A 57,671-nucleotide genomic window follows, 5' to 3' on the forward strand; every position below is an offset into this window, starting at 1 on the left:
TCCGTCCAGTTACCTAAAGAGGTAAATCCCCAGTTTTTCATTCTGTTAACGGTAACTTCTTGCCATTTGTCTAGGTAATTAGCGTTGTTTTGGCCGTATTTACGCTCTAAGTTGGCTGAATAAAAGCTGTACGTTTCTCCATGTTTAAGTGGACCTGAATGAGCACTTTTTCTGTAACCATAGTGTTTTCCTAATGGTTCATCGTAGCTAGGTAACCATTCAAACAAGTTTTTTCTAATTTCAGATGCAACAAATCTTGTTGGTATAGCGTTATTGCTGACGCGGTTTAATCCTTGAGAATCTTCAGGCGTTACATCGTTTGGATCTTTTTTCGCTAATACTTCTTGATCAAAATCATAGCCAGTCATTGTTGTAGAGTTTGATAAACGAATAATGTCGATACCTGTAGCAAAATATAAATAGCCTTCAGGATCAACTAATGACCATTTACCGTTGACTTTTTCGGTTCTAAAAAATCCTGTTGCTTTCAATTTAGGACCATTTAACCAACCTCCAAATTTTGAATAACCTTCTGTTAATTTACCGTCTAATAATTTACTTTCGGCATCTCTTTCTTTAATTAGATCAGCTTGAGAATTTATTTTAAAAGGAAAATTTTGTTTAGCATTTTGGCCAAATTCATCAACAATATGGGTTAAATATTGCTTGTTAAATTCTGGATTTTTTCTCAATCGAACATTTTTAATAATTATTGTTTTATCGTGTAACGCACTTTGTACACTTAAATTTATTTTCTTAATGCCTGCAAGGTTAAGATTTTTTTTACCCCACATAGAAACAAATTGTAATTCGTCTGATTCCCACGTATCAGGGTTTGATCTAAGGCCAGAGTTAAAATTTAACTCTACTGCTTCGTCACCTTCAGGCGTACCTAAATCATGGCCAGCCATTTTGGCGTAGTAAGTATTAGCCTTGCCTCTGGCGACATTAACGGTTCTTGTATAGTTAGCACCGTCGATATCTGTTATATCTAAGTATATTTGTACTGAATGTTCGCCTGGATTGGCTATATCAAATGCAAGGTTGAAGTCTTCAAAATGACTCCAATCCCACGGAGTTGATGGAGTAAAACTAATAGAAGCGTAGCTATTTTCTTTTGATTGAAAATTAACATTAAGCGCGTTATCACCTATAACACGAGTTTGCGTATTATAGGTTTCTATAAACTTATTGTCTGTATCGTTATTAAAATTTAGCAGGCTGGTTAGTTCAGAGCTAGCCGATTGTGTTTGTTTTACTGCTGTGTTTGATTGTTTTTCTGTTTGTTGGCAACCAACTACAGAGATCAAAGACGCAGCAACAATAGAGTAAATAAAATTACGGTTCATTTTTTTGCCTTATATTGTCATCTTTCTTTATTTAGCTGAGTATACCTATATATTTGTAAAATGAAAATTGTTAACAATGTTTGTTTTTTGAGGTAATATAATTAACTTAAAACTAGATTCTAAGTATAACGAAAATCGTCAGTGATGACTTAAAGGGTTAACGAGGCTTAATATTAAATGAAAAAACTTTTAGCTGTTGGTGAATGCATGTTGGAATTAACTCATGAAAATGCAGACACTATTAGAAAGTCTTATGCTGGTGATACCTATAATGCATTGGTATATGCCAACAGATTTAATCCTAATATAAAAACAAGCTTTTTTACTGCCATAGGTGCCGATGAAGTTAGTAATGATATGCAGGAAAGATGGGCATTTGAAAAAATTTCAAATGAACAATGTATAAAAACGAAAGAACTTACTATTGGAATATACAGTATATCAACAGACGAATTGGGTGAGAGGAGTTTTAGCTATTGGCGAAAAAACTCAGCAGCGACTCATATGATGACACTAAAGCCTTTAGATGAACTTGTGCAAATGTGCTCAGGCTTTGATATTGTTTTTTTTAGTGGCATTACATTAGGCATTTTATCTGATGAAGATAAAGGTTTACTCTTTGACCTACTAACGCAATTAAGGCGTTTAGGTAGCAAAATAGCGTTTGATCCTAATTATCGGCCTGCTATGTGGCAGAATAAGGAACATGCTATTCATTGGTTAGAGCAATCTTATAAAAATAGCGATATTGTTATGCCAGGGCTTGAAGAACATGAAGAGCTTTATGGTCATACAACTTATCAAGAAATAGCTGATTATTGCCATGCTTTAGATGCCAAAGAGGTGATTATTAAATGTGGTAAAAATGGAACTTATGGATTTGAAAACAACCAACAAGTTGCACATCAACCTTTTGAAGCCGCTCCTATTCAAGTAGATAGTACCGCAGCAGGAGATTCTTTTGCAGGTACATATTTAGCTTCAAGACTTTCTGACAGTACTATCTCCCAATCAATAAAAAACGCCTGCTTTATTGCAGGGAAAGTTGTACAACATAAAGGTGCAATTTTAAGTCAGACTATATATCAGTCTGAAATAGCAACGAAAAATAAAGTTAAGGTCTAAGCGTATGCAAGAAAAAAAACTAAGTTTGGCAAGTAAGCGTGCAATCGAACGCGGATATGATCAGAAAAACTCTGATTGGATGACAGAGTTTGATATAAAGCCTTTAAAAGGCGATTTTGCTTTTGAAGAAGGTGTTATAAGACGTGATCCTACCTCAGTGATCAAAGTAGGTGATTTATATCATTGTTGGTATACGAAAGGACAAGGAGAAACGGTCGGTTTTGGTTCTTCTAACATTGAAGATAAAGTTTTCCCATGGGATTTAACTGAAGTTTGGCATGCAACTTCACAAGATACTGAAACATGGAAAGAAGAAGGCGTTGCTATTGAGCGCGGTGAAGCAGGGGCTTTCGATGATAGGGCTGTTTTTACACCTGAAGTTTTAGTACATGAAAATAAATATTATTTGGTGTACCAAACTGTTCAGTTTCCTTATGTAAATCGTCAAATAGAGCAAGTGGCATTAGCTATTGCAGATAGCCCATATGGCCCTTGGAAAAAGTCTACACAACCTATTTTAAGTCCTTCAATGGATGGAGAGTGGGAAGGTGATGAAGATAGTCGATTTAATGTTAAATCTAAAGGCAGTTTTGATAGCCATAAAGTACACGATCCTTGTTTATTATTTTTTAATCAAAAATTTTATCTTTATTACAAAGGTGAAACTATGGGAGAGGGAATGAACTTTGGAGGGAGAGAAATTAAGCATGGTGTTGCTATTGCTGACAATATTGAAGGGCCGTATATTAAGTCTGAATATAATCCAATCTCAAATAGCGGGCACGAAGTCGTTGTGTGGAATTACCTTGGCGGAATAGCTTCATTACTAACGACCGATGGACCTGAAAAAAATACAGTACAATTTGCGCCAGATGGTATTAACTTTGAAATAAAAGCACATATTAAAGGTGCACCTGAAGCTATTGGTTTGTATCGTAGTGGTACAGAAGAACTTGAAAAACCAGGTGTAGCATGGGGACTTTGCCATAAATACGATGCTAGCTGGAACTGGAACTTTATTTGTAAATACACAACACGCAAGCAAATATTAGATGCTGGAACGTTCCAAAATACTGGTAGCTAAAACACATAAAACCACTTTAACGTATTGTCGTAAAGTGGTTTTCTTTTAAAAACATTCAAAAATAGGTAGTGTTATATGTTTACACCTACAAGAAATGCATTTTTATACTCGTTAATTATTGCCTTTGGTGGTTTTGTCTTCGGTTTAGATATCATCCTTATTTCAGGAACGATTAAAGCAATAACATTAGAATTTGGTTTAAGTGCGTTAGAAGTTGGTTATATTGTTTCAGGCCCAGGCTGGGGCGCATTAGTTGGGCTTATTTGTACCAGTTATTTTTCGGATAAATTTGGTCGAAAAAATACAGCATTAACCATCGCTGCGCTATATACTTTATCGGCTATAGGATCAGCTTATGCACCCAGTGCCGAATTTTTATTTTGGGCTCGTTTTCTTGGTGGTTTAGCATTTGCTTCTTTATCGCTAGCCTCTATGTATATAGGTGAAATTGCACCACCTAAATCACGTGGAAAACTGGTGGGTTTAAATCAGTTAAATATTGTTATTGGTATTTTTGTTGCTCAGATTTTTAATTACTACATTATTAATGCCACAGAACAAAATGCTGACTGGGCGATAAATATTGGATTACACGCGGATAACGCTTGGCGCTGGATGTTAGGTGCCGAAATAGTTCCAGCGTTCTTATGGTTTTTAGCGTTATTTATAGTACCTGAAAGCCCTCGTTGGTTGGCATTAAACGGAAAAGAAGAGCGAGCCAAACAAGCTTTGACTAAAATTACAGAGCCTGAAGAGTTAGACAAACAAATGCATGAAATTGTGCATAGTTTGAATGACACAAATCATCATGCATTATCTTTAGTTCAACAGTTTAAGTTACTTTGTACTCCTACAATGCGTACAGCATTAATTATTGGTGTTGTTATTACTATCATTCAACCTATGACTGGTATGAATGCCGTTTTAGCTTACATGCCAACCATATTTTCACAACTGGGTGGCAGTGAAAGTTCTGCTTTTGGACAAACAGTTATGGTAGGTGGTATAGGTTTATTATTTACAGTACTTGCTTTAGTCTTTATTGATAAACTTGGACGTAGACCTATTTTACTTGGCGGCTTAACTTGGGCTATTTTAAGTTTAGGACTTGTTACTTTAGGATTTTTTAACGCAACATATATGCTAACAGCTGAATCCGTTATCGCATTAAAAGACTCTGTAGATATTTCATTGTTACAACCTTTATTAAATGTAGAGTTTGCTTCTGATTTTGAATTTAAACAGGCAGTAGAAAATGTAATTGGTCGTGAAAGCTTTGTGAATTTAGAAGGTAGCATAATGACAGCCGCTACTTCTATTAATGGCTTAATGGTATTGATTGGTATTATTAGTTTTCAATGTGCTTATAACTTTTCGTTAGGGCCTGTTGTTTGGATACTTTTATCAGAAGTCTTTACAACGAAAGTACGTGCTGTAGCTATTCCATTATGTGGCTTTGTAGCGAGTGTTTTTGGTGGTATTGTTGTGCCGCTATTCTTCCCGTGGCAGTTAGCTAATATGGGGGCCGTTTCAACGTTTGGTTTGTATCTAATTTGTTGTGTAATAGGATTGTTTTTCTCGTATAAAGTTATCCCTGAAACTAAAAATAAAACCATTGAAGAAATAGAGCTTGAACTAGCAGCTAAATAAGGATATTGATTAAGTACTAAAGCCTCACGAATGTTGAGGCTTTTTTTTGATAACAACTTGGCTATTAATTATTTGAGTTATTTATCTTTAAATCATATTGATGTTTTGTATTATTTATTGAATTACAGGTTGTTATTTAGTTTTACCAGAGTGAAATAGGTTAATCTGATCCGAGATTATTGAATGATAGAAGCATTTCTAATACAAGGTGATGAACTTAATGGCCTTGAACTCAATATTAAAGAAGTAACGATGTCGAGAGCAAGATAAAATGGTCAAATACACAGGTTCATCCTTCGAGGCTGAACCTAAGCATATACGTCCTGTAGCCGAGATGTTTATTTTAATAAGGAGTGTTCTAATTATTAAATAATGATGTAATTGGACATCTGAAGGAGTATAAATGATTGGTTATTGCGATTGGTATAAGTAGCGATGTCGTTATACAAATATTGAAACGAAAAAAAACCAGCCTAAGCTGGTTTTTTTAATGACATAGAATTATCTCTAGTAAAACATATTGTAAAACAATAACGCCTACTAAAAATAAAGTTAGCTACTAACGCGTTCGTTAGCTACTTCTAATAATGGTTGCGATCCGGATTGCAGTAGAGCTAGGTTTTCAGAAACAACTTTCTTTGGTAATTTAGAAATCATCATAGAACCTGTTTCAATCGACCCTTGATCTGCTGCAAACACCAACAGGTTTTTACCATTACATTGAATACCATCAAAAATACTACGAATTTTAAGTTTATTCGTCTTTAAAAAAGAACGCATACGCTTCTTGTCATCAGCAGCCACATACTCACATACACTTTGGGCGATGTTAGCAGCTTGTGCTTTTGGTGTTGTTACGATAGACGTTAATGTTAAAGCAGTAATAGTAGAAACTAGTAATAATTTTTTCATTTTAATAACCTTGTAATTAATTGAGTTAGTAAAAGAAAAAACCACGGGATGTACCTGATAGTTCGGTAACTCCGCTGTCATAGATTTACCCAATGTAAATCCTTAGACCGGTGGTTTTGCGTAACACGTTTTCGCGTGTCTTGCCTTTTCTTTGTCGAGCGTAGTATCGCTAATCTTAAATTTTAAAGCAAGTAAATTTTTATCATATTAGAGTGAAATTTAAACTATATCATGTTCTTAATGGATTTTTATCTGACGATTTTTTTTGGGAATATATAATTAATACTGTGGTTTTGTTAATAAAATTTATATTGTTTATATGAAAAAACCAGCATAAGCTGGCTTTTTAATGACATAGAGTTATTTCTAGTAAAACATATTGTAAAACAAGTAACGCCTACTAAAAATAAAATTAGCTACTAACGCGTTTGTTAGCTGCCTCTAATAATGGTTGTGATCCGGATTGCAATAAATCTAAGTTAGCTGAGACAACTTTCTTTGGTAATTTAGAAATCATCAAAGAGCCTGTCTCAATTGAACCTCTATCTGCTGCAAACACCAACAGGTTTTTACCATTACATTGAATACCATCAAAAATACTACGAATTTTAAGCTTATTCGTCTTTAAAAAAGAACGCATACGCTTCTTGTCATCAGCAGCCACATACTCACATACGCTTTGGGCGATGTTAGCAGCCTGTGCTTTAGGCGTTGTTACAATAGTCGTTAATGTTAAAGCTGTAATAGTAGAAACTAGTAATAATTTTTTCATTTTATTAACCTCTGGATTAATTGAGTTAGTAAAAGAAAAAACCACGGGATGTACCTTATCGTTCGGTAACTCCGCTGTCATAGACTTATAATAATATAATCCTTAGACCGGTGGTTTTGCGTAACACATTTTCATGTGTCTTGCCTTTTCTCTGTCTTATTCAGTATATTAAATAAACACTTGAAAAGCAAGGGTAGTAAGCTTTTAGTAAATAAAAAACCTTTATATATCATAATCTTAGGTTAAGGGTAAGTTAAGGGGAAGTTAAGGTTTTGTAAAGGATATCCCCCTGGTGAGTTGTTTTTTACTCGTTAGGGGATTGTTTTTTAAAGACAAATTTGAAATGAGATTGCTTTTTGTATTTGTTAATTTTATGTTTTATGTTTTTAACGCCGTAGATACTTTAGAATTAGAGGGTTTACCTAATTTTTCACTTATAAACCAGCCAGCTTTTAGTAATTTATCCATATCAATGTTAGTTGTAATATTTAAACCATTGAGTAAATAGAGAACATCTTCAGTAGCTACATTACCAGAAGCACCTTTTGCGTAAGGGCAACCACCAAGACCTGCAACAGAGCTATCAATAACTGACACTCCATTTTCTAGTGCAGTATAAATATTAGCTAGCGCTTGTCCGTATGTATCATGAAAATGTACGGCAAGCTTTTCTACAGGAATACGTGCCTTTACTGCATCTAACATTTTTTGAACACTGGCGGGTGTACCAACACCTATAGTATCGCCTAATGAAATTTCATAGCAGCCCATTTGATACAGTTTTTCTGCCACTTCAGCAACTTTCTCTGGTTCAATATAACCATCGTATGGACAACCAACCACACAAGAAACATAGCCTCTCACTTTAATGTTTGCTTTTTTTGCTGCTTCAATTAAAGGGATAAATCGCTGTAAACTTTCTTCAATTGAGCAATTGATATTTTTTTGGCTAAAAGCTTCAGAAGCGGCACCAAAAATTGCGACTTCATCTACATTGGCATTAATGGCTGCTTCAAATCCTTTAATATTAGGTGTAAGCGCCATGTACTTTACGCCACTTTTTTTATTAATGCCGTTAAATACGTCGGTAGACGTTGCCATTTGTGGTACCCATTTAGGTGATACAAAACTGCCACTTTCAATACTGGTTACTCCAGCATCAGCAAGCATATCAATTAAGCTTATTTTATCTTCAGCTGAGATTAATTGTTTTTCGTTTTGAAGACCGTCTCTTGGGCCAACTTCCACAATAGTTACTGTTGTAGGGAAGTTTTCTGCTACGTAGCTCATTAGCTTTCTCCTTCATCTTTTTCAGTGACTGAAAATTCTAGCAATTCAGCACCACCGTCAACCATATCGCCTTCAGCGTAGAATATATGATCTATAACTCCGTCTGCTGGGGCTCTAATAGTATGTTCCATTTTCATTGCTTCCATGATCACAAGTGGTTGGTTTTTAGTTACCGTGTCGCCTGATTTTACTAAAATACTTACCATAGTGCCGTTCATTGGAGCGAGTAAACCACCGTGATTGTCATCATTGCCATGGTCACCTAAATCAGCTTGAATATTTTTGATAACAACCGCTCCTTGATGGGTATATAAGGTGATGATGTTATTTTCTAGTGTTGCTGATACTGATGATTTTATGCCATCAATGGTTGTTATTAATTGGTTTTTATTTACTACGCCGTAGCATGAAAATACAGTATTATTAACTGAAATAAGGTAATTGACTTTATTTGAATGAGTGTTGCTAGCATCAGCAACTTCTTCAATTTCAATATTGTATTCAGTCGCGTTGTGCTCAAGGGTTAATTTATGCGTGCACTTATCGTTAAGTTGCCAAGCATTGTTGTTGTTCCAAGGAGAAGTTGGATCAACAGCGCTTATTTTTGATTGATTTTGTAAGAGTAAAACCAATAAGGCTGATTTTGCTATTTCAATAGACGCTTGATTCGATAACGACTCGTTAGTATTACGGTTAAATATTGCATCGTGATGCTTTTCTATAAAACCGGTATCAATATCTTCATCAATAAAAGCCTTGCTGGTAACTAATTTACTTAAAAACTCTAAGTTAGTTTTTACACCGCCCACATGATATTCAGCTAACGCTTTGGTTAAACGTTGTAAGGCTTTTTCTCTGTTTTCGCCCCAAACAATTAATTTAGCGAACATTGGATCATAAAATACGCTAACTTCATCACCTTGGCATACACCAGTATCTATGCGAACAAACTCTGATTCTTCAGGTGTTTGCATAAAGGTGAGGGTGCCTGTATCAGGTAGAAAGTCATTGTCTGCATCTTCAGCATAAATACGTGCTTCAAAAGCATGGCCATGAATACTTAATTGATCTTGCGTTTTAGGTAGTGTTTCACCTGCGGCAACACGTAGTTGCCATTCAACTAAATCTTGCTTAGTTATAAATTCAGTAACCGGGTGTTCAACTTGTAGGCGTGTGTTCATTTCCATAAAGTAAAATGAGCCATCAAAATCTAGTAAAAATTCAACAGTCCCTGCACCTTGATAACCAATGGCTTGAGCAGATTTTATTGCCGCTTGACCCATTTGATCACGTAGCTCTTCGGTCATTGCAAAGGCTGGAGCTTCTTCTACGACTTTTTGATGACGTCTTTGTACCGAGCAATCACGCTCGAATAAATACACAGCGTTGCCGTAATTATCACAAAATACTTGAATTTCTACATGACGAGGTTGTGTTAAGTATTTTTCAACTAACATGGTATCGTCACCAAACGATGATAATGCTTCACGTTTTACCGCTTCAAAACCTTCGGTAAATTCTTCTGCACTCCATATTTGGCGCATACCTTTACCGCCACCACCAGCAGTTGCTTTTAATAGCACAGGATAGCCCATTTTGTCAGCCGCGCCTTTTATTACGGCTTCTGACTGATCGTCTCCGTGATAACCCGGTACTAAAGGAACGTTAGCGGCTTGCATAATGTTTTTAGCCGCAGACTTTGAACCCATAGCTTCAATAGCGCCAATAGGAGGGCCAATAAAGGTAATATTGTTTTGATCGCATAAGCGACAAAAATCAGAGTTTTCTGATAAAAAGCCATAACCGGGATGAATAGCTTGAGCACCTGTTTTTACTGCGGCTTCGATTACTTTTTCACTTAACAGGTAACTTTCTCTTGAAGGTGATTTACCTATGTAAACGGCTTCGTCTGCCATTTTTACATGAAGAGCATTTTCATCGGCATCTGAATATACCGCAACAGTTAAAATGCCCATTTTTTTAGCTGTTTTAATAATACGACAGGCTATTTCCCCACGGTTAGCAATGAGAATTTTAGTAAACATTTTACTCTGGTTGTTTTGGGTTGGTTGAGTGGTCATGTTATTTTTTTTCCTTACTAAGTGGTTCATTTATCCAAAGCGGTGTTCTTTTTTCAAAGAAAGCATTTAAGCCTTCCTGGCCTTCGGTTGATACTCTTATATTAGCAATACTTTTGCTGGTCATATTGATCAGGTCTTCATCTATTGTTTTGTTATTTACATCAAACGCGAGTTGTTTTGCTTGTTGAACGGCTTCCGGCCCATTATTTAAAATCGAATTTGTTAAACTTGTCACTGCATCATCAAGTAATGCAGGCTCAAATACTTCACTGACTAAACCTAAAAGTAGGGCTTTATCAGCTGAAAATCGCTCGGCAGTTTGAAAGTATCTTCTGCTTGCTCTTTCACCTATAGCATTAACGACATAAGGGCTAATAGTGGCAGGAATTAAACCTAATTTAACTTCGCTTAAACAAAAGCTGGCTTTGTTACTGGCAAATGCAATATCACAACAGCTTGCTAAACCCACAGCACCACCAAACGCAGCGCCTTGAATTTTAGCTATGGTTGTTTGTGGCATAAAGTTTAGCGCTTTAAGCATAAGGGCTAAGCCTTGCGCATCTTTAAAGTTTTCATCGTATGAATAACTCACCATACGCTTCATCCAACCTAAGTTTGCGCCAGCTGAAAAGCTTTTACCCGTTGACGCTAAGATCATGATTCTAATGTCTTCACGTTCTGTTATTTCTAAAAAAATATCAGTAAGGGTTGCAATAATGGTATCGTCAAAAGCATTATGGTTTTGAGGGCTGTTTAACGTTACTGTTGCTACGCCGTTAGTACTTACCGTAAACAAAACCAAAGATGAGTTATCATCTGTAGCTGTTTCGTTTGTTTTTGTATTTAAAATACTTGTTTTAGTGCTTGTCATAACAACCTCAATTACATTCTGAAAATACCAAATTTGGTGTCTTCAATCGGTTTGTTTAATGAGGCCGAAATAGCTAAGCCTAAGGTATCTCGAGTTTGTGCGGGATCAATAACACCGTCGTCCCATAATCGAGCTGATGCATAATAAGGATGACCTTGATGCTCGTAATTTTCTACAATAGGTTTTTTGAATTCAGCTTCGGCTTCAGCGCTCCACTCTTCACCTTTTAATTCTTTTTGATCACGCTTCACTTGTGCTAAAACACCGGCAGCTTGTTCTCCGCCCATTACTGAAATACGTGCATTTGGCCACATAAATAAGAAGCGTGGATCGTAGGCTCTACCACACATACCGTAGTTACCTGCACCAAAGCTTCCGCCAATTAATACGGTAAATTTAGGGACTTGAGCGGTAGCAACAGCCGTTACCATTTTAGCGCCATGCTTAGCAATGCCACCCGCTTCGTATTGTTTACCTACCATAAAGCCGGTGATGTTTTGTAAAAATACTAAAGGAATTTTTCTTTGCGAACACAGTTGAATAAAGTGAGCGCCTTTTTGGGCTGATTCACCAAATAAAATGCCGTTATTAGCGACAATACCTACAGGGTAGCCATAAATGCGGGCAAAACCACAAACCAGTGTTGTGCCATATAATGCTTTAAATTCGTCAAAGTTACTTGAGTCAACAATGCGTGCGATAATTTCTCTAATATCGAAAGGTTGACGTGAATCTTTTGGAATAATGCCGTAGATTTCTTCGGTGTTATAAGCTGGTGCTTGAACAGCTTCTATTTTAATTGATACGTCTTTAACGCGATTTAAATTAGCAACAGCGTTACGAGCAATATCTAGCGCGTGATTATCATTTTGCGCGAAATGATCAGCAACACCTGATGTTCTACAATGTACGTCTGCACCACCTAAGTCTTCAGCACTTACTATTTCACCTGTAGCAGCTTTTACGAGTGGCGGGCCTGCTAAGAAAATTGTACCTTGTTCTTTAACAATAATAGACTCGTCTGCCATTGCTGGAACATAAGCGCCACCAGCAGTACAAGAACCCATAACCACAGCAATTTGTGGAATAGCTTGTGCTGACATATTAGCTTGGTTAAAAAAGATACGACCAAAATGTTCTTTATCTGGAAATACATCGTCTTGATTGGGTAAGTTAGCACCACCAGAGTCAACAAGATAAATACAAGGTAAGTTGTTTTCTTGAGCGATAGTTTGCGCTCTTAAATGTTTTTTAACGGTAAGAGGGTAGTAAGTTCCACCTTTTACCGTGGCATCGTTAGCAACAATAATACACTCTTGTCCAGCGACACGGCCTATACCTGTGATAATACCTGCAGCAGGAATATCGTCGTCATACATTTTATACGCAGCTAATTGAGATAACTCTAAAAAAGGTGAGCCTGGATCGAGTAGGGCTTTTACACGATCTCGTGGTAACAACTTTCCACGAGATAAATGTTTTTCTCTACTTCTTTCACTACCGCCTAACTTAATGTTAGCAACTTTCTCTTTTAAGTCATCTACTTGCTTTTGCATATGAGCTGAGTTTTCGAGAAAGTCTGGGCTACGAGTATTTATTTTTGAAACTATTTTAGTCACGAAGAGCCACCTTGATTCTTTTTGTTATACCGATATTGAGCGTTGTATTCTATTCCTCCTAAATATAGGATTTAGGAGGTTGTTATTATTTTTTGAAGTAAACTGGTTATTTAGATTCAGCGAATAATTCGCGGCCAATCAACATTCTACGAATTTCAGAAGTACCAGCACCTATTTCATAAAGCTTAGCATCACGTAATAATCGTCCTGCTGGGAATTCGTTGATGTAACCATTACCGCCTAATAATTGAATAGCATCTAATGCCATTTTAGTTGCTAGTTCAGCTGAATAAAGGATAACGGCGGCAGCATCTTTACGGGTGGTTTCACCGCGGTCACATGCTTGAGCAACTGTATAGGCATAAGATTTAGCAGCATTCATTTGTGTATACATGTCTGCTACTTTGCCTTGTACCAGTTGAAATTCACCAATAGATTGACCGAATTGCTTTCGGTCATGGATGTAAGGGACCACTAAATCCATACACGCATCCATAATACCTAATGGGCCACCGCTTAACACAACACGCTCGTAATCAAGACCAGACATTAATACTCTAACGCCTTTGCCTTCTTCACCTAATATGTTTTCAGCAGGTACTTCACAATCCTCAAATACAAGTTCACACGTATTTGAACCACGCATACCTAGCTTGTCTAATTTTTGATGACGAGAAAACCCTGGGAAATCGCGTTCTACAATAAATGCTGTGATTCCTTTAGAGCCAGCGCTTGTGTCTGTTTTAGCGTAAATAACAAATACATTGGCATCTGGACCGTTGGTGATCCACATTTTGTTACCGTTAAGAATATACTTATCGCCTTTTTTATCGGCTCTAAGTTTCATACTCACAACGTCAGAACCTGCGTTAGGTTCTGACATAGCTAAAGCACCAATGTGTTCACCGCTACATAATTTAGGTAGGTATTTTAATTTTTGTTCATGACTTGCATTTTTACTTAATTGGTTAATACATAAGTTTGAACATGCGCCATAACTTAAGCCAACAGATGCTGAAGCTCTGCTGATTTCTTGCATCGCAACAATATGCTCTATGTAACCTAAACCAGAACCACCGTATTGTTCTTCAACCGTCATCCCTAATAAACCCATATCGCCAAACTTACGCCATAAGTCGTTTGGAAATTCGTTGTCGATATCAATTTGTGCTGCACGTGGCGCTATTTCGTCACGAGCAAAAGCATTAACTTGATCACGGATCATGTCTACCGTTTCACCAAGGTTAAAATTTAGAGAGGTAAAAGAAGAAATCATTTGCAGTTCCTTATTTGTATATTTACTTATACGTAATTATTTGTTGTTAATAATATTTGAAAGTGTTTTTTCACAGCTTTCTTCTAGGTTTTCTAATTCGTCTAGTACAATTTTTATGTCATCAAGCTGCTGCTTTAAATGCGCTTTTTTTTCTGAAATTATGCTCATCATTGTTTTTAATTGGGTAGCACTGGTTTTATCGTGGTCGTAAAGTTCAAAAATACGACCTGTTTCAGCCAAGGAAAACCCCAATCTTTTACCACGTAAAATAAGCTTTAAACGTACTCTGTCTCCTTGGCTATAAACTCTTGTTTGACCTTTACGTGTTGGAGATAGCAACCCCTGATCTTCGTAAAACCGTATAGTTCGCGTAGTAATATCAAACTCTTTTGATAAATCGCTAATTGAATACTTTTCAATTTTTTCTGAATTCATTTTGAACCTTTATGTTTTTATACCGTTTGGCATCGTTAAAATGATTGACAGATACGCTTGCGCTATATTCATTTTTAAATATTAGCGGAAGTTTACGTTAACGTCAACTTGGTGTATGATTTAATTTGTTAAATTAAAAATTCATACTATTGGTGATTAAATAAATTTAATAATGGATAGTTTTTTTTAAATACTCTGAAATGAGAAACTATATAAAATTAGTATAAATACAACTGTGAGGAATTAACATGTCTGCTGAAGATTATGTAGTAATAGCATCTGCTGTAAGAACTCCTATGGGTGGTTTTCAAGGAGGATTAGCAAGCGTCGAATCTCCTAAACTTGGTGCAACCGCGATCAGCGCAGCACTTGAGAAAGCTAACTTAGCGAATGACCAAATTGATGAAGTGATTATGGGCTGTGTTTTACCTGCTGGTCTAAAGCAAGCACCTGCTCGTCAAGCAGCTATTGGTGCCGGTTTAGCCTTATCTACTGTATGTACAACTATTAATAAAGTTTGCGGTTCAGGCATGAAAGCCGCTATGCAGGCACATGATGCTATTTTAGCAGGATCAATTAATGTAGCTATTGCTGGCGGTATGGAAAGCATGAGTAATGCACCTTATATGTTACCAAAAGCGAGAACAGGTATGCGTATGGGGCACGGTCAAGTGCTTGATCATATGATGTTAGACGGTTTAGAAAATGCTTATGACGGTATTTCTATGGGCTGTTTTGCTCAAGAAACGGCAGACGTGGCTAACTTTACTCGTGAAGATATGGATGCTTATGCAATACGTTCGTTGTCACGTGCAAATGCAGCTATTGAGTCTGGTGCTTTTAAAGAAGAAGTTGCAGCGGTTACTGTTCAATCACGTAAAGGTGATGTGATTTTTGATACTGATGAGCAGCCAGGTAATGCACGTCCTGATAAAATTCCTAGTTTACGTCCTGCTTTTAAGAAAGACGGAACGATTACTGCGGCAAACTCAAGCTCAATTTCTGATGGTGCCGCAGCACTTGTTTTAATGAAAAAGTCTGAAGCGGATAAGCGTGGTTTAAACCCTTTATGTAAAGTGGTTGCTCATGCTACACATGCGCAAGCCCCTGCAGAGTTTACTGTTGCTCCTGTTGGTGCGATGAATAAAGTATTAGCTAAAGCGGGTTGGACAACACAAGATGTTGATTTATACGAAATTAACGAAGCGTTTGCTATGGTGACTATGCTAGCCCTTAAAGAACTTTCTTTAGATGCTGAAAAAGTAAATGTTAACGGTGGTGCTTGCGCCTTAGGTCATCCATTAGGTGCTAGTGGTGCGCGTATTATGGTGACATTAATACATGCCTTGAAAAACAGAGGTTTATCTAAAGGTATAGCATCACTTTGTATTGGTGGTGGTGAAGCCACCGCTATTGCGTTAGAAATGTTATAAACAGACTCGAAAACAGCCGCTTTATTTTCTAATAAAGCGGCTGTTTTTTATGTTAGACCAATAAGTTAAAGTATTATTTCGAGTTTAGGTTAAATACTTTTTTAAATCCTCCTCAACAGGTTTTTCTTTCCATGAAGGCCTATTTTTTTGTTTACGTTTTAGTTTTTTAACTAGAGTGGTTCGTGCTCTAGTAAGTGCTATATTAACGGCTGAGCTCACAGAGTTTTGATTATCTGTTACCACAATATCAGGTATTCCTCCCGCATGAATAACAACGCGGCAAATTTTATCTTTACCCCCTTTAGGGCCATTTATATCGTTTACCGTAACGGTAATTTTTTGAATATTGTCACATATTTTATTAAACATACGGATTGCTTTTTGGCGAATACGTAATTTGCTTTCATTGTTTAATTCAATATTTAGCTCTGTAATCGTTAATTCCATTGTGCGCCTCTTTAATAAAAAGTAAAAAATAAAAAGTTAGATTAGGGCCTGTTTGATATTTTTACATCGTGATAGTGATTTTATGTGGAACGACCACACATCAATTACTATGCCTCGTATAAAAATCAAACAGACTGCTGCAAAAATATACCTGAAAGGTCAACAGACCCTAGTTACAAGGAAACTTGGTAATTAAGGTTTCTAGTAATACTTCTTTAAGTGAAATATCAGCGAGTTTTTCAATGTTTATTGATTTAGCTATAGTTGAAGCAATTTTTTTTCTATCATATTCAATAGGAATACAAAATTGATAAGTTGCATCAGATTTTAATCCTGAAGGGGCTGTAAATACGCGTGTTTGAAAAGCGCGTTTTAAAAAGTCGCTCTGTGGTTCCGATTGTTTTTTTATCATTGCTTTAGGTTGCACAGCAGCATATTCAGACAATAATGAAGAATCTATAAAACCATCGATATATAACTTACATGGGTTTATTTCACTTTTATCTTTCCCTTGTTGATATGCTGAACATGACTGAATAATGTCTGACTTAAAGTCAGCAAACGAAATGTTTGGAGATATAATTAAGGCAACAGCAGTTATATTAAGCAGTAGATGTTTTAGTTTTTTCATTGCTTTCTCCTAAGTTGTTAAGTAATTTTTTTGATGAGTGTTTAATTAACCATGCGCCAGTAAAGGCTGAAATTAATGAGCCTACAAGTACGCCCACTTTGACTTGGGTTTGATAAGCCAGACCTTGCTCTTCGAAGGCTAAAGACCCGATAAATAAACTCATAGTAAAACCAACGCCACATAATAAGCACACGCCGTATAGTTGAGTCCAAGTTGCATCTTTAGGTAATTTACACAGCTTTAATTTGATAGCGATAAAGCAGGCTGTAAAAATTCCAAGTTGTTTACCAATGAATAATCCTCCAATAATACCAACAGAAATAGGAGTAAATAATTCATCAACTGAAGCGTCGGTGAGTCCTACTCCTGCATTAGCAAAAGCAAAAAGAGGTAAAACAAAAAATGCAATCCAAGGCTGTAAACCATGTTCTATTTGGTACGACATGGATTGTGCTTTGTCACGTGCTATAGGAATAAACCAAGCAACAGCAAAGCCTGCCAAAGTAGCATGAACGCCAGATTTTAATACTGCTGCCCAAACAATAATTGATACCAATATGAAGGGGGTTTTATTTTCTAACTTCAATCGATTAAAAATTAATAAAGTTGCCAAACCAACAATAGCGACAACTAACGTGTTTGGAGCGAGATCTTGTGAATAAAAAATAGCGATAATTATTACCGCGCCAATATCGTCAATAATAGCTACAGATAATAGAAACAGTTTTAAACTTGGTGGTAGGTGTTTACCAAATAAAATAAATATACCCAGAGCGAAAGCTATGTCTGTGGCCGAAGGAATTGCCCAGCCGTTCATTGCTACAGCGTCTTGATAGTTAAAAGCTACATAAATTAAGGCAGGAAAGATAATACCTGCGATAGCGGCTAGAAATGGTAAAACAATTTGATCGGGTCGAGATAATTGTCCGTAAAATAATTCACGTTTAATCTCTAAACCTACTACAAAAAAGAAAATAGCCATTAATCCATCGTTTACCCAAAGTACTAAGGGTTTACTGATTGAAAATGTGCCGAGGGTGATGCTAACGGGAAATTCTAAAAAATCATTGTAGCTCGCACTAAAAATACTATTTGCCATAACCAAAGCAAGTGCGGCGGCAATAACTAAAATAATACCTGAGCTAGCATCTGTTTGTATAAATTGCTTCCATTGTAGGACAAGTTTATTTTCTGACATAGATACTCCTTTTTAGTTACCAGTAATAGTTATAAAGAAATAAAAGTAACAATAAAAGTCGTATAAAGTTGCGATGTACTCAATAATAAGTTGATAATAATGGTGTGTTATAAAAGTATATGTTTTTGTGAATTATCCTCCATAAAGGAAAGGTTATGGCTAAACTTAACTATCATCATTTGTACTATTTTCAAACTATTGCAACACACGGAAGTATTGCTAAAGCCTCTAGTGCTATACATATTACGCCACAAGCGTTAAGTGCTCAGTTAAGCTTATTGGAAGAGCAATTAGGGTATCCGTTATTCGAACGTAAAGGTAAACGCTTGGTTTTAAATGATATAGGCCATGTGACGTTAAGCTACGCTCAAGAAATATTTAGTTTAGGTGATGAATTACTTAATTCATTAAAAAACCATTCCACCGACTTTACTTATCGGTTTTCTATCGGAGTAACCGATGTTATAGCTAAAGTATTTTCATTTAATTTTTTGAAGGCTATTTATACTACTGATGAGTCGATAAAATTAGTTTGTAAGGAAACAAGCCTTGAAGTGCTACTAGGAGAACTTGCTACTAACAAATTAGATGCGGTATTAAGTGATACTTCTTTACCGCCTTATTCTCCTTTAAAAGCATATAGTCATTTAGTGGGGAAGTGTGGTTTAAGCTTTTTTGCGCATGAGAGTTTAGCTAAAAAGCTTATAGAAAACTTTCCTCAATCACTTAACGGTACGCCATTTTTTACTGCAGGTGAAGGCTCTAATCAGCGTTTGAGTGTGTTGTCTTGGTTCGAACAATTAAATATCTCACCTGTAATTATTGGTGAATTTGATGACTCTATTTTAGCACACTATTTTGGTCAAGCAGGGTATGGTGTATTCTGTGCGCCAACGATTATTGATAAACACGTGATGGAACAGTTTGATGTTAAATTAATTGGTAGAACAACAGATATTACTGAACATTATTATCTTATTTCGCCTGAGAGAAAAGTGAAGCATCCCGCGGTACAACTGCTTTTAAAAGAAGGGAAAAAATTATTTGAACAGCCAATAACCTAAGTTGAGGTATTGGCTGTATATTGAGTTAGTTATGGCTAACTCAATATTTTAGGGTATATGTTAACTAATTATATTTTCACCACGATTTTCTTTTTGATGAATAGTTACAGGCCAGCCAGGATATTGATTATCTGCTTTGCCATTAGTAACATCAACTAAAAACTTATACGCGTCTAAGGTGTAAGTGAGCTTTTCTGTGTCAAAGGTAATAAAGCCAAAACCACTGCCTTTTTCGTGCGCGTGTACATACCTATTGTCAGAGCGTCCCACTTCAGGGTTACCTACAGCATATATGTACATTTTATTACCAAAAGTATCTAAATACTCACCCGTTTGAGCAAGAGCATGGGCGGGTCTATTTTTGTAGGGTATATCAGCTGTGTCAGGGTTCCACCAACGAGGCCAGCCCACCGATATTGCAGGAGTACAGAAAGCCCAATTACTGTCACGTTGTTTATTAACACCATATTGAGTTAAGCTACCTAAATGTGTGTCGCCACAAATATGTAACGCCATAGAAGGTCGCATTATATCTATCGCTTTATTACGTGCAGATGCTGGAAAACCGCTAGAATCGAAATCATATTTTAAGTAACGATCAGGTTTCGGCTGATGTGTGGCAATACCCGCAAATACCGTTTGGCTTAACACCGCTTTAAGTTTACATGCATTCCAATCTTTGCCCCATTTTTCAAGAAAATCTTCTTGGCGTTTACCCAATAGATCTAATCCTGGAGGGTTATAAGCAGGGTTGATAAATAGTGGATCTTCATCCTGTCCTGTTACGCCTACTTCGACATTGATACTTTCTGGGGCGCTTTTCCATTGCCTATCAGCAAGAATAGCAAAGCTAACACTACCGTAAACTAAGTCTCCATAATACGAACTAATTCCGTTAGTAGGTGTTGGGTCATATGGATCAGGGTGATGTCCAACATTAGTTCGGTGAACCGTATTTACGACTCTAGGAGATTGAATATATCCGCCCAAAATACTTGCGCCAAAGTCTCTTTCTGGGTTTTTCATTGTGGCGCCACCTTCCCCCCACAAGTTACCTTGTAATACATCGTGATCATCAGGTAAACATACTGTTGGGCTGTTGCGCATTACGTCTCTAAAAGCCCAACCAAATTGGTAGAATTTTCGTAAATAATTAAGAATAGATTTATTATCAGGACTTCTAATATAACCAAAGCCACCATGGCTTTCATAGAGTTGATCGCCAGAGAAAAACACAAGATCAGGTTCAAGTTTAGCTACATTATCTGCAACTGGTTGATAGGGGAATCCAATGTCATTTTGGCAAGTCAATGCTGCCATGCGTAATTTAGGACCACTAGGATTAGCCTTTATATTTCCTGTCCAAGTATCAGGCGTTTCTGAGCCATCTTTGTGCTTTTCGATATAAACAATTCTATAAGGGGTGTCTTGGGTTTCATCCCAGTTAGCTATTCTAAACGTAGCAATCCAACCATCGCTATTTAACGTTTCTGTACCCAGCGATAGCCATTTGTTATCTCGTTTAACTTGTAGTTCCAACGTTTGGTTATCTTTATCGCCTAAAGGCCCTGTGTACGCACTGATTTTCATTACGTAACCTTCAGTGCTACGGGAATTACTGAGTGTATACATACTCCATAAAATAGGACCAAACTTTTGCTCATCGGTTACTGAAAATGCTTCACCTTGTAAAGACCATTGACTAAAACTGTAACGACAGCCTTGATTTTTTATGGGGGTTGGATTTGTAGTGACAGAGGCAATTGAAAAATTACTCACTAATGCAACATTACCCAATAATTTTTCTGAAGGTACTAAATGGGTTAGTTCACCTATAATTTTATTTGAAGCCATATCTTTAGCGACTAATTTTAATGACATAGCCTCTAATTGTGGGGAGCCATGAAGGTGAATAGATATATTTTTGTTAGCAATATCTATAGCTAATGGTGCTTCTTTATCACCAAGTACTAAATTGTTATTTAGTACACCACAATCATAACCTTCTTGAATAAAACAATTGCTTTTGTATTCATTTAAGTCGCTACGTGCACCTAAACGGATACCTGCGCCACCATCTTTTGTATTTTGTTCTAATCGCTTTAAGTTAACTGAAATGTTAAATTCGCTATTAACGTTGGTTAACTGATGCGTTAAAGAGTGGATACTTCTATTACCACCTTTGCTTAAACATTGTGCTTCACCATTTTTAACTTGCCAGTCTTCCATTGGATTAGCCCAAAACTCTCCGCCTAGCCAAACCCTATCATGAGTTTTTTGCCATTTATCTTGTGTTGCTATTGTGCCTGTTTTTACTGCGGTATTGGCTGTTTTTGTGTTAGTGCTAACGCAACCACTTACACCACTTGCAACTACACCTGCTGCAACAAACTTAAGAGCCGATCGCCTAGATAGTTTTTTGTCCATAGCTAATTCTTCTTTCTGTTAATTGTTGACAATATATTCACATTAAATATGAAAAAATTCAATTCATATATATTTGTTTTGTTGTTAAATGGATGGTTTTTGTGGGGATATATTGTTTAATGTATATAGATAATAAATATAGATAATAAATATATGTAGATAAATAATCTTTTTGTAAGCAATGGTTAATTTCTTGTTTTTACAGAAAGAGTCCCAATATTATTTGACTACAAAGTTATACACGCTTCATTGTTAAATTAATGAGATTAATAACCCTTAATAGTAAGGAATACACTTGTTTTTTGAAGGTTCTGAGAAGAAAGTAGAAGTGATCATTAAAAACTCTTCGTTTTCATTAATTGATGATGTGACAGATGAGTTTTGGCTTGAATTAGTTAAAAGAGCTAACGCTAAAATTCTTTCTTGTATTCAAAATAAGTGCTGTAAGGCTTTTATTCTTTCTGAGTCGAGTCTATTTGTATGGCATGATCGTTTTGTTATTTTAACTTGTGGGGTTACTCATTTAGTTAATTCAGTTGAATATTTTATTCAAGAACAAGGTGTTGAGTGTATTGAATACTTAACTTATCAACGAAAAAACGAGTATTATTCTCATGCTCAGCCCAGTTGCTTTGGCGACGATATAAAAGTATTGAATAAATATATTAAAGGTAATGCATTAAGGTTTGGTGAAATGGATAGCCATCATACTTTTTTGTTTTATAAACAGGGTGAACACAGAGTTCAGAATAAATCTTATGAATTATTGGCTTATCAAATTAGCGATCAAGTGTCTGAAAAATTCATCAATCCTAATATTACCGTCCAAGAAATAAGAAAATTTTTACAGTTAGATAAATTACTACCAGACTTCCTTATTGATGATCATATATTTGATCCTTATGGTTATTCTGTTAATGCTATTAAAGATGACAAATATTTAACTATTCATGTAACGCCACAAGCTGAAAGTAGCTATGTGAGTGTTGAGTCAAATATCAATTTAATTGAACTGTCTCCTCTTATTTTAGAGGTGCTTGAACCTAAGTCTTTTGATTTACTGAGTTTTAATGAAGTAGAGTTTAAACCATTAATTAAACAGTATATTAATAGTCAATATGTGAGTAAATCTTTAGTTGAACAACAGTTAAAAAATGGCTGCAATGTACACTTTGCTAATTATGTTTTACCTCAGCATAATTTTATAACTGCTACCGTGTTTGATTTGTTAGAAGAGCATAATGAATTGTAATCTTGTTTAGCTATGTCTTGATTCTCTATATTGTTTAGGGGATATACCAATTACTTTTTTAAATAAGCGTGAAAAGTAATAGGGGTCTGTATAACCTAATGCTTCACCAATACTTTTAATATTCTTTTCAGAGTTATCTAAATAAAAACATGCCCTTTGAATTTTCATATTAATAAAATGTTGTATAGGTGAACTATCGGTGAGCTCTTTAAATTTTTTCAAAAAATGAAATTTAGATAGCTGACTATGATGGGCTAAGGCATCTAAACTAAGCTCTTGATGTAAATTATTCTGCATTAGCGTTTCTACATCATTTAAATTAAAAGAGGAATTATTGTTAAAAGACGTAAGTCTTAATTGCAGTGCTAAAAAGCTTAATGATTGTTGTAAAACATGAACGGCATGAATAACGTTAGTGGCGGTATATCCTCTGCTGCCTAACTCAAGTAATTCATCAAAATCGTTAGATATATTAGTTAATGCGCCAACATGAGCGACACCATCATCCATCTTCATTAATAATCTTTGCGCAAAGTAATCAGCTAAACAGCCATCAAAGTTAATCCAAAACAATGCGTTTTTGTGTGCTATTTTTATGTTTTTTTTATTTTCTATTTGTAATTTATATTCAAATGCTTCATTTGGAGAAATAACAACAAGATCACCACGTTTTAACTTTCTTACTTTATTTTTATAATGCAATACTCCATGATCGGTTAATGAATAAATGAGCCAATGGCTACTGGTTCGCTTTTGTTGTATTTGATAAAAATTATTTTGAGATTTTCCAAGAGATATAGGGTACATGCCTTCTGTTAATGGGTGTACTTTCAGTTTATCTAATAAAAATATAGGAATAATTAGCCTAATATCATTCAAGTTTTTTTTTAGTTCAACCTTCCTTTGTTTACCTATAAGCGCGTTACTCATTTTATATTGCCTATTTGAAACTAATAACAATATAGTCCATCAAAATAACAATAAAATCAATTTTAGCGCCTTATTTAGTATGTTTAAATTTTATTATCAAAATAAAAATAGCAATAACGTACTAATTATTAAGTTGGAATATGTACTAACTTTAGGTCTTTGCTTCGTGCATTGTGCATCTTTCAGCTAAGTAGGGTGAGATATTTAAATGAATACTGAACGATACCAATTAAAAAATAAGATAAGAATTGTAACAGCAGCTTCATTATTTGATGGGCACGATGCAGCGATTAATATTATGCGTCGAATTTTACAATCAAGTGGTGCTGAAGTTATTCATTTAGGACATGACCGTAGCGTTGAAGAAGTGGTTAATACGGCAATACAAGAAGATGCTAATGCTATTGCTATGACCTCATACCAAGGTGGTCATAACGAATACTTTAAATATATGTACGACCTATTAAAAGAACGTGGGTGTGAACATATAAAAATCGTTGGCGGTGGTGGTGGTGTAATACTGCCTGACGAAATAAAAATGCTACATGATTATGGAATTACTCGTATTTATTCTCCTGACGACGGCCGTGAGCTTGGCCTTTTAGGGATGATTGATGACATGCTTGAGCGTTGCGACTTTAAAACAGGCATGAATGTGAAAAAAGATGATGTAGCCAATTTAAAGAAAAACGACAAACAAGCCATTGCTCGTTTAATTTCAGCTGCCGAAAATGCACCAGAAGAAAATAAAGCGGCTTTAGACAAAATTCGTAAAATAGCGGCGACTGGTACTACACCAGTTTTAGGTATTACTGGCACGGGTGGAGCAGGTAAATCATCATTAGTTGATGAACTTATTCGTCGATTTTTAATGGCAACTAACGATAGTAAAATCGCTATTGTGTCAGTTGATCCGTCAAAACGTAAAACAGGTGGTGCTTTGTTAGGCGACCGTATTCGTATGAATGCGGTTAATAACGATCGTGTTTATATGCGCTCACTAGCGACTCGTCAATCAAACCTTGCATTATCTGTTTATGTAAACGATACATTAGAGATCCTGAAAGCGACAGATTTTGATTTAATTATTTTAGAAACCTCAGGTATTGGTCAGTCAGATACTGAAATTGAAGAACATTCAGACGTTTCTTTATATGTAATGACACCTGAATACGGCGCAGCAACGCAGTTAGAAAAAATAGACATGCTTGATTTTGCTGACATCATCGCATTAAATAAATTTGATAAACGTGGTGCTTTAGACGCACTTCGTGATGTAAAAAAACAATATAAGCGTAACCGTGGCATGTTTGAAGCCGGCGATGAGGAGGTTCCTGTTTATGGCACTATAGCATCGCAGTTTAATGACCGTGGTATGACTGAACTTTATAATGCGGTAATTACCGCTTTAAATGATAAAGCAGGGTTAGTTGTTGGTGATATCTTGCCAATTGAAGGCACATTAGCTAATAAAAGTAGTGTTATTCCGGGTAACCGTATTCGTTATTTATCTGAAATATCAGAAAATAATCGTAGTTATGACGCTTGGGTAGAAAAACAATCACAAGTTGCGCAAAAGCTTTACGGTATTCATAAAGCGATTGAAACAGCAAAAGAAACAGAAACAGAGGTTTCTGAGCAGTTAGTTATGCAACTTGAAACTTTATATAGCAAAGTTGAGTTGGATCTTGATCCAAAAAACAAACTGTTACTTGAAGAGTGGCAAACTAAAGTTCAACGTTATAAAGACCCTGAGTTCAAATTTAAAGTACGCGATAAAGAATTATCAATTCAAACCCATTCTAAATCACTATCTAATTCTGACATTCCTAAAATCAGTATGCCTAAGTACCAAGGGTGGGGCGACATTCTAAAATGGAGCTTACAAGAAAACGTACCGGGTGAATTTCCATACACTGCGGGTTTATTTCCATTCAAGCGTGAAGGTGAAGATCCAACACGTATGTTCGCAGGTGAAGGTGGTCCAGAAAGAACTAACCGTCGCTTTCATTATGTATCAAAAGGTATGCCGGCAAAACGTTTATCAACGGCATTTGATTCTGTAACTTTGTACGGTAATGATCCTGCTATACGCCCAGATATTTACGGTAAAATAGGTAACGCTGGGGTTTCAATTTGTTGTCTTGATGATGCAAAAAAACTGTATTCAGGTTTTGATTTAGCCCATGCAATGACTTCCGTTTCTATGACCATCAATGGTCCTGCACCTATGTTATTAGGCTTTTTCCTAAACGCCGCCATTGATCAACAGTGTGAACGTTACATTACTGAGCAAGGTTTAGAAAAAGAAACTCAAGCGTTAATTAAAAAAATATATAAAGACAAAGGCTGCGAACGCCCAAGTTACCAAGGGGATTTACCCGAAGGTAATAATGGCTTAGGTTTAATGTTGTTAGGTATTACGGGTGACCAAGTATTGCCTCCTGCTATTTATCAAGAAATAAAAGCAAAAACCTTAACCTTAGTACGAGGAACCGTACAAGCCGATATTCTTAAAGAAGATCAAGCGCAAAATACCTGTATTTTCTCAACAGAATTTGCACTACGTTTAATGGGGGATGTGCAAGAATACTTTATTGAAAAAGGCGTTCGTAACTTCTACTCAGTGTCTATTTCTGGTTATCATATTGCAGAAGCTGGTGCTAACCCGATAACACAATTAGCATTAACGTTAGCCAACGGCTTTACCTTTGTTGAATACTACTTAAGCCGCGGTATGGATATTAACGAATTTGGTCCTAACTTATCATTCTTCTTCTCTAACGGTATTGACCCAGAATACGCAGTAATTGGTCGTGTAGCTCGTCGTATTTGGTCAAAAGCCATGAAAAATAAATATGGCGCTAATCCTCGTGCGCAAATGTTAAAGTATCATATTCAAACATCGGGTCGTTCATTACATGCGCAAGAAATTGATTTCAATGATATTCGTACTACATTACAGGCGTTATATGCAATAAATGATAATTGTAATTCATTACATACTAATGCTTATGATGAAGCTATCACAACTCCAACGGAAGATAGTGTTCGTCGTGCTATGGCTATTCAATTGATTATTAACCGTGAATTAGGACTATCGAAAAATGAGAATCCAATTCAAGGTGCCTTTATTATTGAAGAACTTACAGACTTAGTTGAAGAAGCGGTATTAACTGAATTTGATCGTATTAACGAGCGTGGTGGTGTACTAGGTGCAATGGAAACCATGTACCAACGTGGAAAAATTCAAGAAGAAAGCTTGCATTACGAACACTTAAAACATTCAGGCGAATACCCTATTATTGGAGTAAATACCTTCTTAAGCTCTAAAGGTTCACCAACAGTGGTACCTGATGAAGTTATTCGTGCAACCGAAGAAGAAAAGAATTATCAAATTGAAATGTTAGCAACACTACAAAAAGTCAATAAAGACCAAGCGCAAGTATTGTTGAAAAAACTGCAAACTGCAGCTATTAATCATGAAAATATTTTCGAGTTAATGATGGATGCGTGTAAAGTTTGTTCGTTAGGGCAAATAGTAAGCTCCTTATTTGAAGCTGGCGGTCAATACCGGAGAAATATGTAGTTAATATTCGGTAAATAAATAGCTCAAACCATTAGGGTCTGTTGACCTTTTAGGTATGTTTTTGCAGCAATCTGTTTGATTTTTATACGAGGCATAGTGATTGATGTGTGGTCGTTCCACATAAAATCACTATAACGATGTAGAAATATCAAACAGGCGCTGCCCAAGGGTACATTTAAAAGCGATTTATTCTTCGTTAAACCTTTTTTACATAGATGACTATGTGACAAAATGTTTGCCTTGACTAAAACGCTTTTAAATTGAACAAAAATCATACTCGAAAGATCAACAGGCCCTATAGTTAAGGTAATAGATTTAGGGCTATTAATAAAAGAGAATGAATAAATGAATTCAGTTATTTTTAAAGAGTTTACTTGTCGTCATAATCAAAAAATAGGCATTGCTGAGCTTAATAACCCTAAAGCTTTAAATGCCCTAAATCTTGATATGATCAGATTATTGCATACACAGTTAAAATCTTGGCAGAATGATAAGGATGTTAGTGCCGTTTTATTACAAAGTACTAGCGAAAAAGCATTCTGTGCGGGCGGCGATATTGTAAGCTTATATAACGATATAAAAATAGGCCAACATAACAAAGCACCTTTAGATGATAAAAAGTTAACGCAAAGCTTGTCATCAGATTTTTTTAAAGAAGAATATGCCTTAGATTTATATATTCACGAATATTCAAAACCCATTATTGTTTGGGGTAATGGATTTGTTATTGGTGGTGGATTAGGTCTATTTGCTGGAGCTAGCCATAGAGTTGTTACTGAAAATACACTAATGGCGATGCCTGAAGTTGCTATAGGCTTATACCCTGAAGTTGGTGCAAGCTGGTTTTTAAATAAAATGCCTCATAATATTGGAGAATTTTTAGCTATTACAGGGGCTTTTTTTAACGCAAGTGACGCACAATATTTAGGTTTGTCTAACTTTTCTATTAAACATAGCTATAAAAAAGAAGTCATTGACGTTTTATGTGAAATTGACTGGTCAGAAGGTGAAGACTCTTATAACCAAGTAGATAACGCACTAAACACTTTTGACAAGTTGTCTACTGCTGATATTCCTGAATCATTAATTAAACCTAATCAAGCTGTGATTGCTGATTTAATGAATCTTAATAATATAAACGATATTGCAACTAGCTTAAGTAATACTCAATATAACAATAAATGGCTAAAAGAAGCTCAAGTTAAATTTAATAACGCGAGTGTATTAAGTTCTGCTATTGCATACCAACAACTACAACGCACAAAAACATATTCTAAGGCTCAATGCTTTGAAGCTGAACTGAACTTATCTCGAAGATGTTGTCAGCATAAAGAATTAGAAGAAGGCATAAGAGCTCAATTGATTGATAAAGACAAAAATCCTCAATGGACATATAAACATTGTAAAGAGATAGAACCCGAAGTGATGACGTGGTTCTTTTCTCCTATTAATAGTACTGATTAAGGAATTTACATGAATTTACAAGATAAAGTTATCGTTATAACCGGTGGCGGACAAGGTTTAGGCCGTTCAATGGCTGTATATTTAGCAACTTACGGTGCGAAGTTAGCTTTAATAGATTTAAACGAAGAGTTATTAGCTGAAACCGTCAAGTTAGTTGAAAAGGCAGGTTCAACAGCAAAATACTATTTAGCTAACGTAACCTCTGAATCTGAAGTCGAAAATACTTTTACTCAAATTAATACCGATTTTAATGGTTTTGATGGCTTAATTAATAATGCAGGAATATTACGCGACGGTATGTTTGTAAAAGCTAAAGATGGAGTTGTTACTAAGAAAATGTCTTTAGAGCAATTTCAATCAGTTATTGATGTAAACCTAACAGGTGTGTTTTTATGTGGTCGTGAAGCCACTGTTCACATGATTGAGCAAAAGCGTAAAGGCGTTATTATTAATATGTCGTCTATCGCTCGTGGTGGAAACATGGGGCAAACTAACTATGCAGCATCTAAAGCTGGCGTAGTGGCAATGACAATAACATGGGCAAGAGAACTTGGCAGACATGGCATTCGTGTAGGAGCAATCGCACCAGGCGTTATTCGTACAGCAATGACAGATGCAATGAAACCTGAAATGCGTGACCGTTTAGAAAAAATGAAACCAGTAGGGCGCCTAGGCGAAGCTGATGAAATAGCCCATACCGTGAAATACATTTTTGAAAATGAATTCTTTACAGGTAGAGTTGTTGAGATTGATGGTGGTCTTTGTATGTAATTATCCTTACAGGTAATGAATGCAGTAACGAAAGAAAAGATGAGTTTTACTCGTCTTTTTTGCTATTTAAAGGTTAAATAACCATAAGTTAATATTTACTAAATGTATTTATATGAAAAAAGCATTATTTTTAGACCGAGATGGCATCATTAATGTTGATCACGGATATGTATATAAAATTGAAGAATTTGAATTTATGCCAAAGATCTTTGATTTATGTAAGCTAGCTGTTGAAAAAGGTTATCTTATTATTGTTATTACTAATCAATCAGGGATTGGACGAGGTAAATATACAGAGTTAGATTTTGAAAAACTAACAAAGTGGATGAATGAACAATTCTCTATTAATAGCATTTATATAACAGACGTTTTTTATTGTCCCCATCATCCAGAAAAAGCGATAGGTCATTACTTGAAAACCTGTGATTGTAGAAAACCTGCTCCAGGTTTAATTAATCAAGCTGTAAGCAAATATCAAATAGATGTTACTCAAAGTATATTTATTGGCGATAAGCAATCAGATATCGAGGCTGCAACGTCTGCAGGAATACAAAAGAAAGTTTTATTTTCTCATGTTCATTCACAAAGTCAGAAGTTAGATACCATTTACACTGACGATTTGGATAAAATAAGAACGATTTTTGTATGATTTGTTTGTTAATCAAACAACTTTAAATTAATTTAAAGTTTTTTCAAAATAAGTGTTGACGTCACCTCAAAAATCTCTAAAATGCGCTCCACTTCTTCAGGGAAACCCAGAGAAGGTAAGTATAGGAAATACTTAGTTCACTTAATAAGGATAACGAAGTGAGAGTTTTGATAGGTTTAGTTAGGCTTAATTGACGAATTAAACGAAAGATAACTTTTAAAATCTTTTAAAAAGAATTTCAAAAAGTTGTTGACATCAAAACTGAGACGCGTAGAATGCGCATCTCACTTCAGGCAAGGCCTGCAGCACAAGAGCTTAACGAATGCGATTAACCTCTTGCTTCTTTTATAAAAAGAAGCCTTTCTTTAAAAATTAGTTATCATGCAATTTGTGTGAACACTCACATTAAGATTGATTTTACATAGTCGGTTTTATGTGTTAGGTAGTTTACTACTTAATAAATAGAAAAGACGTAAAACAGCTTATGTTGATGTCACACAAAAAAGTATAATTTGATTTATCAAATTGTACGTTTTATGTAGTTACTGACTTCGGTTGGTAACACGACAGAATTCATTGAGCAGCATCGCAAGATGCACAAACGATTTATAATTGAAGAGTTTGATCATGGCTCAGATTGAACGCTGGCGGCAGGCTTAACACATGCAAGTCGAGCGGAAACGAGGATAGCTTGCTATTCGGCGTCGAGCGGCGGACGGGTGAGTAATGCTTGGGAATATGCCTAATGGTGGGGGACAACAGTTGGAAACGACTGCTAATACCGCATAATGTCTACGGACCAAAGGAGGGGATTCTTCGGAACCTTTCGCCATTTGATTAGCCCAAGTGAGATTAGCTAGTTGGTAAGGTAAAGGCTTACCAAGGCGACGATCTCTAGCTGGTTTGAGAGGATGATCAGCCACACTGGGACTGAGACACGGCCCAGACTCCTACGGGAGGCAGCAGTGGGGAATATTGCACAATGGGCGAAAGCCTGATGCAGCCATGCCGCGTGTGTGAAGAAGGCCTTCGGGTTGTAAAGCACTTTCAGCGAGGAGGAAAGGGTGTAGACTAATACTCTGCATCTGTGACGTTACTCGCAGAAGAAGCACCGGCTAACTTCGTGCCAGCAGCCGCGGTAATACGAGGGGTGCAAGCGTTAATCGGAATTACTGGGCGTAAAGCGTGCGTAGGTGGTTTGTTAAGCAAGATGTGAAAGCCCCGGGCTCAACCTGGGAACTGCATTTTGAACTGGCAAGCTAGAGTATTGTAGAGGGTAGTGGAATTTCCAGTGTAGCGGTGAAATGCGTAGAGATTGGAAGGAACATCAGTGGCGAAGGCGGCTACCTGGACAAATACTGACACTGAGGCACGAAAGCGTGGGGAGCAAACAGGATTAGATACCCTGGTAGTCCACGCCGTAAACGATGTCAACTAGCCGTCTGTAGACTTGATCTGTGGGTGGCGTAGCTAACGCGCTAAGTTGACCGCCTGGGGAGTACGGCCGCAAGGTTAAAACTCAAATGAATTGACGGGGGCCCGCACAAGCGGTGGAGCATGTGGTTTAATTCGATGCAACGCGAAGAACCTTACCATCCCTTGACATCCAGAGAAGAGACTAGAGATAGACTTGTGCCTTCGGGAACTCTGTGACAGGTGCTGCATGGCTGTCGTCAGCTCGTGTTGTGAAATGTTGGGTTAAGTCCCGCAACGAGCGCAACCCCTATCCTTATTTGCTAGCGCGTAATGGCGAGAACTCTAAGGAGACTGCCGGTGATAAACCGGAGGAAGGTGGGGACGACGTCAAGTCATCATGGCCCTTACGGGATGGGCTACACACGTGCTACAATGGCAAGTACAGAGGGCAGCAATACCGCGAGGTGGAGCGAATCCCACAAAGCTTGTCGTAGTCCGGATTGGAGTCTGCAACTCGACTCCATGAAGTCGGAATCGCTAGTAATCGTAGATCAGAATGCTACGGTGAATACGTTCCCGGGCCTTGTACACACCGCCCGTCACACCATGGGAGTGGGTTGCAAAAGAAGTGGCTAGTTTAACCTTCGGGAGGACGGTCACCACTTTGTGATTCATGACTGGGGTGAAGTCGTAACAAGGTAACCCTAGGGGAACCTGGGGTTGGATCACCTCCTTATCTTGAAGTAAAACGTTTTAATGGGAATAGCTGTAAAGCTATTTCAGAGTGTTCACACAAATTGCCTGATAACAAAAAAGAAGAAGTCCAACATCTAGCTTTGGATTCTATACAATAGGTCTGTAGCTCAGCTGGTTAGAGCGCACCCCTGATAAGGGTGAGGTCGGCAGTTCAAGTCTGCCCAGACCTACCAATTTAAATTTCTACTGCGTTATTTAACAAAGCGTTTAAAGAAGATTAAACGTCATCATTAAAGGCCTTGTGAAAATGTAAATTACAGTAGGATACTTCTTCAAAGAAAGAATAGAGACCAAATTTAACGTATCTCAACGTTTAACGAGATAGTTTAGATTTGGTTTTTTACCGGAAACGTTCCGTACGTTTCTCGGATTTTCCTCCATCCGTGGAGGTCAAACCAAAATTTTAGCCGAATGCGTGCTGAGATTAAGTTCTTTAACAATCTGGAAAGCTGATATAAATACCGGTATTTATATAGCACTCAACAGTGTCGCGCTGTTGTTTGTAACGTATAAATACCAAGCTATTGTTACTTCTTTTATCGGGAAGTGATGATGGTGGTCATGTTTCCTCCTCGGAAATGTGATCAACCCGATAACAAGCTTCTTATTTATAAGGAACTGTTATCAACTCTTATTCAAGACACACAATGTGTGCGTGAAAATGTCAGACTTTACAATTGCTGTGGTTTAGTCACCACGGTGTACTTAATATTCTTTCGAGACTATTTAGGGTTGTATGGTTAAGTGACTAAGCGTATGTGGTGGATGCCTTGGCAGTTAGAGGCGATGAAGGACGTGTTAATCTGCGAAAAGCTTTGGTGAGGTGATAAAAACCGTTACAGCCAAAGATATCCGAATGGGGAAACCCACCCGTCGTAAGGCGGGTATCGCTACCTGAATACATAGGGTAGCGAGGCGAACCGGGAGAACTGAAACATCTAAGTACCCCGAGGAAAAGAAATCAACCGAGATTTCGTTAGTAGCGGCGAGCGAACGCGAATTAGCCCTTAAGTGGTTTGTAAGTTAGTGGAATCTACTGGAAAGTAGAGCGATACAGGGTGATAGCCCCGTACACGAAAATAAACTTACCATGAAATCGAGTAGGTCGGCACACGTGAAACGTTGACTGAACATGGGGGGACCATCCTCCAAGGCTAAATACTCCTAACTGACCGATAGTGAACCAGTACCGTGAGGGAAAGGCGAAAAGAACCCCTGTGAGGGGAGTGAAATAGAACCTGAAACCGCATACGTACAAGCAGTGGGAGCCCGATTTAGTCGGGTGACTGCGTACCTTTTGTATAATGGGTCAGCGACTTATATTTTGTAGCAAGGTTAACCGAATAGGGGAGCCGTAGCGAAAGCGAGTGTTAACTGCGCGTTTAGTTGCAAGGTATAGACCCGAAACCCGGCGATCTACCCATGGGCAGGTTGAAGGTTGAGTAACATCAACTGGAGGACCGAACACACGTATGTTGAAAAATGCGGTGATGACTTGTGGGTCGGAGTGAAAGGCTAATCAAGCCGGGAGATAGCTGGTTCTCCCCGAAATCTATTTAGGTAGAGCCTCGCACGAACACCATTGGGGGTAGAGCACTGTTAAGGCTAGGGGGTCATCCCGACTTACCAACCCTTTGCAAACTCCGAATACCAATGAGTGATATGCGGGAGACACACTGCGGGTGCTAACGTCCGTTGTGAAGAGGGAAACAACCCAGACCGCCAGCTAAGGTCCCAAAGTACTAGTTAAGTGGGAAACGATGTGGAAAGGCATAGACAGCTAGGAGGTTGGCTTAGAAGCAGCCATCCTTTAAAGAAAGCGTAATAGCTCACTAGTCGAGTCGGTCTGCGCGGAAGATGTAACGGGGCTAAACTAGTCACCGAAGCTGCGGATTTGAACTTAGGTTCAAGTGGTAGGGGAGCGTTCTGTAAGCCGTTGAAGGTGTGTTGTAAAGCATGCTGGAGGTATCAGAAGTGCGAATGCTGACATGAGTAACGATAAGGGGAGTGAAAAACTCCCCCGCCGAAAGACCAAGGTTTCCTGTCCCATGTTAATCAGGGCAGGGTAAGTCGGCCCCTAAGGCGAGGCGGAAACGCGTAGTCGATGGGAAACAGATTAATATTTCTGTACTTCTATATATTGCGAAGGAGGGACGGAGTAGGCTAGGTGAGCACGGCGTTGGTAGTCCGTGTGAAAGACTGTAGGTGGGTGACTTAGGTAAATCCGGGTTGCTGTTAACACTGAGAGTCGAGACGAGTCTCTACGGAGATGAAGTCATTGATGCCATGCTTCCAGGAAAAGCTTCTAAGCTTCAGATATATAGGAACCGTACCCCAAACCGACACAGGTGGTTAGGTAGAGAATACTAAGGCGCTTGAGAGAACTCGGGTGAAGGAACTAGGCAAAATAGTACCGTAACTTCGGGAGAAGGTACGCTCTCTGGTGTGAATCCCTTGCGGAGTAAGCACAGGAGAGTCGAAGTAACCAGGTGGCTGGAACTGTTTATTAAAAACACAGCACTGTGCAAAATCGAAAGATGACGTATACGGTGTGACGCCTGCCCGGTGCCGGAAGGTTAATTGATTGGGTTAGCTCTGCGAAGCTCATGATCGAAGCCCCGGTAAACGGCGGCCGTAACTATAACGGTCCTAAGGTAGCGAAATTCCTTGTCGGGTAAGTTCCGACCTGCACGAATGGCGTAATCATGGCCACACTGTCTCCACCCGAGACTCAGTGAAATTGAAATTGCGGTTAAGATGCCGTATACCCGCGGCTAGACGGAAAGACCCCGTGAACCTTTACTATAGCTTGACAGTGAACATTGCTCCTACATGTGTAGGATAGGTGGGAGGCTTTGAAGATGCGTCGCCAGATGTGTTGGAGCCAACCTTGAAATACCACCCTTGTATGCGTGATGTTCTAACCTAGGGCCCTAATCGGGCTTGGGGACACTGTCTGGTGGGTAGTTTGACTGGGGCGGTCTCCTCCCAAAGAGTAACGGAGGAGCACGAAGGTTGGCTAAGTACGGTCGGACATCGTACGGTTAGTGCAATGGCATAAGCCAGCTTAACTGCGAGACAGACACGTCGAGCAGGTACGAAAGTAGGTCATAGTGATCCGGTGGTTCTGTATGGAAGGGCCATCGCTCAACGGATAAAAGGTACTCCGGGGATAACAGGCTGATACCGCCCAAGAGTTCATATCGACGGCGGTGTTTGGCACCTCGATGTCGGCTCATCACATCCTGGGGCTGAAGTCGGTCCCAAGGGTATGGCTGTTCGCCATTTAAAGTGGTACGCGAGCTGGGTTTAGAACGTCGTGAGACAGTTCGGTCCCTATCTGCCGTGGGCGTTTGAGAATTGAAGAGGGCTGCTCCTAGTACGAGAGGACCGGAGTGGACGAACCGCTGGTGTTCGGGTTGTTATGCCAATAGCATTGCCCGGTAGCTACGTTCGGAACTGATAACCGCTGAAAGCATCTAAGCGGGAAACAGGCTTTGAGATGAGTTCTCACTGGAGCTTTAAGCTCCCTAAAGGGTCGTTGGAGACTACAACGTTGATAGGTCAGGTGTGTAAGGGTTGTGAGGCCTTGAGCTAACTGATACTAATTGCCCGTGAGGCTTAACCATACAACACCTAAATAGTTTTGTATGAAGTTTGACACACTCTATGAGTGACACGTACACATGTGCGAATAAGAGATTAAAACGTATTTATAGTTCAATGAAAATAATTTTTTGTTGAAAGGCTTTCAAGATTGACCTTTTTTGTCTAGCGACAATAGCGATGTAGACCCACCTGATCCCATTCCGAACTCAGAAGTGAAATGCATTAGCGCCGATGGTAGTGTGGGAGTTCCCATGTGAGAGTAGGACATTGCTAGGCTTCTCATTAAGAAAAGCCCGATTCGAAAGAGTCGGGCTTTTTGCTGTCTGGTGTTAAACATTGCAGCAGTCGTTCCAAGGTCGAAAGTGTGTAGAATTTTTTATGTGAGGTCCTGTACATATACCAATCGAAATAACCCATTCATTATTTATACTTGCCTTAATGACCAATTATACCAATTAGTCTAATTATATGATCTAATGTCATTTATTTACTCATAATAAATGACATTGAACACTTATAGCTCACAAGAATTAAAAATACTCTCCAACAAAGTAATACCAATTAGTCTAATTATGTGATCTAATGTCATTTATTTACTCATAATAAATGACATTGAACACTCATAGCTCACAAGAATTAAAAATACTCTCCAACAAAGTAAAAGATCATCGAATGAGGCTGCGCTTGCTAGCCGTTTCACATTTTAAATCGGGTAAGAATAGATCAGAAGTTGCTAGAACACTTAATATTAGTAGAAGAATTGTTAATGATTGGGTTGCGAACTACATCAACGAAGGTTTATACCAATTAGTCTAATTATATGATCTAATTGGTATTACCACCGTATTCACCTGAGTTGAATCCAATAGAGCAAGTTTGGAGTTGGTTGCGCCAACATCATTTAGCGAATAGGTGCTTTCAAGGCTATGATGACATCCTCGATGCTTGCTCTGATGCATGGAACTCATTTGTGAGTGATGCAAAGCGGGTCATGAAAATGTGTAGTAGAGATTGGATTAAGGTGGGAAAAACTTAAGATGGAATGGTATTACATTGTTATTTAATAATTAGAGCACTCCCTATTATAATAAATGCCTCGCCTACAGGACGTTGGTGCTTAGGTTCCGTCTGGAACGATGAACCTGTGTATTTGACCATTTATTCTTCGTATAAAATAGGTCAATTCATTAATGCGTTTGGTATTAATTAACCCGAACTCGGCTTAATAAATGTTCTTCTAGCAGCTGTTTTTACTAACTTCTGCGTTAAATTCACTTGCAATAGGCCAGCTATTGACGCGTAAATTTGTCTTGAATTAAGTAAAATTATCAAGCTAGAAGCGAACTGATTTTTTAGTGATTACTTTTCAATGAGTTAACTATATCTTAACCCGAACTCAGGTTAATTAGTTATTTTGGTTAAGGAATAATTGATTTTTAGAAATACCTTTAAATCATTATTCTTTTTTAAATAACAATTATACCTGTCTATAAAATGACTAGGGATTTCAAGGGATTCACTTTCTTTAAAACCTATGTCTTTATATAAGCGGTATAACTTTTTATCAGCAAAACAAATAATATGATTATGTTCCCATTGTAGTGTTTCTATTAATAGCTTGGCATAACCTTTTTCTCTATAAAGGGGAGTAATTAATAATGCATGCAACAATCCATATTGACTACTATTAGTGATATAAGAAAGTATTACACTGCCAATGATGACGTTGTCCATTTTTATTATATAAGTATGATCGTAGCCCATAAAACTCGCTGAGTAGTTGTTGTCTTTATAAAAGCGTTTAATATCTTTTTTATCTTGTTTTGTCGCTTTATTTATTTCAAACATTTTTAGCAGTTCTTCATTACTATCGGCTATTGAGTTATGTATTTTACAGCGAAAATAATAATAAAATCTGCTAATTATTTTTTATTACATGCCGATATAAATATTAAGATGATTTGTGGGTGTGCTTAATTGCTTGTAGATAATATAAAAAATGAGATATTAATAAATGAATTGCAGTTAGGTGAGCAGCTTAACCAATGTGTTCATAAAAAAGAACGGTCTCAATTTTCTTTATTACTGGCGATGCTTACTGATGATGTTCAAGCTCACGCACAGTTCTCACTTCCTAAATCAGAAATAGCTACATCTCAAACAGACGAAGATAATTTAAGGAAGCAGTTTAAGTTACCTCAAGCGCAGCTTTTATCATTAAAGGAGATAGAGCAAGTTGGATCTTATAACCAAGCTGACTTAGTTCAAGGTAATAATTTATCAGAACTCCGTTTACTCAATGCCATTAATCCAACCCCTCTTGCCTTTAGAGACGACAAAAAATTTATAGCAAAAAATATACTAGAAAATACTAGCCTTTATTGCCAGAAAAAGTATAAGAGTAAAAAATTAGATAACGACTTTAAAGCAGCTAGGTTAGATTTTAAAGCGGCAGAGTGGTTAAACTCTATAAATGAAAGCATAAATTTAACATTGGAAAAGTCGGTTATTTAAAGCTAGTTATTAAATTAGCTAAAAATTTTAAATATAATTTTGCATAATATATAAAAACAGCGCTAGGCATTATTAGTAACTTCAAATCCAGTCAGATTGAAACCCTCGCAGACCTATTAACACTGTATGTGATCAATAAAGCTTATGGATCGATACTGTCACTATTAGAACCTTAAAGCTACCTTAAAGTCCTTGGCATGGTTGGTGTTAGCTGAAAAATTCATCGATACTACATCTGACAATAGTTAACCTCAATTCGGGATAAGCAAAGTTACTCAACAAGCTATTTTTGCGCTACTACTATTAGATAGAAAAATTTGCCTTGTTATACACAAAAATATCACTGTTGAGAGACTAATATAGCTTAGGAGAACAACGATACAGATTAAGTTTCTCATAAATAAGTATTTTAATTCATTCTCTAACATTCATTAACCCGAGTTGAGGTTAGTTAACCTTATTTGATAAAGGCTTTTACTCGTTGGGATTATTAAATGCAAGGAGCACAACAGGCACAGAGCATCATTGGTTAATTATACTGAAGAAATTATTTTGATTTATATTGTTGTAAATAGGTATATCGAATACTACACCTCTGAATTTATTGATAAAACGATTTACTTATCGGTTCTGAGGAAAGCAGTAAAACCTTTATCTTATATTTTTGTAAAGCTGACTTATTCTTTGTAGCTTATAGAAACAGAAGTTTACCTTATATAGAAAATAGGTACTTAAGTCAGAATAGAGTTTTAAGTGGGGGGCTGCAGAAGGGATTTTTGTTTATATACCATAGTAATTAAACCGAATTTATTTACAGGGTATTTTGCTTTTATTCCAGCAGCTTGTATATATACCCTTTACCAATCAAAAGGCTATTTCAGAGCTCTTGAGCGATATCAATTCAAGGAATGCTTTGTAATAATGGTTGCTCCCTTATAAAAAGCATTGTTGATGAAGTTATTTTGCTCAAGCGCTTCTTCGATGGGTCTAAAAACAATTTATACTGCGTTATTAACTTTAGTCAGGTTCTTACATGGATGTAGACCTTAGATTTCGTTTGGAACGTGAAATCTGTGCATAAATTGTTTTTAGTTCCCACTGAAACCTGCATCTTGAATGATAACGGGTATATTAATAATAAAACTGAGGGGAGAGCTTGTTGCACCATTAAGTTTGGGAAGTCGTAAACTTATAGTACAACAAACTCAAAAGAGTATTCATTTAAATACTCTTTTTAAAGCAAGATATTAACCCTTAGTTATTTTAAGTACTTGAGCGTGCTTAGAAGGAGAACCTGCGGGTAGGTTAACCATTAAACCTTTAGCTGTTTGTGTAAACGTTAATGTACCTTTATGACCAATTAATTCAACTTTAGCGATTTTATCTGTATAGTTTTTAGAATTAATACTACGAATTGTTACCTTCGCATTATCACCCGGCCACGCTAACATTGTTGCGTATAAAGTTCCTTCGTTTTGGGTAAAACGAATATCGCTGCTGTTAAAGTCTTTACGGTTTTTCTCAGCATCATTCGAGTTTTTACCATCTGGTACGTAAGTTTCACCTTCACCGTAAGTTATCCAAGGTCGAGTGTTATAAACCGCTTCACCATTTACAGCTAACCAATCACCAATTTCTTTTAGTAAAGCAATTTCTGGTTCAGGAATTGTTCCATCAGGTTTTGGACCAATGTTTAATAACAAAGAGCCATTTTTAGAAATTATATCCATTAAATCATCTACTAATGAATTAGCATTGCGATATTTATGGTTAGTTACATATCCCCAAGATGATAAAGATACAGAAGTATCTGTTTGCCAAAAATGGGGATGAATATCCGTCATGCCACCACGTTCAATATCTAACACGGCCGAACCAGGAGGGAACGAGCGCATGTCTGCATGTTCTTTGTAGTTAAGCGCAGGCATGTTTTTCCAGTTAACACCTTTGTTATAGTAGTAACTTGTAAACTGCTTTACGTGATCATGAAATGGTTTTGACGCCATCCACCAATCGAACCAAATAAGTTCAGGTTCGTATTTATCAACGATTTCTACAGTACGTAATAACCAGTCGTCCATAAATTCTTGGCTAGGTGGTGTTAAACCATCTTCTGAAGATTTCCTGTTAACCGCTGGACCGTATAAGTCACGAAACTCTTCGTTTTGTACATCTGATGGGAATTCTCTACCGCCATCATAGAACCACCAGTTTTCAGCTCTATGGCTTGATAAACCAAAATGAATATCTGTTTTATCTGTGGCATCTTTTAATTCTTGAATTACATCACGTTTAGGTCCCATTTCAACAGAATCCCAACGGGTGTAAGAATTGTCATACATTGAAAATCCATCGTGATGTTCAGCAACAGGAACAATATATTTTGCACCTGAATCTTTAATAATCTTCAACCATTCGTCAGCATTAAATTTTTCAGCTTTAAATTGAGGAATAAAGTCTTTATAACCAAATTCAGTTTGGTTACCAAATTTCTCTTCATGGTAAGTTTTTTCTTCGTTTGACTTTTGATACATTTTTCTTGGGTACCATTCGCCATTATGAGCAGGTACTGAATAAACGCCCCAATGTATAAAAATGCCAAACTTAGCATCTTGATACCAATCTGGAATTTTATAATTAGTTAAAGAGTCCCAGTTTGCTTTGAAAGGGCCTTGATTAGCCACGGCTTTAATTTCAGCAAGTTTAGCTGAGTTATCTAAAGCAGCTGAAGTATTATTTTTAGTTGTATTAGTGTCAGCACTACATGCTGTTAAACCTAAAGCTACTGCTATGGCTAATGTACTTTTAAATGTTGTTAGCGTTTGTTTTTTCATTTTCATTAATTTTCGTTGGTTGATGACTCAAAAAATGTATACGACACTATAATTTCAAATGCAGCATGATTGCAAATTTATTTATATATAAAACCAGTGTTTTTAATATGCATTACCGCAAATCATTCTTGTTTAATTTAAAAACACAGGCGCTTATGTGTTCTAATGTATTGAAATTATTGGTTTTAAATTTATATTGTTTTTTTATATATTGGCTTGTGGAATTGAATTTTATTGACTTTACTTTATTTATGTAAGATTGTTGGTAAAATTCAAATATTACATATAAAAATATAGTTTAATCCGTAAGGGTATAATTAACAGTATAGAGTATATAAAACACTTACTTATTGTTCTAAGTTTTTATTTTCTTTACACAAAGTTTTGCCAGTGTTTTAACGTTTAGTACGGCGTCTGAACGAAGTCAGTTTAACATTAATCAAGATTGGCAATATCGTAAAAGTAAAGTAGAAACGGCGTATGACAGTAATACATGGTCTAACAAATGCTGAAAAAGTGTAACTTTGCCTCATGCTTATCAGCTAACGTTGATTAATACCAATCGCAATAACCCATTGATCATTTATACTCGTAATCGCCAATTACATCGTTATTTATTTAATCATTAGAACACTTTTTATTAAAATAAATACCTCGCCTACAGGAAGTAGGTGGCTTATAAGCTGCGCAAGGCAATGCATTATATGTTTTTGAAAGTGACGGTAAAAAAATCTCTTTAGTTATAAAATCGTTAAATTTAAATGAAGCAATAAGAACACTTATATTTTATTTAATCTTGCTGGTTAAAAATTATGGAAAAAAGTATGAAAAAATTAATATCTTGTTTGCGCTGGCGCTACATCAGCCAAAGTTTAGTTTGTTTGTGGTTTGCATTATTTATGTGTACAGCGCAGGCAAAAGAAGTAGAAATTGAAAAATGGGAAGTTGTTGATATTCCTATTAACGCAACGGTAAACGCTAAACAATTATTTACCGTTGATGCTAATGCCATTTTTTCTCATACCTCAGGTAAAAAAATGACAGTACCGGTTTTTTATAATGGTGGAAATGAATGGTTAATTCGTTTTTCAGCATCAGATATTGGTAACTGGACATACAAAATAGAAAGTAAACAAAAATCGCTTAATGGTCGAGCAGGTCGTGTAAAGGTTGTGCAAAATGCTGATACAACTAACCATGGTGGTGTTATTTTAAGTAGCATAAATAAACAAAATTTTTACTACGAAGATGGTACGCCTTACTTTGTATTAGGTTATGAACTCGATTGGTTATTTGCTTTAGATTACGAAAATGATCAGGGCTTACCTAAAAGCGAACATTTACTTTCTTTAATTAAAGAAAATGGTTTTAACCATATTGTGATGAATGTTTATTCTCATGATGTGAGTTGGGATAAAGATCCTAAATTAGCGAGTCACCCTGAGCATGAGTTTGGTGGTAAACAAAATATATTTCCCTTTTTAGGTTCGAATGAAAAACCGGATCACTCAGCGTTAAATATTGAATTTTTTAAAAAGTTTGATCGTACCGTACAACTTTTACACGACAAACGACTTGTCGCTCATTTAATGATTTATGTGTGGAACAAATTAGTCAGTTGGCCTGAAATGAATAGTGAAGCTGATAATATGTACTTTGACTATATTGTTAAGCGCTATCAAGCGTATCCAAATGTTGTGTGGGACATATCTAAAGAAGCTTTATATTACGGCCGAGCAGACGAAGCTTACATTAAAGATCGTATAGATCGTTTACGTGCGCTTAATTATTATCAAAGATTAGTAACCGTTCACGACTATAAATACTGTACTAAATACCCAGAGCAAGTTGATTTTATTTCGACGCAAGATTGGAAGCATGATATTTATAATCAAATGTTAAATGTGCGTAAAAAGTTTCCTAATAAACCTATTTACAACATTGAACACGGAGGTTATGAACAATCACCTTATCTGGTATTTCCTGGTGACTATGTAGATCCTGAAGTGTCTGTTCGACGTAACTGGATGATTTTATTCGCAGGTGTTTACACAACATATTATTGGCAAGGTAGTTCATGGAATGTGATTATTTATAATCCTTTTGAACAACCTGAAAACTATGTAAAACCGCGTTTTGATTATTTTCAGCATATGAATAACTTTTTCACTCAGTACGATTTCTCTACATTTAAGCCCGCACCTAATAAAAATGGTTCAGGATATACGCTGCAAAATAATGACGATACTTATTTGATTTACGTGCCAAAAGGTAATTATCAAATGTCGAGAGGGGATTGGTTTTTACAAAATGTTAAAAATGGTGTGAGTTTTGAAAATAAACAAACGCGTAATTACCGGTGGTTTAATACCTTAACAGGTGAGTTTACTGAGCCTAAAACAATAACAAAAGGCATGCTTTTTATATCCCCATGGAGAGGACAAGCAGATAGTATTCTTATTAGTGAGTTAGTTAATAATTAATGTAATAGTGTGTTGAGTGCAGTAAGAGCGGTTTAACTTAAGAATAAAAGCAGAAATAACATTCGATAGAATAACTTTTATGCTATATTTATTTTATGGTACTCAACGCATTATACCGATGGAATTAAACCTTTTAGACATTATTAAGCTTGGTCGAAAATATATCAGCCTTTGGCCTGAACGTATCGAACTCGCCCAATACTTTAAAGATTATCGCACAGTTCAAGTTGCGCGTTTTGCTTGTAAATATTTACCTGCTATGGCGCTTTTTGTTTTTGTGATGCAATTATATTTTGGTGGCTATGAGTTATTGCCTCAAGCTTTAGTATACGGGTTATTTATTTTAAGTATGCCGGTACAAGCTTTAGTTATTTCAGGTGTCAAAGCTGATAAGTTTTTACCTCCTGATCTAGCTGCGTGGTACAAGGAAGGTGTTGCTAAATTTAATCAAAATGGTGGCGATATTAAGCTTTCGGTAAGTAAGCCTCGTTATATCGACTTAGCTCAATTATTAAATATTACCTATCGCAGTATGCCGATCAAATAATTTATAACTCAACTTTTGAATTTTTTATCTATTAAAAAGCCCGTAATAATTAACCTTACGGGCTTTTTGTTTTTTATTGTTTTAATAACGTACTTATCCAATCTATATACTTATTATGAATAAATATTACTTATTTTGATAAGCTCTCCAGCCACCAAACTCACTTATGTCAGTGCCTATTTCAGCTGAATAACCTTCGGCGATAAATCCTGTTAATGTTTCACCTGAATCTAATTCAACTTTACCTATGCCCAATGGTGCGGCAATTCCTTCAACAAAAGAACCAAATTCACTTATAGGTAGGCTCCATACTTCAACATCAAATGCGTTTCCATTGGCTGAATCTTTGAGTAATGCCGGTCGTTCGACAGCTCCACTAATGGCATACATTTTATAAGCTGCGGCTGTTTTTGTTGCGTGCTTTAGCATGCCGCCACGATCCGTTAATTGCCAATTTAACGCCATACCTGATAAATGAGCACCAGCAACAACAATATCTATAAAACCTTTACTAGGTGCTAGTGTCGATTTTGTTGGCGTATATTCAATACCTGTAGCGCCAAGAGGTAACTTATTAGCATTTCGTATACGACTAGCAAGTGTTAATAGCTTTTGGTCTGTCATCGCAGCGCTGAATAACGTAATACCGAAGGGCATTTTTGTTTCAGAAATAGAGGTAGGCACAGCAAGAGCTGCGTAATCAAGTATGTTCATGAAATTAGTGTAATAACCTAATTGTGAATTTCTCTCGATAGGTTTTTCATTAATTTCTTCAATGGTAAAATGTCTGCCTGCCGTTGGTGTTATTAATACATCAACACTTGCGACTAATCTATCGGCTTTTTGTTTAAAGTCTTGTACTTTATAAAATGCTGAAAAAGCATCTGTTGCTTTGTATTTGGTGCCATTGCTAATAATAGCGCGTGTTACATCCATCATCGCAGCAGGATTTTTGGTCATTATATCTTCTGTTGCTACGTAACGTTCTGCTATCCAAGGTCCGTCATATAATAATTTGGCTGTATCAAAAAAAGGTGAAAAGTCCATTTCAACTTTAGTACCACCAATCGCTTCTAATTGCTGAATTGCTTCAAAATAAGCTTTCTCGTAACTATCACTCCCAAAAAAGGCGAGCTGTTCAAATTGCGGAATAGCGAAGGTAAACTTTTCAGGAAAAGGAACTTGGCCTTGATTGGTTATAGGATTTTTTCTAGCGTAGCCGTCAGATTCATCAAAGTCTGCCGCTACAGCAAATACTGTTTGAGCATCCTCTGCGGTTAAGCTAAATACACTGGTACAATCTAAACTTTTACAAGCGCGCACCATGCCCGTTGAAGAAAACAAACCTATTGATGGTTTTAAGCCAACTAAGTTATTAAAACATGCTGGTACTCGGCCAGAACCTGCTGTGTCGGTTCCTAATGAAAACGTTGTTAATCCAACAGCTGTTACCACAGATGACCCCGCGCTTGACCCCCCAGAAATATAGTTAGGATCAAAGCTATTTGGTGTTACGCCATAAGGTGAACGTGTACCGTTTAAGCCTGTAGCGAATTGGTCGAGGTTTGTTTTTCCTAAAGGTATTGCGCCAGCGGCAATTAATTGCTCAACAACATGTGCCGATTTTTCAGGTACATAACTAAATTCAGGGCAAGCAGCGGTTGTTGGTATACCAGCTAAATCTATATTGTCTTTTATTGCAAACGGGATCCCCCAAAGAGGGCAGTCTTCAATCGACTTTTCTGCTAAAGCAGTAAGATAAGGGCTTACTTCTTGATGGGATAATAAATGGATCCAAGCTTCCGGATATTCAACGGCTTTACTTAACAATGTTTTGATTAAGCTATCAGGTGTTTGTTCGCCATTTTTATAAGCTTGATGAATAGCGCTAATGGTTAAGTTCATAATAATTCCTTATCTTTAATTCTGTTTTTACAATGTGGTTAGCTTTTTGATGAAAGTACTAGTAATGCTTGGCCTGCTTGTACCTGCTGACCTACTTCTACTAATACGCGACTAACGGTTGCTGATTCTGGAGAAGTGATCGCTATTTCCATTTTCATCGATTCTAAAATAATTAAACTGTCGCCTTCTGAAACACTTTTACCTTCTTCCGTTTCAACCAACCAAACACTACCCGCAGCTGTTGACTCAATAATAAACTCACCTTCAGATAAGCTTATTTCTGATGAGTCTTCAGGCATTTCAGATAGCGGTTGTGGATCTAATTGTCCTGCGGCTTTCCAGTTTTGTAATTCTTGTTCAAAAGCTCGTTCGCGCTGTTCTACAAATTTATCAATAGAGCGTTGTTGTTTGCTCCATTCTTTAGCTAGCTCAGGCATTGAAATCGTTGTTTCTTCAATTTTTGGTGCCCATTTACCAATAGGGAAGTCAGCACGAATACTGTTTAGTTCGTCATGAGATACTGGGTAAAATCTGATTTGATCGAAAAAGCGTAGTAACCATGGGTTTTCAAAAACATCGGTTTTACGGTAGCGATTCCACATTTGTGCGGTACGACCAACAAACTGATAACCGCCAGGGCCTTCCATACCATAAACACACATATAAGCGCCGCCAATACCTACTGAGTTTTCAGCAGTCCATGTGCGCGCAGGATTATATTTTGTTGTAACTAAGCGATGACAAGGATCTAGTGGCGTTGCTACAGGAGCACCTAAATAGACATCGCCTAAACCTAATACTAAGTAGCTTGCATCAAAAACAATATTGCGTACTTCTTCAATATCAGTCAGGCCATTGATACGACGAATAAAGTCGATGTTAGAAGGGCACCAAGGTGCATCTTTACGTACAGATTGAATATATTTATCAATCGCCAGTTGGCAAGCTTCGTCGTCCCAACTTAACGGTAAATGCACAATACGAGAAGCAAAACTTAATTGGCTTGTATCACCTAAAGCAATATCGAGTTTTTTCAGTTTTTCAATAAGAGGCTGAACACTAATAACGTGGTTATTATAATGTACTTGTAGTGAGCGTATGCCCGGCGTTAACTCTAGTACGCCATTAATGTTTTCAGCTTGAACGCTAGTTAATAAAGCTTGTACTCTTGCTCTTAACGCTAAATCAAGTACTAGCTCGCCGTACTCTACTAATAAGAACTTATCGCCTGCTTGACGAAATACGATGTCAGGCTCGCCGTCACTGGTTACTAACGTATCAATAATTGGCGATGCATCAGCTAAGTTAATTTCAGCTTGTTGATTTTCAATGTTTTGTGGTGCTAATTCTTGTAGTTGCTTACATTGAGCCAGCTCAATTTGTTGAGCTGAATGAACATCAACAACCTCAAACGATATTGAGTCGCCTGCTTTTAATTGCCCTAATTTCCATAAATCAGCACTTATCACGGTAAATGGACATACAAACCCGCCTAAACTTGGCCCGTCTGGACCTAAAATTACAGGCATATCTCCTGTAAAATCTACAGAACCAAATGCGTAAGCATTGTCGTGTATATTTGACGGATGTAAACCCGCTTCACCACCACTTGCTCTTGCCCATTCTGGCGTCGGGCCAATTAAACGAATGCCTGTGCGGCTTGAATTATAATGAACTTCCCATTGGTGTTTACTTATTGTGTCTATGTCATTTGGCGTAAAAAAGTCTGGTGACCCATGAGGGCCATACATAACGCGTAAAGACCAGTTATTGCTAATGTTTGCACTGAGTTTTGTTAAGGTTTCAAGAGGAACAACATTTGGAGTTGTTTCATTTACTGGTAATAAGTTAAGGAAATCGCCTGTACGTAATGCGCGTCCACAATGACCACCAAATTGACCTAAGGTAAACGTACTTTTACTGCCTAAGTATTCAGGACATTGCACTCCACCACTTATTGCTAAATAAGTACGTGCGCCCGTGTCTTTTACTGAACCTATTTTTAACGTTTGGCCTGCTGCAATATCAATAATTTGGTTGATGTTATAAGGTTTGTTATCAACCAATATATCAATATCGGCACCACATAAAACTACACGGCTTGCTTGGTAAAATGTTAATGATGGGCCTTGTATGGTTATTTCTAAACCTGCTGCACTTTCATCGTTACCTAATAAGCGATTAGCTAAACAAAAAGAGTAGAAGTCGAAAGGGCCTGATGGTGGAACGCCTATATCCCAAAAGCCTGTGCGAGCAGGATAGTCTTGTATGGTGGTCATTGTTCCTGGTTTTATTACTTCGAAACCATTGAAAGAGGCTTTAATGCTGTCGAGTGTACGCGTAAATATTTTGCCATTAACAAAAGCATCAGAGGTGAGTATTTCCCTTACGTAACCTATGTTAGTTGCAATACCATACAGCTCACTGTTTGATAAGTTGTCGTTTAATAATGCAATAGCTTCTGTTCTGTTTTCTGCTTTTACAATAACTTTAGCTAACATAGGATCAAAAAATGGTGAAACCTCTATACCTGCTTCAATCCAGTGGTCAATACGTACCGTTTTTTCGTTAGTTGCTATTTGTTCTGGCCAGTTAACTTGGGTTAATAAACCTGAAGATGGTTGAAAGTTTTTTGCTGGATTTTCAGCGTAAACTCTCGCCTGTATCGCATGACCTTTACTGGTTAAGTTATCAATACTTGATAAGTCTGTAGCATGCTCTGAAGCAAAATCATCAAATGCTATTTTTAACATCCATTCAACAAGGTCAACATCAAAACAAAGCTCGGTTATACCGTGCTCTACTTGTAAACGGGTGTTAACTTCTAAAAAGTAAAACTGTTGAGATGTTTCATCAAAAATATATTCTACTGTACCTGCATTTAAGTAGTTAATTGACGCCATAAGTTGTTTTGCTGTGGCATACATTTGCTGGCGTATTTCGTCAGATAAATTAGGGGCTGGCGTTTCTTCAATAACTTTTTGGTTACGTCGTTGGCTTGAACAATCTCGTTCACCTAATGTAACCACGCTGCCGTCGCCATTCGCAATAACTTGCACTTCGATATGTCGGGCTTTCTCAACAAATTTTTCTAAAAATACACCGTCGTTTGAAAAGTTTTGTGCGCCTAAGTACTTAACATTTGTAAAGGCTTTTTCTAATTGACTTTGGCTGTCGCATCGCTGCATACCTATACCACCGCCACCGGCAGTGCTTTTTAGCATAACGGGATATCCCACTTGCTCAGCGAAGGTTACTACTTCTTCAATATTTGCTAATAAACCACTGCCGGGTACTAAAGGTACACCTGCGGCTTCGGCAAGATCACGTGCTTGGTGTTTTAAGCCAAAGCTGATCATTTGTTCGGGTCTTGGGCCTATAAAGGCAATATTTTCTTTGGTGAGTTTTTCACAAAAATCAGCATTTTCGCTTAAAAATCCATAACCGGGATGGATAGCGTCAGCATTGACTTGCTTCGCTATAGATATAATTTTATTTTGGTCTAGATAGGTTTGCGTTGCTGCACCATCACCTAAACTGAAGGCTTGGTCTGCTTGGCGGACATGAAGAGATTCGCGGTCGGCTTCTGAATAAATAGCAACACTTTTTATACCTAACTTTTTTAACGTGGAAATAATACGACAGGCAATGGCGCCACGGTTAGCAATTAATACTGTCTTAAACATAATAATAAACTCATAAAGTGTGGGTCGTCCCACGATTATTATTGGTAAATAGGTCGTCCTACTTATCAATCTGCTTTATATGTTTTAACGAACTAAGCAGATATATTGTGATGTTAATTTGAGAGGGGATATATTCCGTCTCGGTTGCTTAATCCCAAATGAGTATTTCAACAGGCGTTGGGTTGTAAGCATTACATGGGTTATTTAATTGTGGGCAATTGGAAATTAAAACGATGGTGTCCATCAAGGCTTCCAGTTCTACATATTTGCCTGCGCCGCTAATGCCATCGGCAAACGATAATTTACCTTCAGCAGTAATAGGCACGTTCATAAAAAAATTGATATTGTGGGTAATATCACTTTTGTTAAGGCCTAGCTCTTCGTTTTCAGCAATGGCTAATAACCAACTGTCTCTACAGGCATGCATACATTTTTTTTCTAAAGCATAGCGAACTGTATTACTTTCGGTTGCACATGCGCCACCAAGGGTGTCATGTCGACCACAGGTATCTGCAACTATTTTTAATAGCGGGTTACAGTCGTTGGTCATTAGCACGGTGCCAGCCGTTAAGTACACATTGCCTTGTTCTCTTATTGTATCGATAGCGCTATAGCGTTCACTTGTGTCGTTTGCATTGAAAAATAAAGTATCTGCAGCTTGATTACCTTCAAGATCTAAAATACGTAAGGTTTGGCCTTTTTTTACTACTTTAAGGTAGTAATCACCGGCATCAATAATATCTCTAATATTGGCTTTTTCTGGTTGGAAGTTACTTTCTAATATCATGTTTTTCTCCTATAACCCCAAGTGATATAAACGATTGTTTTCAAAACCACGTAGGTTTTCGGCGCAAGCGTTTTTACATAGATCATCTTCAGCGATAGGCTCAGATTGTAATATTTGATATTCAACGGGTTTGAAAGGGTATTCTGTCGCTGGGTTTAATGGGTGAGGGCAAGTGTGTAATAACACTATGGTGTCCATCTCAAAGCGTAATTCGATATATTTTCCTGCACTTTCTTGTGGTGTTTGAAAGCTTAAATCACCTTTATCATTTGGCATAATACAACTAAACAGGTTTAAATTTGCTGCGAGATCTTTTTTGCCTAAGCCATACTTAGCGGCTTCAATTAAAAAAGCATCGTTACCATTTTGTAGCCAGTTGTTACTGTCTTTTTGATAGCTTTTATCACGCCATTTTGTTTTGACCATATTGCGATTACTGTTGCCACATACGGTGTCATGCCATCCTGCGCTGTCGTCAACAATTGAGCAAAAAATACGGCCCATGTCTGAATATAAGCAATGTCCTTTAGTTAACTTAAAGGTATGTTGGCATTTTAATGTATCAGGAGCGTTATATCGTTCGAGCAAGTTTTCAGGGTTATAAAATAGCATTCCTATATTTGCGCCACCTTCTACATCGATTAAACGTAAGCTAGTGCCTCGTCTTATGCGCATCGACCAGTGTTTTCCGCCCGGGAGGGTATCTTGATATAGCATTTTATTTTTCATTGTTGTGTCTCATTTTTTCTATAATGTTTTGAGCGTTTAATTGCTCATTATTATTTGATAGGGGGAGGTCAAACGTTACTTGTGCACCATAGGCATTGGGTGCTTGAGGATCATGTCTAACTTTGTCGAACACCCATAATCTAGAGCCCAGAGCAAAACCTTCTTTAATATCGTGAGTTACCATAAATATAGTTAGGTTGTTTTTTCTCCAAACATCGCGGATAAGTTCATGCATATCGCCACGTATACCGGGATCTAAAGCACCAAAGGGTTCATCAAGTAATAAAACTTTAGGTGATTTCATTAACGCCTGTGCGATAGCTAAACGTTGTTGCATACCACCTGATAACTCGTGTGGATATTTTTTTAGCGCAGGGGTTAATCCAACCGCTTCAATAAAAGTTAGGGCTTTTTCTTGTATCTGTTTATGCGCTTTCCCAAAGGTCCAACACATTACTTTTGCTGTTGAAAATTCATCGGCGATCATGACATTTTGCAAAACGGTTAAATGTGGAAAAACAGAATACTTTTGAAAAACAATACCGCGATCAGCATTTGGTTCATCTTCTAAAGGATTACCATCAAGGGTAATAGTGCCTTTAGTGGCTTTTTCTCGACCTAATAACATGTTTAAAAAAGTTGATTTACCACAGCCTGAAGCACCTACCATTGAAACAAATTCACCTTGCTCAACGTTAAGATTCAATCGCTCTAGTACTAAATTGTCACCGTAGGATTTCCAGACATTTTTTATTGTTATAAAACTCATCATGAGATCCTTATGTTTTATTTTCGATTGAGTGATACCAAGGAAAAGCTTTTTCAGAGATTTTTCTTAGTAAAAAATCCATAATAAAAGCGAGTAGAGTTATCCAAATTACGTAAGGAAAAATTACATCCATTGATAAGTAGCGACGTACTAAGAATATTCGATACCCTAAGCCTTCTTGTGCTGCTATGGCCTCTGCAGCAATTAAAAATAACCACGCTGCACCTAAAGACAAACGCATAGAGGCTAATAAGCTCGGTAATATTTGAGGTAGTACAACGCGAATACTAACGCTCCATGTTGTAGCACCTAGTGTTTGGGCTTTAATGAGTTGTTCTGCAGGTAGCTGTAAAACACGTGATTGCATATCGCGCATAATTACAGGAGCTGAACCTATAAATATCAACATGATTTTTGCTAATTCACCTAAGCCAAAACTTATAAATAAAATAGGTAATATGGCCATAGGCGGAATGAGTGATATAACCGTAATGAGGGGAGATAAACCTGATCGAGCTAAAGGGATAAGCCCTGTTAACAACCCCATTATTAAGCCTGAAAGTGCGCTAATTGATATGCCAATTAAAATACGATACAAGCTGGCTGAGGTGTCTTGCCAAAACAAATACTCACCGGTACGTTTGTTTTCGGTAAAAGCTAAACGATCAACGGCACTATAAATTTGAGTAAAACTAGGTAGCAGTTTATCGTTTGGATTTTCAGCTAATCGGATATTGGACGCATTCCAATAAACAAAAAGGATGATGATAAACGGCAATAAGCTTAAAAATATAGCTAAGGGTTTAGAAGGTTTATAATTCATTATTTTTTTCATAGGAAACCTGACGTTAATAAGTTGGGAGTAGTGGTAGCATGTTAACCATTCACTACTCTTTCTAATTTATTCGCTATTTAATAAACTAAATTACAACTTATTTTTTGCTGCCATTTCCATGAAAGTAGGGTCGAAGCGTAGTTGGATATTACTTTTGTTACCTACAACGCCTGCAGGGGTTTCAATACCAATGAAGTTAGCATCAGAAGCACCTTCACCAAGTAATCCGTGTGTAAATGAGAACTTAGCGATGTATTCCATTGTTTTAAGTAGCTGATTACTTTTTGTGAATGTAACGGCATCATCTGCGTTATAAAACATTTTTGTAGTAGATAATTGTGCTTTGTAGCCCGCTAAATCTGTACCTGAATCAGCACCTAGTTGCGCTAATATGGCGTCGTTATCTTTCATGTTTTGCATTATTTCGTACCAAGCACCTACTAAAGCTTTACCTAATTTAGGGTTTTCTTTTAAGGTTTTAGTATTCACTACCATTAAATCTATAATTTCACCGGGTATTTTTGATGAATCAAATACCTTGGTGCTTTTAGGTATAGACATAATTTCAGATAATAATGGATTCCATGTAACTACAGAGGTTACATCTTCTGTTGTATAAGCAGCAACCATATCGGCGTCAGCCGTATTGACAACTTTAACGTCGCGTTCAGTTAAGCCAATGCTTTCTAACCCGCGAGCTAATAAGTAGTGAGAAACGCTTAATTCAACTAAATTAACTTGTTGGCCTTTTATTTCAGATAATGTTTTTTTATCTTTTAATACAATACCGTCGTTACCATTTGAAAAGTCACCCACAACAAGTGCAGTGCTATCTACAAAACTTGCAGAAGGAATGGTTAAGGCGTCCATATTAGTCATAGTACAAGCATCGAATTCGCCTGCGGTATATTGGTTGATTGATTCTATATAATCATTTATTTGTACAATATCGATTTCGATGTCGTATTTGTCAGCCCATTTTTTGATAATGCCTGATGAGTCGCCATAGTCCCATGGCATCCATCCAACATAAATAGACCAACAAACAGAAAATTTGTCTTGAGCAAATACATTGCTAGAAGTAAGTAGGGTAAGTACGAGTAGTATATTTTTTAGTTTTTTCATGGGGCATCTCCATTAGTTACACAGAATTAAAATAGCAAGAGGCTTAATTAAACTACCTCCCGGGCTTTTATCCCTCCGTGTAACCCTTTTGCAGATGCAAAATATTCAATCAAGAATACAAGCTGGGTTGATAACTCTCGGACCAGACGTTTTTGCAAACCGGAACCCTAGTTATCTATTTAGATTTGAAGTCGAATCATTAACGCTATAATTATTACTGTAGTTTTAACGTTCGCCTCTCGCTTTTGATTAATGTAGAGAGTCTTTTGTGGAATGTATACTGCATTATTTACAGCTTAGTGATGCATTATTTGCATCGCTAAGCTGTGTGATATATCAGGAGAGGGTTTACTTTTAATCATTAGAATGAATAACCTAAAGCATTTAAAATAAAGTTATGTGGTTAATTTGGGGGTGTTTAATCGACTTCTAATGCATTGATCAATTGCTGGGCAAATTTAGCAGAAGCTACGGGCAGCGTTCTCCCTTTAAGCTGACCAACATAAACAAAACCTGGAGGTAAATCTTTTTCATTGATTTTTATCGCTGCCATTCCCATAAAGCTAAGGTCTTTTGGTAAACCTAGTTCAATCTGAAAAGTAATGTATTCGCCCAGCGAGGCTGTGTAGCGTAAAAATTCAAAACTGTCTGATTCTATTGCGGGTTCTAATTTATACAGTGCTTTATTGGCTTTTTTATCTAAAATTTGTCGTAAACCATATTCTTTAGTGGGAAGCGCTAAAGGATACTGAATGCAGTCACTTAATTTAATTTCTTTTTTGCCTGCTAGAGGATGGTTTTTAGAAACTAAAGCATAGGTTGGTTGTTTAGATACCGCGAGTATTTGAAAGTCTGTCATTAATTCAGGTTCAAAAACTACAGCGATATCAGCATTCATATTAATAAGTTCTTGCTCTGCTGATTTTCTGTCTCGTCTTTGAACATTAAATGTGACTTTTGGGTGTGAATTATGGTAGCTATCAATCTGTTGCGGTAAGAAAAAGGGAAGCAGGGCTTGACTACAAGCAATACTAATATGGCCTTTTCGTTCGCCTCTTAAATCAGATATTTGGCTTTTTACTTTTTCAATATCGCTGAGTTGTTCTCTTACATGATGTAGAAATACTTCGCCTGCTGCCGATAATTGAACTCCCTTAGGTAGGCGTTCAAAAATATTTACTCCAAGTTCATTTTCTAGTGCAAGCATTCTTCGGTTTAATGCTGTTGAGGTAATGGTGAGGGATTCAGCTGCTTTTCTAATAGAGCCAACCTCCGCTATTGTTTTAAAAAAAAAGTAATCTTGTAAATGACGCACATTATCTCCGCTGCATTTTTTGCACTAGTATGTTATTAAAATAACATTATATGTTAGCGGTCGTCATTGGTTAAATTGATATTAAGCAACATAGACAAATATTGGCTGGATTTAAGAGACGCATAAGTCATTATAAATAATAACTTATGCCGACAGTATTTTAGCTAGATTTTTGATACAAACGAATTAAGAAATCAGCTTGGCAAGAGAAGCTGTGTTTGCTCTTTAATTCTTCAATAACTTCAGTAGAGGCTTTAAACGCAAACGGAGTCATAGAAAGTAAGTTGATAATGTCATTCGAATTACTGAATTCCATTGTGTAATTTAACTTTTCTTCGTTGATTAAAGTTAAATTTTCAATGGGATCTTTTGCCGTATCATGTTCTTTAGCATCAATATAAATTAACGATTTTAATTCTATTAGGTGTTTTTCTGCTGGCGTTACTGTTAGCAAGTAACCTTCAGCTTTTAAAACACGCGTAAATTCGTTTTCTAAAATAGGTGCGTAAATCGAATTTATCCAACCTATCGAATTCTCAGCAAAAGGTAAGTGAGATAAAGTTCCTACGCTAAAGTGACAGTTTTTGTAGCGTTTGGCAGCAATTTTTACCGCCGATTTAGAAATATCGATACCGTAAACTTGGTTGTTATCAGTTTTGTATTGATGAGTATAAAAACCTTCTCCACAGCCAGCATCAAACACGGGCAGGGTGGTTGTTGCATATTGATGATACAAAGCCATTAACTTGTCGATTAACGGCTGGTAATAACCATTATCTAAAAAGGATCTACGTGCATTGACCATATCAGCATTATCGCCAGGCGATTTAGAGTGCTTATGTTGAACAGGTAACAGGTTTACGTAACCTTCTTTGGCTTCATCAAAACAATGATTATTACTGCATCGATAGGTTTTACCCGAAAGTAATAAAGTTTCATTACATAACGGGCAAAGGTAGTCAGCTGTGGGTTTGTTATTGGTCATGTTTATTTATAATTACTCGAACGTTGACCAAATAGGCGCATGATCAGATGGCTTTTCTATGCCACGTAATTCGTAGTCTATGTCTGATTCTACACAAGTTTTAGCAAATTCAGGCGTTGCTAATACAACATCTATACGTAAACCTCGGTTATCAGGGAAGCCCTTTGAGCGGTAATCAAACCACGAGTATCTTTCTTCACGTGTGGGGTGTAATTCTCTAAAAGTGTCTTTAAAACCCCAATCCATTAATGTTTTAAGCCATTCGCGTTCTTCTGGTTGGAAACTACATTTACCCGTTTGTAACCAGCGTTTTCTATTGGGTTCGCCAATACCTATATCTAGATCAGTTGGTGAAATATTAATATCACCCATCACTACAACGTTTTCGTCAGGCGTGTGATGATCATTTAGGTAAGTCATTAAGTCTTTATAAAATTGGCGTTTGTACGGGTATTTAGTTTCGTGCGAGATGTTGTCGCCTTGTGGGAAATAACCGTTTAACACAGTCACTTTCTCGCCTTTTTCATTAGTGGTAGTGACCATGATCATTCTTTTTTGCGCTTCTTCATCGTCAGTAGGAAAACCTTTTTGTACGCTATCTGCAGGTTTTTTACATAACATCGCAACGCCGTAATGGGCTTTTTGACCATGAAAATACACTGAATAACCCATAGCTTCAACATCGGCTAACGGAAAAGCTTCATCGTGAACTTTAATTTCTTGTAAACCGATAATGTCAGGTTGGTGCTTGTCGATAATAGCTTGTAATTGATGTAAACGTGCGCGAAGGCCATTGATATTAAAAGAGATGATTTTCATGATTTTTACCCATAGTTAACTTGGCGATAATGCTAACAGAACTGGTAAATTGATGTGACAATTAATTTGACTTTTTCTTACTTTTTAACAATTAAATAAAAATAATCAGGAATGAAAAAACCACTCATTGCTGTTGTTTACTTTACGCATTGAGTGGCTTTTAAAATTTTACTTTATTGTAAGGTATTTACACTCTAAGTGCTTTTTCTCCACGAGCAATACCGACACAGCCAGAACG

41 protein-coding genes, 1 tRNA gene, 3 rRNA genes, 1 pseudogene and 3 riboswitches (2 of these 49 only partly in view) are annotated in these 57,671 nt (G+C 37.0%); of the genes and pseudogenes, 19 read left to right on the plus strand and 27 right to left on the minus strand.

Annotation, left to right across the window (positions count from 1 at the left end; all coding sequences use genetic code 11):
• Positions 1-1,349, minus strand: partial view of a beta-galactosidase gene (locus tag AC0L5Q_RS00690; protein WP_473613593.1) — the 5' portion only. The gene continues 985 nt to the left of window position 1, outside the view; the window shows 1,349 of its 2,334 coding nt (coding positions 1-1,349); the start codon lies at positions 1,347-1,349; its stop codon lies off the left edge, out of view.
• 177 nt (positions 1,350-1,526) lie between these two features.
• Between AC0L5Q_RS00690 and AC0L5Q_RS00695 the strand changes: the two genes are divergently transcribed.
• The 3 genes from AC0L5Q_RS00695 to AC0L5Q_RS00705 all read left to right on the plus strand — a co-directional run bounded on the left by AC0L5Q_RS00695 (position 1,527) and on the right by AC0L5Q_RS00705 (position 5,208).
• Positions 1,527-2,474: a sugar kinase gene (locus AC0L5Q_RS00695; RefSeq protein ID WP_473613594.1), complete on the plus strand. Its 948-nt coding sequence runs from the start codon at positions 1,527-1,529 to the stop codon at positions 2,472-2,474.
• Between the two features lie 4 nt (positions 2,475-2,478).
• The gene (locus AC0L5Q_RS00700; RefSeq protein WP_473613595.1) at positions 2,479-3,558 is read left to right on the plus strand and encodes a glycoside hydrolase family 117 protein; all 1,080 of its coding nucleotides are present in this window, start codon (positions 2,479-2,481) and stop codon (positions 3,556-3,558) included.
• Positions 3,559-3,633: 75 nt separating this feature from the next.
• The gene (locus AC0L5Q_RS00705) at positions 3,634-5,208 is read left to right on the plus strand and encodes an MFS transporter (RefSeq protein WP_473613596.1); all 1,575 of its coding nucleotides are present in this window, start codon (positions 3,634-3,636) and stop codon (positions 5,206-5,208) included.
• 552 nt (positions 5,209-5,760) lie between these two features.
• On the opposite strand, the gene AC0L5Q_RS00710 is transcribed toward AC0L5Q_RS00705, so the two are convergent.
• The 8 genes from AC0L5Q_RS00710 to AC0L5Q_RS00745 all read right to left on the minus strand — a co-directional run bounded on the left by AC0L5Q_RS00710 (position 5,761) and on the right by AC0L5Q_RS00745 (position 14,464).
• On the minus strand, positions 5,761-6,201 hold the full coding sequence (locus AC0L5Q_RS00710; RefSeq protein WP_473613597.1) for a DUF3718 domain-containing protein: 441 nt from the start codon (positions 6,199-6,201) through the stop codon (positions 5,761-5,763).
• Positions 6,182-6,275, minus strand: a riboswitch (cyclic di-GMP riboswitch). (Overlaps the previous gene by 20 nt.)
• 257 nt (positions 6,276-6,532) lie before the next feature.
• Positions 6,533-6,892, minus strand: a complete 360-nt coding sequence (locus AC0L5Q_RS00715; protein WP_473613598.1) for a DUF3718 domain-containing protein — start codon at positions 6,890-6,892, stop codon at positions 6,533-6,535.
• Positions 6,893-6,953: 61 nt separating this feature from the next.
• A riboswitch (cyclic di-GMP riboswitch) is annotated at positions 6,954-7,047 on the minus strand.
• A gap of 223 nt (positions 7,048-7,270) precedes the next feature.
• Positions 7,271-8,182 carry a hydroxymethylglutaryl-CoA lyase gene (locus AC0L5Q_RS00720; protein ID WP_473613600.1) on the minus strand — a complete coding sequence of 304 codons (912 nt, stop codon included), beginning with the start codon at positions 8,180-8,182 and terminating at the stop codon, positions 7,271-7,273.
• A complete protein-coding gene (locus AC0L5Q_RS00725) occupies positions 8,182-10,227 on the minus strand; it encodes an acetyl/propionyl/methylcrotonyl-CoA carboxylase subunit alpha (RefSeq protein ID WP_473618242.1) in 2,046 nt (681 codons plus the stop codon). Before AC0L5Q_RS00725 ends, AC0L5Q_RS00720 begins: the two co-directional genes overlap by 1 nt.
• A gap of 37 nt (positions 10,228-10,264) precedes the next feature.
• On the minus strand, positions 10,265-11,134 hold the full coding sequence (locus tag AC0L5Q_RS00730) for an enoyl-CoA hydratase/isomerase family protein (RefSeq protein ID WP_473613602.1): 870 nt from the start codon (positions 11,132-11,134) through the stop codon (positions 10,265-10,267).
• Positions 11,135-11,145: 11 nt separating this feature from the next.
• Positions 11,146-12,753, minus strand: a complete 1,608-nt coding sequence (locus AC0L5Q_RS00735) for a carboxyl transferase domain-containing protein (protein ID WP_473613603.1) — start codon at positions 12,751-12,753, stop codon at positions 11,146-11,148.
• 106 nt (positions 12,754-12,859) lie between these two features.
• Positions 12,860-14,029 carry an isovaleryl-CoA dehydrogenase gene (locus tag AC0L5Q_RS00740; RefSeq protein WP_076418743.1) on the minus strand — a complete coding sequence of 390 codons (1,170 nt, stop codon included), beginning with the start codon at positions 14,027-14,029 and terminating at the stop codon, positions 12,860-12,862.
• Positions 14,030-14,065: 36 nt separating this feature from the next.
• Entirely contained in the window at positions 14,066-14,464 is a 399-nt protein-coding gene (locus AC0L5Q_RS00745; RefSeq protein WP_473613605.1) for a MerR family transcriptional regulator, read from the minus strand.
• Between the two features lie 248 nt (positions 14,465-14,712).
• Here AC0L5Q_RS00745 and AC0L5Q_RS00750 point away from each other — a divergent pair, with 248 nt between their 5' ends.
• Entirely contained in the window at positions 14,713-15,897 is a 1,185-nt protein-coding gene (locus tag AC0L5Q_RS00750; protein ID WP_473613606.1) for an acetyl-CoA C-acyltransferase, read from the plus strand.
• Positions 15,898-15,981: 84 nt separating this feature from the next.
• Here AC0L5Q_RS00750 and AC0L5Q_RS00755 read toward each other — a convergent pair whose 3' ends face one another.
• From AC0L5Q_RS00755 to nhaA, 3 genes are all read right to left on the minus strand, one after another.
• Positions 15,982-16,344 (minus strand): hypothetical protein, encoded by a 363-nt coding sequence (locus AC0L5Q_RS00755; RefSeq protein WP_473613608.1) that lies wholly within the window; start codon positions 16,342-16,344, stop codon positions 15,982-15,984.
• A 169-nt stretch (positions 16,345-16,513) separates the two neighbouring features.
• Positions 16,514-16,975 carry a hypothetical protein gene (locus AC0L5Q_RS00760; RefSeq protein ID WP_473613611.1) on the minus strand — a complete coding sequence of 154 codons (462 nt, stop codon included), beginning with the start codon at positions 16,973-16,975 and terminating at the stop codon, positions 16,514-16,516.
• Entirely contained in the window at positions 16,947-18,173 is a 1,227-nt protein-coding gene (gene nhaA, locus AC0L5Q_RS00765; RefSeq protein ID WP_473613613.1) for a Na+/H+ antiporter NhaA, read from the minus strand. Before nhaA ends, AC0L5Q_RS00760 begins: the two co-directional genes overlap by 29 nt.
• Before the next feature lie 155 nt (positions 18,174-18,328).
• Between nhaA and nhaR the strand changes: the two genes are divergently transcribed.
• Positions 18,329-19,237 carry a transcriptional activator NhaR gene (nhaR, locus tag AC0L5Q_RS00770; protein ID WP_473613616.1) on the plus strand — a complete coding sequence of 303 codons (909 nt, stop codon included), beginning with the start codon at positions 18,329-18,331 and terminating at the stop codon, positions 19,235-19,237.
• Positions 19,238-19,297: 60 nt separating this feature from the next.
• Here the strand turns inward: nhaR and AC0L5Q_RS00775 are convergent, their stop codons facing one another.
• Positions 19,298-21,664 carry an alkaline phosphatase D family protein gene (locus AC0L5Q_RS00775; RefSeq protein WP_473613618.1) on the minus strand — a complete coding sequence of 789 codons (2,367 nt, stop codon included), beginning with the start codon at positions 21,662-21,664 and terminating at the stop codon, positions 19,298-19,300.
• A 295-nt stretch (positions 21,665-21,959) separates the two neighbouring features.
• Between AC0L5Q_RS00775 and AC0L5Q_RS00780 the strand changes: the two genes are divergently transcribed.
• A complete protein-coding gene (locus AC0L5Q_RS00780; RefSeq protein WP_473613619.1) occupies positions 21,960-22,916 on the plus strand; it encodes an adenosylmethionine decarboxylase in 957 nt (318 codons plus the stop codon).
• 6 nt (positions 22,917-22,922) lie between these two features.
• On the opposite strand, the gene AC0L5Q_RS00785 is transcribed toward AC0L5Q_RS00780, so the two are convergent.
• On the minus strand, positions 22,923-23,846 hold the full coding sequence (locus tag AC0L5Q_RS00785) for an AraC family transcriptional regulator (RefSeq protein ID WP_473613621.1): 924 nt from the start codon (positions 23,844-23,846) through the stop codon (positions 22,923-22,925).
• Between the two features lie 208 nt (positions 23,847-24,054).
• Between AC0L5Q_RS00785 and AC0L5Q_RS00790 the strand changes: the two genes are divergently transcribed.
• The 10 genes and pseudogenes from AC0L5Q_RS00790 to AC0L5Q_RS00835 form a co-directional block, all read left to right on the plus strand.
• On the plus strand, positions 24,055-27,435 hold the full coding sequence (locus tag AC0L5Q_RS00790) for a methylmalonyl-CoA mutase family protein (protein WP_473613622.1): 3,381 nt from the start codon (positions 24,055-24,057) through the stop codon (positions 27,433-27,435).
• A 345-nt stretch (positions 27,436-27,780) separates the two neighbouring features.
• Complete coding sequence (locus tag AC0L5Q_RS00795) at positions 27,781-28,899, plus strand: enoyl-CoA hydratase/isomerase family protein (protein ID WP_473613623.1); 1,119 nt, start codon at positions 27,781-27,783, stop codon at positions 28,897-28,899.
• A gap of 9 nt (positions 28,900-28,908) precedes the next feature.
• Positions 28,909-29,670 carry an SDR family oxidoreductase gene (locus tag AC0L5Q_RS00800; RefSeq protein ID WP_473613625.1) on the plus strand — a complete coding sequence of 254 codons (762 nt, stop codon included), beginning with the start codon at positions 28,909-28,911 and terminating at the stop codon, positions 29,668-29,670.
• Positions 29,671-29,782: 112 nt separating this feature from the next.
• Positions 29,783-30,319, plus strand: a complete 537-nt coding sequence (gmhB, locus tag AC0L5Q_RS00805; RefSeq protein ID WP_473613627.1) for a D-glycero-beta-D-manno-heptose 1,7-bisphosphate 7-phosphatase — start codon at positions 29,783-29,785, stop codon at positions 30,317-30,319.
• A gap of 609 nt (positions 30,320-30,928) precedes the next feature.
• Positions 30,929-32,471: ribosomal RNA gene (locus AC0L5Q_RS00810) — 16S ribosomal RNA — on the plus strand.
• A 116-nt stretch (positions 32,472-32,587) separates the two neighbouring features.
• A tRNA-Ile gene (locus AC0L5Q_RS00815) sits at positions 32,588-32,664 on the plus strand.
• A 565-nt stretch (positions 32,665-33,229) separates the two neighbouring features.
• Positions 33,230-36,120: ribosomal RNA gene (locus AC0L5Q_RS00820) — 23S ribosomal RNA — on the plus strand.
• A gap of 141 nt (positions 36,121-36,261) precedes the next feature.
• Positions 36,262-36,376, plus strand: a 5S ribosomal RNA gene (rrf, locus tag AC0L5Q_RS00825).
• Together the 16S, 23S and 5S rRNA genes with 1 tRNA gene alongside form the textbook arrangement of a ribosomal RNA operon.
• 330 nt (positions 36,377-36,706) lie before the next feature.
• Complete coding sequence (locus AC0L5Q_RS00830) at positions 36,707-36,916, plus strand: helix-turn-helix domain-containing protein (RefSeq protein WP_473613628.1); 210 nt, start codon at positions 36,707-36,709, stop codon at positions 36,914-36,916.
• Positions 36,917-36,929: 13 nt separating this feature from the next.
• Positions 36,930-37,136 (plus strand): annotated as a pseudogene (locus AC0L5Q_RS00835) (transposase); the annotation flags it as partial.
• 365 nt (positions 37,137-37,501) lie between these two features.
• On the opposite strand, the gene AC0L5Q_RS00840 reads toward AC0L5Q_RS00835, so the two are convergent.
• Complete coding sequence (locus AC0L5Q_RS00840; protein WP_473613631.1) at positions 37,502-37,948, minus strand: GNAT family N-acetyltransferase; 447 nt, start codon at positions 37,946-37,948, stop codon at positions 37,502-37,504.
• Positions 37,949-38,077: 129 nt separating this feature from the next.
• On the opposite strand from AC0L5Q_RS00840, the gene AC0L5Q_RS00845 reads away from it, so the two are divergent.
• Complete coding sequence (locus tag AC0L5Q_RS00845) at positions 38,078-38,614, plus strand: VC2046/SO_2500 family protein (protein ID WP_473613633.1); 537 nt, start codon at positions 38,078-38,080, stop codon at positions 38,612-38,614.
• Between the two features lie 1,247 nt (positions 38,615-39,861).
• Here the strand turns inward: AC0L5Q_RS00845 and AC0L5Q_RS00850 are convergent.
• Positions 39,862-41,454, minus strand: coding sequence for an alpha-L-fucosidase (locus AC0L5Q_RS00850; RefSeq protein WP_473613635.1), 1,593 nt, complete (start codon positions 41,452-41,454; stop codon positions 39,862-39,864).
• Positions 41,455-42,272: 818 nt separating this feature from the next.
• On the opposite strand from AC0L5Q_RS00850, the gene AC0L5Q_RS00855 reads away from it, so the two are divergent.
• Entirely contained in the window at positions 42,273-43,931 is a 1,659-nt protein-coding gene (locus AC0L5Q_RS00855) for an apiosidase-like domain-containing protein (RefSeq protein WP_473613637.1), read from the plus strand.
• A 79-nt stretch (positions 43,932-44,010) separates the two neighbouring features.
• A complete protein-coding gene (yfbV, locus tag AC0L5Q_RS00860) occupies positions 44,011-44,478 on the plus strand; it encodes a terminus macrodomain insulation protein YfbV (RefSeq protein WP_473613639.1) in 468 nt (155 codons plus the stop codon).
• Between the two features lie 126 nt (positions 44,479-44,604).
• Here the strand turns inward: yfbV and atzF are convergent, their stop codons facing one another.
• From atzF to ilvN, 11 genes are all read right to left on the minus strand, one after another.
• On the minus strand, positions 44,605-46,383 hold the full coding sequence (gene atzF, locus AC0L5Q_RS00865; protein WP_473613642.1) for an allophanate hydrolase: 1,779 nt from the start codon (positions 46,381-46,383) through the stop codon (positions 44,605-44,607).
• Between the two features lie 38 nt (positions 46,384-46,421).
• On the minus strand, positions 46,422-50,069 hold the full coding sequence (gene uca, locus AC0L5Q_RS00870; RefSeq protein WP_473613644.1) for an urea carboxylase: 3,648 nt from the start codon (positions 50,067-50,069) through the stop codon (positions 46,422-46,424).
• Positions 50,070-50,217: 148 nt separating this feature from the next.
• Positions 50,218-50,856, minus strand: coding sequence for an urea amidolyase associated protein UAAP2 (locus AC0L5Q_RS00875; protein ID WP_473613646.1), 639 nt, complete (start codon positions 50,854-50,856; stop codon positions 50,218-50,220).
• Positions 50,857-50,865: 9 nt separating this feature from the next.
• A complete protein-coding gene (locus AC0L5Q_RS00880; protein WP_473613647.1) occupies positions 50,866-51,585 on the minus strand; it encodes an urea amidolyase associated protein UAAP1 in 720 nt (239 codons plus the stop codon).
• The gene (locus AC0L5Q_RS00885; protein ID WP_473613648.1) at positions 51,575-52,357 is read right to left on the minus strand and encodes an ABC transporter ATP-binding protein; all 783 of its coding nucleotides are present in this window, start codon (positions 52,355-52,357) and stop codon (positions 51,575-51,577) included. Before AC0L5Q_RS00885 ends, AC0L5Q_RS00880 begins: the two co-directional genes overlap by 11 nt.
• Positions 52,358-52,364: 7 nt before the next feature.
• Positions 52,365-53,189 carry an ABC transporter permease gene (locus AC0L5Q_RS00890; RefSeq protein ID WP_473613650.1) on the minus strand — a complete coding sequence of 275 codons (825 nt, stop codon included), beginning with the start codon at positions 53,187-53,189 and terminating at the stop codon, positions 52,365-52,367.
• Between the two features lie 90 nt (positions 53,190-53,279).
• Positions 53,280-54,314, minus strand: coding sequence for a putative urea ABC transporter substrate-binding protein (locus AC0L5Q_RS00895; protein ID WP_473613652.1), 1,035 nt, complete (start codon positions 54,312-54,314; stop codon positions 53,280-53,282).
• 54 nt (positions 54,315-54,368) lie between these two features.
• A riboswitch (guanidine-I (ykkC/yxkD leader) is annotated at positions 54,369-54,496 on the minus strand.
• Between the two features lie 236 nt (positions 54,497-54,732).
• Positions 54,733-55,629: a LysR family transcriptional regulator gene (locus tag AC0L5Q_RS00900; RefSeq protein ID WP_473613653.1), complete on the minus strand. Its 897-nt coding sequence runs from the start codon at positions 55,627-55,629 to the stop codon at positions 54,733-54,735.
• A gap of 160 nt (positions 55,630-55,789) precedes the next feature.
• Positions 55,790-56,614, minus strand: a complete 825-nt coding sequence (rlmA, locus tag AC0L5Q_RS00905) for a 23S rRNA (guanine(745)-N(1))-methyltransferase (RefSeq protein WP_473613654.1) — start codon at positions 56,612-56,614, stop codon at positions 55,790-55,792.
• A gap of 12 nt (positions 56,615-56,626) precedes the next feature.
• Positions 56,627-57,433: an exodeoxyribonuclease III gene (gene xthA / locus AC0L5Q_RS00910; protein ID WP_473613656.1), complete on the minus strand. Its 807-nt coding sequence runs from the start codon at positions 57,431-57,433 to the stop codon at positions 56,627-56,629.
• Between the two features lie 187 nt (positions 57,434-57,620).
• Positions 57,621-57,671: the 3' end of an acetolactate synthase small subunit gene (gene ilvN, locus AC0L5Q_RS00915; RefSeq protein ID WP_076417977.1), read on the minus strand. It continues 447 nt past the right edge of the window; only the last 51 of its 498 coding nucleotides appear in the window; its start codon lies off the right edge, out of view — the gene reads right to left on this strand; the stop codon is at positions 57,621-57,623.

It is taken from the genome of Pseudocolwellia sp. G5-9 (assembly GCF_055808995.1).

Coding starts and splice junctions, on each gene's coding strand:
- AC0L5Q_RS00695 (WP_473613594.1), top strand. CDS start 1,527: ATGAAAAAACTTTTAGCTGTTGGTGAATGCATGTTGGAATTAACTCAT.
- AC0L5Q_RS00700 (WP_473613595.1), top strand. CDS start 2,479: ATGCAAGAAAAAAAACTAAGTTTGGCAAGTAAGCGTGCAATCGAACGC.
- AC0L5Q_RS00705 (WP_473613596.1), top strand. CDS start 3,634: ATGTTTACACCTACAAGAAATGCATTTTTATACTCGTTAATTATTGCC.
- AC0L5Q_RS00710 (WP_473613597.1), bottom strand. CDS start 6,201: ATGACAGCGGAGTTACCGAACTATCAGGTACATCCCGTGGTTTTTTCT.
- AC0L5Q_RS00715 (WP_473613598.1), bottom strand. CDS start 6,892: ATGAAAAAATTATTACTAGTTTCTACTATTACAGCTTTAACATTAACG.
- AC0L5Q_RS00720 (WP_473613600.1), bottom strand. CDS start 8,182: ATGAGCTACGTAGCAGAAAACTTCCCTACAACAGTAACTATTGTGGAA.
- AC0L5Q_RS00725 (WP_473618242.1), bottom strand. CDS start 10,227: ATGTTTACTAAAATTCTCATTGCTAACCGTGGGGAAATAGCCTGTCGT.
- AC0L5Q_RS00730 (WP_473613602.1), bottom strand. CDS start 11,134: ATGACAAGCACTAAAACAAGTATTTTAAATACAAAAACAAACGAAACA.
- AC0L5Q_RS00740 (WP_076418743.1), bottom strand. CDS start 14,029: ATGATTTCTTCTTTTACCTCTCTAAATTTTAACCTTGGTGAAACGGTA.
- AC0L5Q_RS00745 (WP_473613605.1), bottom strand. CDS start 14,464: ATGAATTCAGAAAAAATTGAAAAGTATTCAATTAGCGATTTATCAAAA.
- AC0L5Q_RS00750 (WP_473613606.1), top strand. CDS start 14,713: ATGTCTGCTGAAGATTATGTAGTAATAGCATCTGCTGTAAGAACTCCT.
- AC0L5Q_RS00755 (WP_473613608.1), bottom strand. CDS start 16,344: ATGGAATTAACGATTACAGAGCTAAATATTGAATTAAACAATGAAAGC.
- AC0L5Q_RS00760 (WP_473613611.1), bottom strand. CDS start 16,975: ATGAAAAAACTAAAACATCTACTGCTTAATATAACTGCTGTTGCCTTA.
- nhaA (WP_473613613.1), bottom strand. CDS start 18,173: ATGTCAGAAAATAAACTTGTCCTACAATGGAAGCAATTTATACAAACA.
- nhaR (WP_473613616.1), top strand. CDS start 18,329: ATGGCTAAACTTAACTATCATCATTTGTACTATTTTCAAACTATTGCA.
- AC0L5Q_RS00775 (WP_473613618.1), bottom strand. CDS start 21,664: ATGGACAAAAAACTATCTAGGCGATCGGCTCTTAAGTTTGTTGCAGCA.
- AC0L5Q_RS00785 (WP_473613621.1), bottom strand. CDS start 23,846: ATGAGTAACGCGCTTATAGGTAAACAAAGGAAGGTTGAACTAAAAAAA.
- AC0L5Q_RS00790 (WP_473613622.1), top strand. CDS start 24,055: ATGAATACTGAACGATACCAATTAAAAAATAAGATAAGAATTGTAACA.
- AC0L5Q_RS00795 (WP_473613623.1), top strand. CDS start 27,781: ATGAATTCAGTTATTTTTAAAGAGTTTACTTGTCGTCATAATCAAAAA.
- AC0L5Q_RS00800 (WP_473613625.1), top strand. CDS start 28,909: ATGAATTTACAAGATAAAGTTATCGTTATAACCGGTGGCGGACAAGGT.
- gmhB (WP_473613627.1), top strand. CDS start 29,783: ATGAAAAAAGCATTATTTTTAGACCGAGATGGCATCATTAATGTTGAT.
- AC0L5Q_RS00830 (WP_473613628.1), top strand. CDS start 36,707: ATGACATTGAACACTCATAGCTCACAAGAATTAAAAATACTCTCCAAC.
- AC0L5Q_RS00840 (WP_473613631.1), bottom strand. CDS start 37,948: ATGTTTGAAATAAATAAAGCGACAAAACAAGATAAAAAAGATATTAAA.
- AC0L5Q_RS00850 (WP_473613635.1), bottom strand. CDS start 41,454: ATGAAAATGAAAAAACAAACGCTAACAACATTTAAAAGTACATTAGCC.
- AC0L5Q_RS00855 (WP_473613637.1), top strand. CDS start 42,273: ATGAAAAAATTAATATCTTGTTTGCGCTGGCGCTACATCAGCCAAAGT.
- yfbV (WP_473613639.1), top strand. CDS start 44,011: ATGCTATATTTATTTTATGGTACTCAACGCATTATACCGATGGAATTA.
- atzF (WP_473613642.1), bottom strand. CDS start 46,383: ATGAACTTAACCATTAGCGCTATTCATCAAGCTTATAAAAATGGCGAA.
- uca (WP_473613644.1), bottom strand. CDS start 50,069: ATGTTTAAGACAGTATTAATTGCTAACCGTGGCGCCATTGCCTGTCGT.
- AC0L5Q_RS00875 (WP_473613646.1), bottom strand. CDS start 50,856: ATGATATTAGAAAGTAACTTCCAACCAGAAAAAGCCAATATTAGAGAT.
- AC0L5Q_RS00880 (WP_473613647.1), bottom strand. CDS start 51,585: ATGAAAAATAAAATGCTATATCAAGATACCCTCCCGGGCGGAAAACAC.
- AC0L5Q_RS00885 (WP_473613648.1), bottom strand. CDS start 52,357: ATGATGAGTTTTATAACAATAAAAAATGTCTGGAAATCCTACGGTGAC.
- AC0L5Q_RS00890 (WP_473613650.1), bottom strand. CDS start 53,189: ATGAAAAAAATAATGAATTATAAACCTTCTAAACCCTTAGCTATATTT.
- AC0L5Q_RS00895 (WP_473613652.1), bottom strand. CDS start 54,314: ATGAAAAAACTAAAAAATATACTACTCGTACTTACCCTACTTACTTCT.
- rlmA (WP_473613654.1), bottom strand. CDS start 56,614: ATGACCAATAACAAACCCACAGCTGACTACCTTTGCCCGTTATGTAAT.
- xthA (WP_473613656.1), bottom strand. CDS start 57,433: ATGAAAATCATCTCTTTTAATATCAATGGCCTTCGCGCACGTTTACAT.